At 64.2% G+C, this 43,718-nt stretch carries 41 protein-coding genes; 15 read left to right on the plus strand and 26 right to left on the minus strand.

What is annotated here, in order from left to right; genetic code table 11:
- The first annotated feature begins 354 nt into the window (after nt 1–354).
- Nucleotides 355–1,101 (plus strand): SDR family NAD(P)-dependent oxidoreductase, encoded by a 747-nt coding sequence (locus ACP5E6_RS04320; RefSeq protein WP_427952165.1) that lies wholly within the window; start codon nt 355–357, stop codon nt 1,099–1,101.
- A gap of 30 nt (nt 1,102–1,131) precedes the next feature.
- Here ACP5E6_RS04320 and der read toward each other — a convergent pair whose 3' ends face one another.
- Genes der through ACP5E6_RS04335 form a run of 3 tightly spaced genes read right to left on the minus strand, consistent with a single transcriptional unit; the run spans nt 1,132 to nt 4,522 of the window.
- Nucleotides 1,132–2,502: a ribosome biogenesis GTPase Der gene (gene der / locus ACP5E6_RS04325; RefSeq protein ID WP_427952167.1), complete on the minus strand. Its 1,371-nt coding sequence runs from the start codon at nt 2,500–2,502 to the stop codon at nt 1,132–1,134.
- Nucleotides 2,499–3,857 carry a PQQ-binding-like beta-propeller repeat protein gene (locus ACP5E6_RS04330; protein ID WP_427952169.1) on the minus strand — a complete coding sequence of 453 codons (1,359 nt, stop codon included), beginning with the start codon at nt 3,855–3,857 and terminating at the stop codon, nt 2,499–2,501. The genes der and ACP5E6_RS04330 overlap by 4 nt, the downstream gene beginning before the upstream one ends.
- Nucleotides 3,854–4,522, minus strand: coding sequence for a tetratricopeptide repeat protein (locus tag ACP5E6_RS04335; protein WP_427952171.1), 669 nt, complete (start codon nt 4,520–4,522; stop codon nt 3,854–3,856). The genes ACP5E6_RS04330 and ACP5E6_RS04335 overlap by 4 nt, the downstream gene beginning before the upstream one ends.
- A gap of 155 nt (nt 4,523–4,677) precedes the next feature.
- On the opposite strand from ACP5E6_RS04335, the gene ACP5E6_RS04340 reads away from it, so the two are divergent.
- Entirely contained in the window at nt 4,678–5,037 is a 360-nt protein-coding gene (locus ACP5E6_RS04340; protein WP_427952173.1) for a hypothetical protein, read from the plus strand.
- 196 nt (nt 5,038–5,233) lie between these two features.
- A complete protein-coding gene (locus tag ACP5E6_RS04345) occupies nt 5,234–6,760 on the plus strand; it encodes a methyl-accepting chemotaxis protein (protein ID WP_427952175.1) in 1,527 nt (508 codons plus the stop codon).
- Between the two features lie 252 nt (nt 6,761–7,012).
- On the opposite strand, the gene ACP5E6_RS04350 is transcribed toward ACP5E6_RS04345, so the two are convergent.
- Nucleotides 7,013–7,816, minus strand: a complete 804-nt coding sequence (locus ACP5E6_RS04350) for a PEP-CTERM sorting domain-containing protein (RefSeq protein ID WP_427952177.1) — start codon at nt 7,814–7,816, stop codon at nt 7,013–7,015.
- Nucleotides 7,817–8,028: 212 nt separating this feature from the next.
- On the opposite strand from ACP5E6_RS04350, the gene ACP5E6_RS04355 reads away from it, so the two are divergent.
- A complete protein-coding gene (locus tag ACP5E6_RS04355; RefSeq protein ID WP_427952179.1) occupies nt 8,029–8,400 on the plus strand; it encodes a thiol-disulfide oxidoreductase DCC family protein in 372 nt (123 codons plus the stop codon).
- Here the strand turns inward: ACP5E6_RS04355 and ACP5E6_RS04360 are convergent.
- Genes ACP5E6_RS04360 through gorA form a run of 4 tightly spaced genes read right to left on the minus strand, consistent with a single transcriptional unit; the run spans nt 8,339 to nt 12,902 of the window.
- Nucleotides 8,339–8,929, minus strand: a complete 591-nt coding sequence (locus tag ACP5E6_RS04360) for a GNAT family N-acetyltransferase (RefSeq protein WP_427952181.1) — start codon at nt 8,927–8,929, stop codon at nt 8,339–8,341. The two genes, ACP5E6_RS04355 and ACP5E6_RS04360, sit on opposite strands and share 62 nt — an antisense overlap.
- Nucleotides 8,926–10,074 carry a nicotinate phosphoribosyltransferase gene (locus ACP5E6_RS04365; RefSeq protein ID WP_427952183.1) on the minus strand — a complete coding sequence of 383 codons (1,149 nt, stop codon included), beginning with the start codon at nt 10,072–10,074 and terminating at the stop codon, nt 8,926–8,928. The genes ACP5E6_RS04360 and ACP5E6_RS04365 overlap by 4 nt, the downstream gene beginning before the upstream one ends.
- Nucleotides 10,074–11,480: a class II 3-deoxy-7-phosphoheptulonate synthase gene (locus ACP5E6_RS04370; protein ID WP_427952185.1), complete on the minus strand. Its 1,407-nt coding sequence runs from the start codon at nt 11,478–11,480 to the stop codon at nt 10,074–10,076. The genes ACP5E6_RS04365 and ACP5E6_RS04370 overlap by 1 nt, the downstream gene beginning before the upstream one ends.
- Before the next feature lie 48 nt (nt 11,481–11,528).
- The gene (gorA, locus tag ACP5E6_RS04375; protein WP_427952187.1) at nt 11,529–12,902 is read right to left on the minus strand and encodes a glutathione-disulfide reductase; all 1,374 of its coding nucleotides are present in this window, start codon (nt 12,900–12,902) and stop codon (nt 11,529–11,531) included.
- Between the two features lie 158 nt (nt 12,903–13,060).
- Here gorA and ACP5E6_RS04380 point away from each other — a divergent pair, with 158 nt between their 5' ends.
- Nucleotides 13,061–14,836, plus strand: coding sequence for a monovalent cation:proton antiporter-2 (CPA2) family protein (locus ACP5E6_RS04380; RefSeq protein ID WP_427952189.1), 1,776 nt, complete (start codon nt 13,061–13,063; stop codon nt 14,834–14,836).
- 55 nt (nt 14,837–14,891) lie between these two features.
- Complete coding sequence (locus tag ACP5E6_RS04385) at nt 14,892–15,560, plus strand: glutathione S-transferase family protein (RefSeq protein ID WP_427952191.1); 669 nt, start codon at nt 14,892–14,894, stop codon at nt 15,558–15,560.
- Nucleotides 15,561–15,600: 40 nt separating this feature from the next.
- On the opposite strand, the gene ACP5E6_RS04390 is transcribed toward ACP5E6_RS04385, so the two are convergent.
- The gene (locus tag ACP5E6_RS04390; protein WP_427952193.1) at nt 15,601–15,972 is read right to left on the minus strand and encodes a YidB family protein; all 372 of its coding nucleotides are present in this window, start codon (nt 15,970–15,972) and stop codon (nt 15,601–15,603) included.
- An 81-nt stretch (nt 15,973–16,053) separates the two neighbouring features.
- Nucleotides 16,054–16,365: a hypothetical protein gene (locus ACP5E6_RS04395; protein ID WP_427952195.1), complete on the minus strand. Its 312-nt coding sequence runs from the start codon at nt 16,363–16,365 to the stop codon at nt 16,054–16,056.
- 163 nt (nt 16,366–16,528) lie between these two features.
- Here ACP5E6_RS04395 and ACP5E6_RS04400 point away from each other — a divergent pair, with 163 nt between their 5' ends.
- Nucleotides 16,529–18,193, plus strand: a complete 1,665-nt coding sequence (locus tag ACP5E6_RS04400; protein WP_427952197.1) for an NAD+ synthase — start codon at nt 16,529–16,531, stop codon at nt 18,191–18,193.
- Nucleotides 18,194–18,256: 63 nt separating this feature from the next.
- On the opposite strand, the gene ACP5E6_RS04405 is transcribed toward ACP5E6_RS04400, so the two are convergent.
- Entirely contained in the window at nt 18,257–18,733 is a 477-nt protein-coding gene (locus ACP5E6_RS04405; RefSeq protein ID WP_427952240.1) for a MucR family transcriptional regulator, read from the minus strand.
- Between the two features lie 156 nt (nt 18,734–18,889).
- On the opposite strand from ACP5E6_RS04405, the gene ACP5E6_RS04410 reads away from it, so the two are divergent.
- Entirely contained in the window at nt 18,890–19,153 is a 264-nt protein-coding gene (locus ACP5E6_RS04410) for a sulfurtransferase TusA family protein (protein WP_427952199.1), read from the plus strand.
- On the opposite strand, the gene ACP5E6_RS04415 is transcribed toward ACP5E6_RS04410, so the two are convergent.
- Genes ACP5E6_RS04415 through ACP5E6_RS04430 form a run of 4 tightly spaced genes read right to left on the minus strand, consistent with a single transcriptional unit; the run spans nt 19,131 to nt 21,356 of the window.
- Complete coding sequence (locus ACP5E6_RS04415) at nt 19,131–19,553, minus strand: GNAT family N-acetyltransferase (protein ID WP_427952201.1); 423 nt, start codon at nt 19,551–19,553, stop codon at nt 19,131–19,133. The genes ACP5E6_RS04410 and ACP5E6_RS04415 overlap by 23 nt on opposite strands.
- Nucleotides 19,550–20,209, minus strand: coding sequence for a tRNA (adenosine(37)-N6)-threonylcarbamoyltransferase complex dimerization subunit type 1 TsaB (gene tsaB / locus ACP5E6_RS04420; protein WP_427952203.1), 660 nt, complete (start codon nt 20,207–20,209; stop codon nt 19,550–19,552). The genes ACP5E6_RS04415 and tsaB overlap by 4 nt, the downstream gene beginning before the upstream one ends.
- Nucleotides 20,209–20,793 carry a malonic semialdehyde reductase gene (locus ACP5E6_RS04425; RefSeq protein ID WP_427952242.1) on the minus strand — a complete coding sequence of 195 codons (585 nt, stop codon included), beginning with the start codon at nt 20,791–20,793 and terminating at the stop codon, nt 20,209–20,211. The genes tsaB and ACP5E6_RS04425 overlap by 1 nt, the downstream gene beginning before the upstream one ends.
- A 5-nt stretch (nt 20,794–20,798) precedes the next feature.
- Nucleotides 20,799–21,356, minus strand: coding sequence for a NifU family protein (locus ACP5E6_RS04430; RefSeq protein ID WP_427952205.1), 558 nt, complete (start codon nt 21,354–21,356; stop codon nt 20,799–20,801).
- A 196-nt stretch (nt 21,357–21,552) separates the two neighbouring features.
- Between ACP5E6_RS04430 and ACP5E6_RS04435 the strand changes: the two genes are divergently transcribed.
- Nucleotides 21,553–22,095 (plus strand): Spy/CpxP family protein refolding chaperone, encoded by a 543-nt coding sequence (locus tag ACP5E6_RS04435; RefSeq protein ID WP_427952207.1) that lies wholly within the window; start codon nt 21,553–21,555, stop codon nt 22,093–22,095.
- 7 nt (nt 22,096–22,102) lie between these two features.
- On the opposite strand, the gene ACP5E6_RS04440 is transcribed toward ACP5E6_RS04435, so the two are convergent.
- Entirely contained in the window at nt 22,103–22,810 is a 708-nt protein-coding gene (locus ACP5E6_RS04440) for a class I SAM-dependent methyltransferase (RefSeq protein WP_427952209.1), read from the minus strand.
- A gap of 49 nt (nt 22,811–22,859) precedes the next feature.
- Here ACP5E6_RS04440 and gloB point away from each other — a divergent pair, with 49 nt between their 5' ends.
- On the plus strand, nt 22,860–23,591 hold the full coding sequence (gloB, locus tag ACP5E6_RS04445) for a hydroxyacylglutathione hydrolase (protein ID WP_427952211.1): 732 nt from the start codon (nt 22,860–22,862) through the stop codon (nt 23,589–23,591).
- A 73-nt stretch (nt 23,592–23,664) separates the two neighbouring features.
- On the opposite strand, the gene ACP5E6_RS04450 is transcribed toward gloB, so the two are convergent.
- The 3 genes from ACP5E6_RS04450 to ACP5E6_RS04460 form a co-directional block, all read right to left on the minus strand.
- Nucleotides 23,665–24,006: a hypothetical protein gene (locus tag ACP5E6_RS04450; RefSeq protein ID WP_427952213.1), complete on the minus strand. Its 342-nt coding sequence runs from the start codon at nt 24,004–24,006 to the stop codon at nt 23,665–23,667.
- Nucleotides 24,007–24,074: 68 nt separating this feature from the next.
- Nucleotides 24,075–24,287, minus strand: coding sequence for a hypothetical protein (locus ACP5E6_RS04455; RefSeq protein WP_427952215.1), 213 nt, complete (start codon nt 24,285–24,287; stop codon nt 24,075–24,077).
- A gap of 227 nt (nt 24,288–24,514) precedes the next feature.
- Nucleotides 24,515–31,669: a Hint domain-containing protein gene (locus tag ACP5E6_RS04460; protein WP_427952216.1), complete on the minus strand. Its 7,155-nt coding sequence runs from the start codon at nt 31,667–31,669 to the stop codon at nt 24,515–24,517.
- A gap of 425 nt (nt 31,670–32,094) precedes the next feature.
- Here ACP5E6_RS04460 and recQ point away from each other — a divergent pair, with 425 nt between their 5' ends.
- The 3 genes from recQ (at nt 32,095) to ACP5E6_RS04475 (ending at nt 35,144) form a co-directional block, all read left to right on the plus strand.
- Entirely contained in the window at nt 32,095–33,945 is a 1,851-nt protein-coding gene (recQ, locus tag ACP5E6_RS04465) for a DNA helicase RecQ (protein WP_427952244.1), read from the plus strand.
- A 117-nt stretch (nt 33,946–34,062) separates the two neighbouring features.
- Complete coding sequence (locus ACP5E6_RS04470; protein WP_427952218.1) at nt 34,063–34,755, plus strand: peroxiredoxin; 693 nt, start codon at nt 34,063–34,065, stop codon at nt 34,753–34,755.
- A complete protein-coding gene (locus tag ACP5E6_RS04475) occupies nt 34,752–35,144 on the plus strand; it encodes an ArsR/SmtB family transcription factor (RefSeq protein WP_427952220.1) in 393 nt (130 codons plus the stop codon). The genes ACP5E6_RS04470 and ACP5E6_RS04475 overlap by 4 nt, the downstream gene beginning before the upstream one ends.
- 10 nt (nt 35,145–35,154) lie before the next feature.
- On the opposite strand, the gene ACP5E6_RS04480 is transcribed toward ACP5E6_RS04475, so the two are convergent.
- Complete coding sequence (locus ACP5E6_RS04480; RefSeq protein WP_427952222.1) at nt 35,155–35,805, minus strand: NAD(P)-dependent oxidoreductase; 651 nt, start codon at nt 35,803–35,805, stop codon at nt 35,155–35,157.
- Between the two features lie 136 nt (nt 35,806–35,941).
- Here ACP5E6_RS04480 and ACP5E6_RS04485 point away from each other — a divergent pair, with 136 nt between their 5' ends.
- Nucleotides 35,942–36,997 (plus strand): glycoside hydrolase family 5 protein, encoded by a 1,056-nt coding sequence (locus ACP5E6_RS04485; protein WP_427952224.1) that lies wholly within the window; start codon nt 35,942–35,944, stop codon nt 36,995–36,997.
- Nucleotides 36,998–37,042: 45 nt separating this feature from the next.
- On the opposite strand, the gene ACP5E6_RS04490 is transcribed toward ACP5E6_RS04485, so the two are convergent.
- The 5 genes from ACP5E6_RS04490 to ACP5E6_RS04510 form a co-directional block, all read right to left on the minus strand.
- Entirely contained in the window at nt 37,043–37,444 is a 402-nt protein-coding gene (locus tag ACP5E6_RS04490) for a nuclear transport factor 2 family protein (RefSeq protein ID WP_427952226.1), read from the minus strand.
- The gene (locus ACP5E6_RS04495) at nt 37,441–37,851 is read right to left on the minus strand and encodes a VOC family protein (RefSeq protein WP_427952228.1); all 411 of its coding nucleotides are present in this window, start codon (nt 37,849–37,851) and stop codon (nt 37,441–37,443) included. Before ACP5E6_RS04495 ends, ACP5E6_RS04490 begins: the two co-directional genes overlap by 4 nt.
- Nucleotides 37,852–37,959: 108 nt before the next feature.
- On the minus strand, nt 37,960–39,882 hold the full coding sequence (gene thrS, locus ACP5E6_RS04500; RefSeq protein WP_427952230.1) for a threonine--tRNA ligase: 1,923 nt from the start codon (nt 39,880–39,882) through the stop codon (nt 37,960–37,962).
- Nucleotides 39,883–39,893: 11 nt separating this feature from the next.
- Nucleotides 39,894–40,817, minus strand: a complete 924-nt coding sequence (locus tag ACP5E6_RS04505; protein ID WP_427952232.1) for a glycosyltransferase family 9 protein — start codon at nt 40,815–40,817, stop codon at nt 39,894–39,896.
- Entirely contained in the window at nt 40,814–41,953 is a 1,140-nt protein-coding gene (locus ACP5E6_RS04510; protein ID WP_427952234.1) for a glycosyltransferase family 4 protein, read from the minus strand. Before ACP5E6_RS04510 ends, ACP5E6_RS04505 begins: the two co-directional genes overlap by 4 nt.
- Before the next feature lie 59 nt (nt 41,954–42,012).
- Between ACP5E6_RS04510 and ACP5E6_RS04515 the strand changes: the two genes are divergently transcribed.
- On the plus strand, nt 42,013–42,777 hold the full coding sequence (locus tag ACP5E6_RS04515) for an alpha/beta fold hydrolase (RefSeq protein WP_427952236.1): 765 nt from the start codon (nt 42,013–42,015) through the stop codon (nt 42,775–42,777).
- Here the strand turns inward: ACP5E6_RS04515 and ACP5E6_RS04520 are convergent.
- Entirely contained in the window at nt 42,725–43,594 is an 870-nt protein-coding gene (locus ACP5E6_RS04520; RefSeq protein ID WP_427952238.1) for a class I SAM-dependent methyltransferase, read from the minus strand. The two genes, ACP5E6_RS04515 and ACP5E6_RS04520, sit on opposite strands and share 53 nt — an antisense overlap.
- Between the last annotated feature and the right edge of the window lie 124 nt (nt 43,595–43,718).

Here is a 43,718-nt window from a genome sequence, read left to right on the forward strand (position 1 = left end):
TATGCTTTCAGCCTAACGCTCTAGCTCTATGTTTTCTCGAGCGATTTTATGCGATTATGTTGCCGCTGTCGCGTCAACTTCATCGCATATCGCTCTAGAGCGTTATGCTTTCAGCCTAACACTCCAGCGCTATGTTTTCTCGAGCGATTTCATGCGATGAAGTTGCTGCTGCTGCGTCAACTTCATCGCATATCGCTCTAGCGCGTTATGCTTTCAGCCTGACGCTCTATCTCTATGTTTTTTCGAGCGATTTCATGCGATTATGTTGCCGCTGCCGCGTCAACCTAATCGCATATCGCGCTAAACCAGGGATCGACCGGGGCGTCAGCCCCGGCTTTCCAAAAGGGGGGTCTCATGCGGTTCAAGGAACGTCGCGTCGTTGTGATGGGCGGCAGCCGGGGCATCGGGTTCGCGATTGCCAAAGGGTTCGCCGCCGAGGGCGCGGATGTGGCGATCTGCGCGCGCGGGGCGGAGGGGCTGGAGGTGGCGCGCAAGGAGATCGCGTCGCACAGCCATGCCATATATGCGGCACGCTGCGACCTGGCTGATGCCGCGCAGATTGCCGCGTTCATTCCCGAAGCCGCCGGCGCGCTGGGCGGTATCGATGTGTTGGTCAACAACGCCTCGGGCTTCGGCATGACCGATGATGAAACCGGCTGGGATGCTTCGTTCAAGGTCGATATCATGGCGATCGTGCGGGCGAGTCAGGCGGCGGTGCCGTTTCTGCAGACCGACGAGGGCGGGTCGATCATCAATATCGCCTCGATTTCGGGCTTGCGCGCCTCGACCCGTAGCGGCCCCTATGCCGCCGCCAAGGCCGCCGCGATCAATTATACCATGTCGCAGGCGGCGCAGCTGGCGCGGCAGAACATCAGGGTCAACGCGATCTCGCCGGGTGCCATCGAGTTCCCCGGCGGGGTGTGGGACCGGCGCAAGCGCGATAATCCGAAACTCTACGAAACCACCCTCGCGTCGATTCCGTTCGGCAGGTTCGGCACCGCCGAGGATGTGGCGGACGTGGCGTTGTTCCTTGCATCGCCCGCGGCGCGCTGGATCACCGGGCAGAATATCGTGGTCGATGGTGGGCAGTTGATCGGGTGATCGGATCAGCCCCGTGGTTGGGGGCGGGGATCAGTCGTCGGCGTAGGGATTTTTGGTGCCGCGCAGGGACAGGCGCAGCGGCGTGCCGTGGAGGTGAAATTGCTCGCGCAGGCTGTTCATCAGGTAGCGCTGATAGGTTTCCGGGGTCATTTCGCAGCGGGTGCCGAACATGGCGAAGCTCGGCGGGCGGGCCTTGACCTGGGTGATGTAGCGTAGTTTGAGGCGCCGGCCTTCGACCAGCGGGGGCGGGAAGCGTTCGAGCGCGCCCTCGAACCAGCGGTTGAGGGCGCCGGTGGAGACACGCTTGTTCCAGACGAGGTCGGCTTCGCGCACGGCGGGGAGAAGTTTGTTCACCCCCTCGCCGGTTTCGGCGGAGAGTGGGATGGTCACGACGCCCTTGAGTTGGGAGAGCGAGGATTCCAGCCGGTCGCTGATGGCGCGACGGGTTTTGTCGCGGTCTTCGACCAGATCCCATTTGCTCAGGGCGATGATACAGGCGCGGCCTTCGCGTTCGACCAGCCGGGCAATCTGGAGATCCTGATCGTGGATGCCTTCGAACGCGTCGATCACGAGGACCACGGTATCGGCGAATTTCAGGGCTTCGAGGGTCGAGGAGGTCGAGAGTTTTTCGAGGCCGGCTTCGACGCGGGCGCGTTTGCGCAGGCCGGCGGTGTCGAACAGGCGGTAGCGCGTGCCGGTGCCATCGGTCAGTTCGGCGGCGATGGCATCGCGGGTGAGGCCGGGTTCGGGGCCGGTGATCGAGCGTTCCTCGCCGAGCAGGCGGTTGAGCAGGGTGGATTTGCCGGCGTTGGGCCGTCCGACCAGGGCGAGATGGAGCGGCCGGTCGCCTTCGGGTTCGCCATCGCCGATGGTGTCGGGCAGGGCTTCGAGGATCTGGTCGATCAGGTCGGAGACGCCCTCGTTATGTTCAGCCGAGATCGCGACCGGTTCGCCGAGGCCGAGCGCATAGGCTTCGAGGGCGGCCGAACCGCCGCCGCGACCTTCGGATTTGTTGGCGACCACGATCACCGGCTTGCCGGCGCGGCGCAGCCAGGCGGCGAAATGACGGTCTTCGGGCAGCAGGCCGGCGCGCGAGTCGATCACGAAGAGAACGAGGTCGGCCTGGTCGACCGCGGTGCCGGTGGAGGCGCGCATGCGGCCGGGCAGGCTGTCGGGCGGCGCTTCCTCGAGGCCGGCGGTGTCGATCAGCTGGATTTTGCGGCCATAGAGCTCGCCCCAGGCTTCCTTGCGGTCGCGCGTGACGCCGGGTTCATCGGCGACGAGCGCGATGCGCTTGCCGGCGAGGCGGTTGAACAGGGTGGATTTGCCGACATTGGGCCGGCCGCAGATCGCGACGCGCGGGGCGCGGTTCGGGGAGGGGACGGGGGTGGGGTCGGTCATCGATAGGCGGTCAGCACCGCATCGCGGGTCAGGGCGAGGAGGGTGCCGCCGACCGCGATCGGGGGTTGATCGGCGACGCCATGCAGTTCGATGCTGTCTTCGGGTTTGGCCAGAAGAATGCCGGTGCGGGCGTCGACCACGATCAGACGCTGATCCGATCCGGTCAGGATCAGGCCGCTGCCGGCAACGATCGGACCGTGCCAGCGGATCGGGCCGTAGTCTTTTTTCGGGTTTTTGTAAGCGGGTAGATCGGTCAGCCAGGAGACATAGCCCTCGGCCATGTGGATCGCGGCAAGGCGTTGGTCCTCGGTGAGCAGAAACAGCCAGTCGCCGGCGATGGCGGGGGTTTCGGCGCCGCCGGCGCTCTTGCCCCAGATGCGTCGGCCGGAGCGCAGGTCGAACGCGACGGTCGAACCGGCGACCCCGGTGACCACCACCAGATTATTGCCGATCACCGGATTGGCGACGATGCTCGACACGTTGAGCGGGTTGGCGGTGTCGTAGCCGGCGGCGAGGCTCTGTTCCCACACCGCCGAACCGGTTTGCGCATTGATGCCGGCGACCATGCCGGTGCCGAATCCCGCAACGATCACGCCCTGGTCATAGGCTGGCGCGCCGGCACCGAACATTGAATTCGACGACGAACCGGTGGGAAAGCGCCAGGCGAAGTCGCCGGTCGTGGCGTCGAGCGCGATCAGCGTGTTGTCGAGCAGGACGATGTAGATCCGGCCACCGCCGATGGTGGGGGCCGAGCGGGCCGGCTGGTCGAGTTTTTTGGTCCAGCGGGCGGCGCCGGTCGCGGGATCGAGCAGGCGGAGTTCGGCAAAGCCGGTTGCGACGTATAATCCGCCGTTATCGAAGGCGAGGCCGCCGCCGAAAGCGAAGCTTGAATCATGCTTGGGGCGCATTTTCTGGCGCCAGATGTGCCGACCGTTGCTGAATTGCACGGCATCGACGAAGCCGTTGGCGTCCATCGTGAAGATTTTCCCCGCGGCGATCACCGGTTGGACGTGCAGCGAGCGGCGATAGGTGGCGCCGGCGCCGATGCTGGTGCGCCAGGCCTGGGTGAGACGGGCGGGCAATGCAGCCACGCCCGTGTTGTGCCGCGCGTTGCCGCCGGCCTGTGGCCAGCTCATGCGCGCGACCGGGGCGGGGAGGACGACGGCGGACGCGTTCTCACTGACCGCGAGCGGTTCATGCGGCGGCAATACCGGGATCTTGACGCCCGGCACCGGCTTTTTGTCGGAGCCTTCGAACAGGCTGCAACCGGAGAGCAGGGCGGCCGACATCAGCAGCGCGCCGCGCCGCCCGATTGTGGAAATGGCGCGTGGTGTGGTCATGGCAGGTTCGGTCATCCGTTCAGTTTCGCCATCAGCCCTTCGGCCAGATCGCGGACATTGGCAGGGGCGGCGGGATCGGCGGTGACCCGGTTCAGCAGCGATTGCGCCTCGGCATTTTTGCCGGATTTCATGTCGAGCACGGCGGCGTTGACCTGGGCGAGGTCGTGCCACGGGCTGTCGGAGGCCATCAGCGGCTGCAACCGCGCCATCAAAGCGGCATCGGGGGCGTGGCCCATTTCGTGTTGAACCCAGAGAAGATTGGCGAGGCCGCGTAGCATCGGGCCGGCACCGCTGTCCGCCGCGCCGAGTTGGGTCCAGAGCGCCGCGGCGGCTTGGGGCTTGCCGCCGCTCTCGTAGAGTGCAGCCGCTCGAAGCCGGGCGAGTGTGGCGTAGCCGGCGGGTGCTTTGGCGGCGAAGGCGATCAGCGCCTTGGCATCGGTGAGATCGGTCGTCTTGGTCGCGTCCGGCCCGGCGGCGGCGATCCGGTCGGTCAGGGCGACATAGGCGGTCGCGGCCCGGGTGTTCTGGCGCTGATGATACCATTGCAGCGTCTTCCAGCCGCCGATTCCGATCAGCACGATGCCGGCGGCCGTGATGAACAGACCGGCATAGCGGGCCAGAAACTTGCGGGTGCGCTCGGCGCGCAGATCATCGGCGACTTCATCGAAAATATCGGGCACGCTGGGTCTCGCTCGTGGTGGGCGCACGCCGCCTTAGAGGCGGAAACGTGCTGATTTCAGGGTTGGCGCACCGCGTTCATAGCGGTGCGCGCGGCCGAGGGCAACGTAACCGGATTTTCACTATTTCATGGCATGGTCCGACCATGCGCTGTCTGATGGTATTGTTATGTATCCTCCCGCTGGCTGGCTGCGGCTTGGGCGCCGGGGCGGATATCGGCGTTGGCGTCGGGGCCAATGTGCTGGCGCTGACCACGATTCATCGCACGATTCCGGATGCCGTGGTATCGCTGGTGACGGGCAAGGATTGCTCGATGGTGCGGCTCGACAATGGTAAATCCTACTGTCGGCATCTCCAGCCCTTGCCGCCGCCGCAACCCTATTGCACCCAAACCCTGGGTCAGGCGACCTGCTGGGCCGATCCATCGAAATTGCCCGATCACGCCCCACAGATCGCCTCTGGCCCGTATCAGCTCAGCCCGCTGCAACTGGCCAATCGCGATCATCGCTGGCCCTGAGCACTCCCGGCACGCAACGCGACGTACGGGCAGATCAAAGATCCTGCCGGCAAATTACCGCGGCGTTTCGACTCGCGGATTCGGACGGCGTGATTGCTCGTCATCGAGGCGTGAAGCTGTTTGTTAAGAATTGTCCGGTAATTTTAGAAAAGTCACGGCGATCTGATGCGTAACATATTGAAAGTAATGAACTCCCATGTCGGAAGAAGAGTCTCTGCGTGAACGGCTTGCCTTCGTCGGTCTGAATGACGCGGCGCTGGCTCGCCTCAAGGCGGTCAAACCGGTCGTGATGGCGGCGTTGCCGGCGGCGCTTGATCGATTTTATGCCAAAATCATGGCCGAGCCCGCGACACGCGGTTTCTTCGCCGACCAGGCGATGGCGTCGGGGGCAAAAACCCGGCAGGCCGGACATTGGGATCTGATTTCGGACGGCAGGTTCGGTCAGGCCTATCTCGATGCCGTCAGCAAGGTTGGCCGGATTCATGCGCGCATCGGGTTGGAGCCGCGCTGGTATATCGGCGGCTATGCCTTGATCCTCGAGCGGTTGATCGAGGCGGTGCTGCGCGCGCGGATGCCAAAATCGAGGTTTCTGGCCAAATCGGTCGATCCGGGCGATGTGGCCGCCGATCTGGCCGCACTGACCAAGGCGACGCTGATCGATATGGATTATGCCATTGCAGTCTATCTGGAGGCTCTCGATACCGCGCGGACCGCCGCAGAGGATCGAGCCAGGGCGACCAATGGGGCCGTGATGCGGATTGTGGGAGCGGCTCTCGGTGCGTTGGTGGATGGAGATCTGACCCACCGCATCGGTAATGACATGCCGGAGGAGTATGCGCAGCTGCGCGAGGATTTCAACATTGCCATCGCCAAGCTGCAAACCACCATGCAGGCGATCGCCACCAATGCGGATGCGGTCCGCTCCGGTGCCGAAGAGATTACACAGGCATCGGATGATCTGTCCCGCCGCACTGAGCAGCAGGCCGCCAGCCTCGAACAGACCGCCGCCGCGCTCGAACAGATCACCGCCACGGGCCGAAAAACCGCCGAGGGGGCGGGCGAAGCGCGCAAGGTGGTTGCCGAGGCCCGCGCCAGTGCGGAACGATCCGGGGTCGTGGTGCGCGACGCCATCACGGCGATGAACGGGATTGAGACATCGTCACGGCAAATCGTCGGCATTATCGGCGTTATCGATGAGATTGCGTTTCAGACGAATCTGCTCGCGCTGAATGCCGGGGTTGAGGCTGCGCGCGCCGGTGATGCGGGGCGGGGGTTCGCGGTTGTGGCCACCGAGGTGCGAGCGCTGGCGCAACGCTCCGCCGATGCGGCCCGTGAGATCAAGACATTGATTTCAGGTGCCGGCCAGCAGGTGGATTCCGGCGTTAAAATGGTCAGTGAAACCGGCAAGACGCTGGGTTGGATCGTTGATCAGGTCGCCACGCTCTCGACGCTGGTGACCGATATTGCCGCCTCGGTGCAGGAGCAGGCGATCGCGCTTGGGGAGGTCAATACCGCGATCGGCCAGATGGATAATGTGACCCAGCAGAATGCCGCGATGGTCGAGCAAGCCACCGCCGCCAGCCATAGTCTGTCGGCCGAGGCAAGTGAGCTCGATCGGTTGATCGGACAATTCGTGATCGGTGCGGGGCATGGGCCGGTCCCACGATCGGCATCCGTGCCGAAGCCGTCAATGGCGGGATTAGAACGCCGTTACGGCACGTGATCCGGGCCGCGGTGGGAACGATCCGGTGTTTGCCTTGTCGCCACGCGGACCCCTTGGGCTGACGCGCGTTGGCCTGGCGCTAGAGCGTGATGCTTTCAGCGTAACGCTCTAGATCTTTATTTTTTCGAGCGATTTCATGCGATTATGTTGCCGCTGCCGCGTCAACTTAATCGCATATCGCTCTAGTCATTGCGTCCGAATGATTTAAGGTCGCCCCTTGACCTGCCGCATCGGCGGGTTGCGGCGGGATGATCAGCGCAGGGTCAGCGTGATGTTGCGATTGGCGCGGCGGCGATACCACCAGTTCACCAGACCAAATATCACGATGCCGCCACCGAGCAGGATCAGGCTGCCGGGTTCGGGCACCTGTACGGGGAGTTGCGATGTGACGGTGCCGGTACCGCCGGTGGTGATCGAGGCTTGGGGGTCGCTGGAAAGTGGTGGGGCGTAGTCGGCATAGCCGCCGGACAGGACCGTGAAGTTACCCGGCATGATGGTTGCGACTGCGGGGGTGCAATAGCTGCAATTCTGCTCCAGCACCGAGGCTTGGGGCGGGAGGGGGTTGGAAACCAGCGGGTCCTGTTCGGTGTAGAGGAACTGGTTGGCGAACATGGAGAGATCATACTGATCGCCGGTTGCCAGCAGCGAAGGGATCGTGAGATTGAAAACGGTTCCCGAGATCGCCGAGATCATGGTGCCGCCACTGAAAGTCTCGAGGATTTCGGTCTTAAGATCGAGCGTACCGCCTGAGTAGGTGGTTGTCACATTGTTGTTAACATAGCTGCCGGTGATGCCGGTGAAGATGAGGCCGGTACCGATGGATGCAGCGTAGGATTGTGCCGGCAGGGTTGCGGTGATCGAAAAGGGCGAGGCAGCGAAGGGTGCGGCCGTCGGGCTTGGCAGAGGGAAGGCGTATGTGCCGTTGTAGCTGATTGTTGCGGTGCTGGTGGTGGAGGGGCTCGTTGGGAAAAACGCCGTCGACACAGTCGCCGATGCCATCATTGGCGTGGCAATGATGGCGGATGTTGCGAGCAGGGCGATCAGGTGACGGCGCATCAATGGGTTCCTCTTTTTGCTGTCGAGCGTGACATGTTTTTCGATGCAAGACCGATGCCAAATAATGATTTCAATAGGATAATCATTCTGTCGTCAGGCGAGTGTAAAATTTCCTGACAGAATTCCCTGCGGCAGCGGTGGTTTGTTGCCGATTGTAAGTTGATTGGGCGTTGCCAGATCAGGCGTGTGACATGTTTGTGGCGGAGGAAAGGATGGCGGACGATACGACGACGCTAACGGTTTATTATGATGGCGCGTGTCCGGTGTGTTCGCGCGAGATCGCGTTTTATCGTGATCAGATGGAACGTGATCAGGCGGGACGGATCAACTGGGTCGATGCAACGATTTGTGGCGCGGACGCGCTGGGGCCGGGGTTGGATCGGATGCAGGCGCTCGCGCGGATGCATGTGCGCACGGCGGATGGCGAATTGGTCTCGGGTGCGGCGGCGTTCGGGCGGATCTGGCGGGAACTGCCGCGGTTTCGACCGCTCGGCACGGTTTTGGCGATCGGTCCGGTGGCGGTTATCGCGGAATGGGCATATCGGGGGTTTCTGCGGTTGCGGCGCCGGTGGCGGCCAGGGTGATGCGGTAGCGCAACAGGGGCGATAGCGGGTCCGCGGCGTCGATCAGGAACCCGCCGTTATTCACCACGACGCGCTGCGAGGCGATATTTCCCGGGTCGGTCATGATGTCGACATGGCGCAGACCGCGGGCGGCGGCTTCGGGCAGAATAAGCGCGAGCGCACGGGTGGCGATGCCCTGATTGCGCCGGCTTGCGAGAACACTGTAGCCGATATGGCCGCTGACGTGCGGTGGCAGGGCTTCGGTGCCGGGTTGCCAGCGCAGGCTGATGCTGCCGGCGAAATCGGGGGCGAAGATCCAGCGGCGAAGGCTCGGCAGGCGGGGTTTGAAACTGCCGTCGGGCTGGCGCACTGGTCCACCCCGGGCATCGGGGTCGTTCAGGCCTGTGATGAACCTCGCGGCGTCCGCCTCGATCAGGGCGAGTTCGACACGATAGAATTCGGGGTCGAGATTGTTCGGCGAGTAGCCGGTGAGAAGCGCGTTGCGGTAGGCGGGGAGATCGGCGAGATCGGGCCGGCGCAGGGTGATCACGGCCGGTCGCGGAGGAGAAACTCTCGGCCGATTTTGACGCGGTTCTCGCCGTCATAGGCGACGATGTCGGCGGTGGCGTAGGTTTCGCCCCAGGATTCGGGGATGAAGCTGCCGGTGCCGACGACGTCGATCGGGGTGTGGGCATCGGCGAGCACGCTGCATTTTTCGACGCCGAAGCCTGACGAAGCGACGATTTTGACGCGGATGAAGCCGGCTTCGTCGAGCGCTTCGCGCATCCGCCAGACCGAAGCCGCGGAGACGCCGGTGCCGATCAGGTAGCGGAGTTCGTTGTGGCTGCGGTAGCGGCGGATCGCGCCCGGCGCGTGGCGTTCCATCACCGCGTAGCTTTCCTGCGGATCGAGCCCTTCGAGGAAACGGCCGCCATGGGTGTCGAGCCGGACCGAGAGGCGGCCGGCTGCGGCGAGCTCGGGGAAGTGGCGGCAGACGGCGAGGGCATCGGTGATTTCAAGGCCGAAATAATCGGTCAGAACGGTCAGATCGGAATCGGGGAAGGTTTCGTGGAACATTTCGGCGGCGCGCAGGGTGCTGCCGGCGTAGCCGATCAGCGCGTGGGGCATGGTACCGAAGCCGCGCGGCGCACCGAAATAATGCGCGGTGGCATCGTTGGCGTTGCCGATGAAGCCGCGCGCGCCTTCGGCCTGGGCGGCGCGCGAGCCGACGGCGGCGGCATAGGCCATCATATCGGCCATTTCGGCACCGGCGCAGTGGCGGGCTTCCATCGCGAGGAAGGCGGATTTCGGCAGGGCGGCGCACATCTGATAGGCGTTGTGGGCGGCGACGCAGGCGGGGCCGAGTTTTTGCAGCAGGATGGTCTCGAGATCGACCAGCAGCAGGAAACTGCCGGTGATGTAGGCGATCGGCTCGCCGGCGCCGACCCAGGTGCCTTCGGGGTGTTGGAGCTCGATATCGACGGTCTCGCCGCGCAGGGCGGCGACCTCGTTCAGCCAGGCGAGCATCAAAGCGGGGGCCGAGACCACCGGGCGGCGCAGAAAATAGGCGTAGGTGACCCGGCTGTCGCCGAATTTGGCGACGATTTCCTTGGTGCGGTTGAAATACGCATCGGTCCGCGCCGCGATCCCGGCATCGAGATCGGCGCGGGAGACGCGGCGCGGGGCGCGGCTCATTATTCCGCCGCGATCTCGGTGGTCCGGGGTGCGCGGCGGGATTTCAGTTCGGCGGCGATCAGAAACGCGAGTTCGAGCGATTGCTCGGCGTTGAGCCGCGGGTCGCAGAAGGTTTCGTAGCGCGCAGACAAATCCGCCTCCGAGAGTTGGCGCGCACCGCCGACGCATTCGGTCACGTCCTGCCCGGTCATTTCGACATGGACGCCGCCGGGGATGGTGCCTTCGGCTTCGTGAATGTCGAAGAAGCCGCGCACCTCGGAGAGGATCGCGTCGAACCGGCGCGTCTTGATCCGCCCTGCGGTGGTGATGGTGTTGCCATGCATCGGGTCGCACAGCCAGGCATTGCGGCGGCCTTCGCGCCTGGCGGCGCGCAGCAGTTTCGGCAATTTGGCGGCGACATGATCGGCGCCCATGCGGGCGATCAGGGTCAGCCGGCCCGGCTCGGCATCGGGGTCGAGCCGTTCGATCAGGCGGAGCAGATCGTCCTCCTCCATGCTCGGGCCGACTTTCAGGCCGATCGGGTTTTTGACGCCGCGCATGAATTCGACATGCGCCCCCTCGAGTTGGCGGGTGCGATCGCCGATCCAGAGGAAATGCGCCGAGCAGGCGTAATAATCCCCGGTGGTGGAATCGATCCGGGTGAGCGCCTGCTCATAGGGCAGCAGCAGGGATTCATGGCTGGTGTAGAACTCGGTCTCGTGGATCTGCGGTGTTGACTGGCTGGTCATGCCGCAGGCCGCCATGAATTGCAGAGTCTCGTCGATGCGCGAGGACAGATCGCGGTAGCGCTCGGCCAGTGGCGAGCGGCGGACGAAATCGAGGTTCCAGCGATGCACCTGGTGCAGATCGGCATACCCACCCGAGGCGAAGGCGCGCAGCAGGTTGAGCGTGCCGGCGGACTGGAAATAGCCGAACTCCATGCGCGCGGGGTCGGGGATGCGCGCCTCGGGGCTGAAATCCGGCCCGTTGACGATGTCGCCGCGGTAGGACGGCAAGGTGACGCCGCCGATGGTTTCGGTGTCCGACGAGCGGGGTTTGGCGAACTGGCCGGCCATGCGACCGAGCTTGATCACCGGCACCGAACCGCCATAGGTCAGCACCACCGCCATCTGAAGCAGGACGCGGAAGGTGTCGCGGATAATGTTGGCGGTGAAATCGCCGAAACTCTCGGCACAATCGCCGCCATGCAATACGAAGGCGCGGCCCTCGGTGGCGAGCGCGAGCGCGGTTTTCAGCCGGCGCGCTTCGCCTGCGAACACCAGCGGCGGGAAGCGGCGCAGGCGGGCTTCCATCGCGGCGAGCTTGTCCTGATCCGGATAGGATGGGACCTGCAGGATTGGTTTTGCACGCCAGGATTCGGGCGTCCATTGTCCCATTGATGCGGTGGTCGGGGTCGTTGCGGTCATAGCCATCTCCTCAGCGTGATCGCTATAATCCGGAAGCGGGGGCTTCGGCTACTCCGCCGCCTTCGCATCCGCTGTGCCGACACGGCGGGTCTCGGTGCGCAGGGTGACGAATTCCTCGGCGGCGGTGGGGTGGATGCCGATGGTGCGATCGAAATCGGCCTTGGTGGCGCCCGATAGGATCGCGATGGCGATGCCCTGAATGATTTCGGCGGCATCCTCGCCGAGCATGTGGGCGCCGATCACCCGGTCGGTCTCGCCATCGACGATGAGTTTCATCAGCGTCTTGCGCGGACGTTTGCTAAGGCTGTGGCGCATCGGGGTGAAGCGGGTGACGAAGATTTTCGCACCGTGCGGTGCTTCATCCTCGCGCACGCCGATGGTGGCGAGCGGCGGGATCGAGAAGACGGCGCTGGGGATGTTGGTCAGCGAGACGCCGCGCTTATTGCCGCCGAACAGCGTGTCGGCCAGGGCGTGGCCTTCGGCGGTGGCGACCGGGGTGAGATTGAGGCGGTCGGTGACGTCGCCGAGGGCGAAGATGTGGGGGATGTTGGTGCGGAACTCGTCATCGATCGGGATCGCGCCGCCGGGGGCGATGGTGATTCCGGCGTGTTCGAGGCCGAGGCCTTTCGTGTTGGGGGTGCGGCCGGTGGCGAAGAAGATGCAATCGGCGTCGATATGGTGGCCGTTGGTCATGTGCAGGCGTTTGGCATGGCCGAGATCCTCGATTTTCAGGGGGCACTGGCCGGGGTGGAGGGTGATGCCGTGACTGGTGAGGGCTTCGGCGAGGCCGGCGCGGAGGTCGGGGTCGAAGCCGCGCAGGGGCAGTGGCTGGCGATAGACGAGGTCGACGTTCGAGCCGAGACCGGCGAAGATTCCGGCGAATTCGACGCCGATGTAGCCGGCGCCGATCATGACGACGCGGTTGGGGCGCTCGGGTAGGTAGAAGGCGTCGTCGGAGACGATGGCGTGTTCGCCGCCGGGAATATCGGGTCGGATCGGGTGGCCGCCGGTGGCAATGGCGATGCGGGCGGCGGTGTGCCGGTGGTGACCGATGTCGATGGTGTGGGCGTTGTGGATCGTGGCCTTGCCGTTGAAGATGGTGGCGCCGGCGCGTTCGAGCAGGCCGGTATAGGCCCCGTTGAGTCGGGCGATTTCGGCGTTTTTCGCGGCGATGAAGCGGGGCCAGTCATGTGCGCCCTTCGCCATGTTCCAGCCGAAGCCGGTCGCGTCATCGGCGGCGAGGCCGTATTCGGCGGCCATTACCATCAGTTTTTTCGGCACACAGCCGATATTGACGCAGGTGCCACCCCAGAAGCGGTTCTCGGCGATGCCGACCTTCGCCCCGTGCCCGGCGGCGATGCGGGCGAGGCGGACCCCGGCGGAACCGCCACCGATTACAAAGAGGTCGAAATCGTAGGTCATGGAACGATCGTACTCCTCAGTTCTTAATGAACCGTTTTGCACGGCGCGCGCGAGAAGAAAATAAACCGCGACGCGGAGGGGGGCGATGCGTGACGTCGTGCTTGACAGGTGATGCCGCTGACTGGTGGGTTGGTTGCTCACGAAAAGGGCATCGACCGATGATTGAGACGCTGGTGGCTTTGCTGGCCGCGACGGTGGTGATGGTGCCGATTGCCCGGCGGCTGGGCGTGGGCAGCATCGTCGGCTATTTGGCAGCGGGTCTGGTGATCGGGCCGGACGGGTTGCGGTTGGTGACCGGGGTCTCGCAGATCCAGAATGTGTCGGAACTCGGCGTGATCATGTTGTTATTTCTGATCGGGCTGGAGATCCGTCCGCATCGGTTGTGGATCTTGCGCAAGACGATTCTGGGGCTCGGCTTCGGGCAGATGGTGCCAAGTGCCGCAGCGCTGGCGGCACTCGCGCATCTGGCGGGGCTGAGTTGGACCGCTTCTGTGGTGCTCGGGTTGGGGCTCGCACTGTCTTCGACGGCGATCGTGCTACCGATGCTCGGCGAGCGGAATTTGCTGAGCGCGGCATCGGGGCGGGATGCGTTCGCGGTCCTGCTGTTCCAGGACATGGCATTCATTCCGCTGGTGGCGCTGGTGCCCCTGTTTGCCAGCGGGCATCTGCCCGACCATCTGCCGCGCCATGTGCCGTGGTTTGCGGTGGGGCGGGCGGTGGTGGCGGTGGTGGCGATTTTGGGCGGCGGGATTTATCTGGTCGAACGGATTTTCCGCTTGGTCGGCGGCACGCGGACACCCGAGGTGTTCACGGCGATGACGCTGTTGATCGTGGTGGGAACGGCGGGGTTGGCGCATTGGGCCGGGCTTTCGCCCTCGCTGGGCGCGTTCATGGCGGGGGCGCTGCTGTCGGATTCGGCGTTCCGACCGGCAATTCAGGCCGACATCGAGCCGTTCGAGGGGTTGCTGCTCGGCTTTTTCTTCATCTCGGTCGGCATGTCGGTCGATTTTTCGCTGGTGATCGCGCGGCCCGCTGTGATTCTGGTTGCGGTGGCAGCGACGATTGCGGTTAAGAGTGTGGTTGGGTTCGTCGTGTCGTTCATCAAGCGGCGGAATGCGGCGACGGCGCTGCGCTTTGCCGTGGCGCTGCCGGAGGGAAGCGAGTTCAGCTTCGTGCTGTTCGGCGCGGCGGTTACCGCGGGAGCATTGAGCCGGACGCAGGCGGGCCTTGCGACGGTGACGGTGGCGCTGTCGATGCTGTTGGTGCCGTTGATGTTTGCCGCGATCGAGCGATTTGTGATGCCGCGGATGAACAGGCGTAAACTTGCCTCGACCGCGATTGCGCCGGATCGGCCGACCCCGGTGCTGATCTGCGGCTTTGGCCGGGTGGGGCAGATTGTCGGGCGGTTGCTCTCGGTGCGGCATATTCCGTTTACCGCGCTCGATCAGAACGCCGAGCATGTGGCGTTCGTGCGCCGGTTCGGGTCGCGGGCGTATTTTGGCGATCCCACCCGGATTACCGTGCTGCGGGCGGCGGGGGCGGATGCCGCGAAAGTGTTGGTGATCGCGCTCGATGATGCCGAGGCGGCGCTGAAACTGGCGGAACTGGCGCGCCGGCATCTGCCGCATCTGACGATTCTGGCGCGGGCGCGCAATCGGCGGCATGCCCAGTTGCTGATGGATCTGGGCGTGACATTGATCGTGCGCGAGACATTACTGTCGAGTTTGAAACTGGGGGAGATGGCGCTGACGGCACTGGACATCGAGCCGGCCGATGCGGCGCGGACGGTGGCGGCGTTCGCGGCGCGTGACGAGGCGCTGCTGACCGAGACGCTTGGATTTGCCGGCGACGAGCCGAGGGTGATCGCAAGTCTGCAGCAGAGCGTTACCGAGTTGCAGGAGTTGTTCGAGGCCGACCGGGAGGGTAACGGCTGAGCCGCGCCGCGGGCCGCGGTTTGCGGGATTCAACTCAGGTGTCATAAGGCGGCTCATGCGAATCCTGTATCATCTGCCGTTGTCACCCTATGCGCGCAAGGTTCGGCTGGTTCTGGCCGAAAAGCGGTTGCCGTTCGAGCTGCGGGTTGAGAAGACCTGGGAACGGCGACCGGAATACCTGGCAATGAACCCGGCCGGCACGGTGCCGACTCTGACCGAGGATAACGGTCTGGTGATCCCGCATTCCAATACGATCTGCGAGTATCTCGACGAGGCCTACCCGGATATCTGCCTGATCGGGCGCACATTGGGCGAACGTGTCGAAATTCGCAGCGTGACCGCCTGGTTCGATGAGCGGTTCGCCCATGAAGTGTCGCGCAATCTGTTGTATGAAAAAACCATGAAGCCGGTGGCGCGACGCGGCGCGCCCGATGCGGCGCGGCTGCGTGAAGGCTACGCGGCGCTGAGGTTGCACCTTGGCTACATCGGCTGGTTGGCCGAAACCAATAAATATCTGGCTGGCGCCAATTTGTCGCTGGCCGATTTCGCCGCTGCGGCGCATCTTTCGGCGCTTGACTTCATCGGCGATGTCGATTGGTCGATCGCGCCGGCGGCAAAGGAGTGGTACGCCCGAATCAAATCCCGCCCGTCGTTCCGAGCGCTGCTGGCGGATCGTGTCTCAGGCTTTAACCCGCCGCCCCATTACGCCGATCTGGACTTCTGATCCGCGTTGCTGCTCCGGTTGCGCATTGCGGGCAGCGACATCACGGCTGATCGGCTACCACGCCATCCGGTGTGGCCTGGTCGACGGCGGCGGGCAGATGTTGTGCGAGAAAGCTTGCCGCCATCGAGGGATCGACCCCGAATTTCTGCGCGATCGAGGCGATGACGGGACTGCCGAGCGCCTGCTGTATCTGATCGGCGGAAACCGGCAGATTCTGGCCGTCGCCGATCCAGGACGCGACATGGGCGCCCAGGCCGCTCTGCTGGAATTGTTGCATCAGACCCGACACGCCGGAGATGCCGTTTTGTTGCAACACACCCATGACCTGGGACTGAATATCGTCGCCGGTCTGTCCATTGTCACCGCCTAGGGCGGAGCCGACCAAGCCGGATATCTGATCGAATAAACCCATGACACGTCTCCTGGTGATTGCGCGACCGGATCAAACAGGGAAATCCGGTCGCGTGTCAAACGGGTTCGGTGAAAGGTTTGGTTAATTTTTTGCGGCGTGCAGATGATCCGCCACGGCCGCTTTTTCGCAGACATAGGCACCATGCTTGGTTTTGCCGAAATATTTCGACTTGGCGGTGTGATACGCCTTGCTGCCGGTCGCGTGCCAGACAACGCCGCCCATACCGCAGGCTGCCTTGGCCGCAGCTTCGGTTTTATAGCCCGGCAGCTTGCTGCTCATGTGCGTTTCATGGGTTTTTTTCTTGGTGCTGGCATGGGCGGTGCCCATGGCACTCATGGTGAAGGCCAGCGCAACCGCCGGGATTGCGGCACGCAGGATTTTTGTCATTGTCATCAACAGGGTCTCCGTATCGGTGTGTCGTGATCATCATGATCGGCCGCGGGGGCACCGCGCCCTCACGGTTACGTGAGCGGCATACGCTCTCCACCACATCAAGACAAGACGGCGAGGGCAGAACCGTCATGACGCGGGCCGGATTTCCGCCTATCATGCGGGCATGACCGATACTCTCACCATCGCCATTGCCCAGTTGGATCTGCATGTCGGGGCGATCGATCGGAATCTCGCCGCGATCCGCGCCGCCCGCGCCGAGGCTGCCCGCCTGGGTGCCGATTTGCTGGTCACTCCGGAGATGAGCCTCGCCGGCTATCCGCCGGAGGATCTGGTCCTGAAACCCGCCTTCGTCGCTGCCTGCGATGCCGCCGCCCATGATCTTGCCGCCGATACCGCCGATGGTGGGCCGGGCATCATTGCGGGTCTGCCCTGGCGGTCGAACGGGCAGCTGCACAATGCCGCCTTCGTGATGGATGGTGGTGCGATCATCGCCCGCCGCGCCAAACATGAACTACCGAACTACGGCGTGTTCGATGAGAAGCGTGTTTTCATGCCTGGTCCGGCGCCCGGCCCGGTGCCGTTTCGCGGCTTTCGCCTTGGCGTGCTGATCTGCGAGGATTGGTGGCTGCCCACCGTGCCGGAAACGCTGGCCGAAACCGGGGCCGAAATCCTGATCTCGACCAATGCCTCGCCGTTCGAGGATGGCAAGCAAGGGCAGCGCCTACAACTCGCGCTCAATCGGGTGGTCGAGACGGGGCTGCCGTTCATGTTCGCAGCTCTTACGGGGGGGCAGGATGAAATCGTGTTCGACGGCGCGTCATTTGCCTTGAACGCGGATCGGTCGCTCGCGCTGCGCATGCCGTATTTCGAGGCGGCGCTCAGCTTGACCGTATGGCGGCGCACCAATGCCGGTTTGGTCTGCACGCCGCAGGCCATTCCGCCCGATCCGGATCGACTCGACCTCGTGTACCGCGCCATGGTCATGGGTCTCGCGGATTATGTGAACAAGAACGGGTTTCCGGGTGTCATCCTCGGATTGTCCGGCGGGATCGACAGCGCGCTTTCCGCCGCAGTCGCGGTCGACGCGCTCGGCGCCGAGCGGGTCCGCGCGGTGATGATGCCGAGTCGCTACACCAGCGGGCACAGTCTGGAGGATGCCAGTGCCTGCGCGGCACTTCTGGGTATTCGCTGCGATACGGTTCCGATCACCGCGGCGACCACGGCGTTCGAGACAGCGCTGGGCCCTCTGTTTGAGGGACGCGCGCCTGATATTACCGAGGAAAACATCCAGTCCCGTGCGCGTGGGCTGATCTTGATGGCGCTATCGAACAAACTCGGCGCCATGGTGCTGACCACCGGCAACAAATCGGAAATGTCGGTCGGTTATGCGACACTGTATGGCGACATGTGCGGCGGCTATTCGGTGCTGAAGGATGTCTATAAAACCACGGTGTTCGAATTATGCCGCTGGCGCAACGCCAACCGCCCGTCCACCGCGCGTGGCCCGGCCGGGCGCGTCATGCCGGAACGCGTTATCACCAAGCCGCCGAGCGCCGAACTGCGTGACAACCAGACCGATCAGGACAGCCTGCCGCCTTATGAGGCGTTGGACGCCATTTTGGCGGCCCTGGTGGAAGGCGACGCCGCGATCGATGATCTGGTTAACGCCGGTTATGACCGCGCGATGGTCGCACGGGTGTGGCGCCTGCTGGATCGGGCCGAATACAAACGCCGCCAAGCGCCACCAGGCGTGAAGATCACCGCACGGGCGTTCGGGCGTGACCGCCGTTACCCGATCACCAACGGGTTTACCGCGCTGGTGACGTGAGCCGGGCGGCGCGCGACCCATCCCGATTTTATCGGGATCGGTGCGTACCGGTTCCGACCGGGATCAGGCGGCGGCGTCTTTTTTCTTGCGCGAGGTCGGTGCGGGGGCGGCGGGAGCCGGGGCGGCCGGGGCCGCGATGGCCGGTTTGGTGCCGAGGCCGATTTTTTTGGCCAGGTTGGAGCGCTGCTTGGCATAGCTGGGCGCGACCATCGGGTATTCCGCCGGCAGCTGCCAACGCTCGCGATATTGTTCCGGGGTAAGATTATACGCCGATTTCAAATGGCGACGAAGCATTTTAAGTTTCTTGCCGTCCTCAAGACAGATGATGTAGTCGTTGAAGACTGATTTTTTCGGATTGACGGCCGGTTCGGGCGGCGGCGCGACTTCGACGACCGGGGTCTCGGTGCCGCTCAGGCTCTGATAGACGTCGCGGATGAGCGCCGGCAGCATATCCGTTGTGACTGAGTTATGCGATACATGGGCCGCGATGATCTGTGCGGTCAAATCCAGTAAGTGGCTGTTGGTAGGAGCGTCAGACATCTTTAGTCCTTCAAGAATCGTTGTTGCACGTTGTTTGTCACACCATTTGGCCGATTTTTCAAACGAATGCAACAAACGCGATGAAAGAACCGATCGCCGATCAAACGATACCACCCGATAATTGGTCAAACCACACCGGATAATTGGAAAACTTCAATGCAGGACACCAAAATCGCCGAACTCCCCGCTCATGACCGGGCCATCGACATTACTGCTGAAACCTGCCCGATGACTTTCGTGCGCACCCGTCTTGCTCTGGAGTCGCTGCCTCTCGGGGCCATTTTATTGGTGCGGTTGCGTGGGGTTGAGCCACGCGCCAACGTTCCGCGCGCGGTGGCCGATCAAGGCGATGATTTGCTCGATATGATCGATCTCGATGACGGCAGTTCTGTATTGATCATTCGAAAAGCCTGCGCCTGAGCAGCAATGCGTGTTGGCCGGGGGCGTAATAGTCGCGTCGGATGCCGGTGTTGGAAAACATCGCGGATCGATACAATCCCAAAGCGGCCTGGTTGGTTTGCGCGACTTCGAGAAATAGACTTCGCGCACCGCGCCGGGTGGCTTCGTCAATGACCAAGGCGAGTAGTGTTCGCGCGATCCCCTGCCGTCGTGCCTCCGGCGCGACCGCGATTGTCAAAATCTCGGCTTCGTCTGCAACGGCGCACGCAATCACGGCACCGCCTTGCGCGGTGACGTAGCCGAATACGAACGGATTTTCGAATAAGGCGGCGATGCTTGCGGCGGACCACGACTCCGTGCCGAAGCAGGTTCGGTGGATCGCCGCGATCGCCTCGCAATGCGCGGCCGTGGCCGCGATCATCGCGGGGCGGGGCGCAGACCGGCTGCGGGTCGTTTGGCCTCGGGCGGATCGACATAGCGGGGCATCGCCGGACGATCCGGCAGGCCGGTTGCGATGCGGTGGCGCAGCGCCATCGCGATCGCCGGTCCGGTGCAGGACCGCGCATCGGTCAGTTGCACGTCAAAGCCGCGCGATGCCAGACGCGCCGCGATGTCACCGGCGCGGTCGCCGGCGAGTGCGACCGGGCGCGCGGGTTCGGGCGGATCGGTTTCGTCGAAACCGGCGGCGATGCCGTCACGTTCGATGAACACCCGGCCACGCCGAGCGCTCAGGGCAATCCAGAGGTCGCGGTGCAAGGCGGGTAGTGCTGCGCTGAACGCCTCGCTCATGGTGATGCCGTGGACCGGCACATTGGCGGCCAGGCCGATACCCTGGGCCAGCGCGATCGCGGCGCGCAGGCCGGTGAAACTGCCCGGACCGATCGTAACGGCGATGGCATCGAGCGCCGGGGCTGCGACGCCGGCATCGTGCAGGCACTCATCGACCCAGACCGCCAGCGTATCGGCGAGGCCGGTGGCAGGGGCGCCGTCGCGGGCGGCACGAACCCTCGCGCCATCGACAAGGGTCACACTGGCCCGGCGCTGTGCGGCGTCGATCGCGAGGATCAGCTGTGGCATCACGCCAGGACGCACGCCTCATCGAACGAGAGCCGGGGTGAACGCTCGAACTGGTCCTCAACCGCGCCATGGCCGAGATTGATCAGGAAATTCGACTTCCAGCCCTGATCGGACAAGAACAGCTGATCGACCTTTGCGCGATCGAAACCCGACATCGGGCCGCAATCCAGTCCCAGAGCGCGGGCGGCGGTGATGAGATAGGCGCCCTGCAACGTGCCATTGCGGAAGGCGGTTTCATCGGCGAGGTCGGGGTTGCCGGAAAACCATGCGCGGGCATCGGCATGGGGGAACAGCTTGGGCAGATGCTCGTAGAACTGGGGATCATAGGCGACGATCACCGTCACCGGAGCGGACATGGTTTTGTCGATATTGCCGGGATTGAGCGCCGGCTTGAGTTTTTCACGCGATTCGGCGGTGCGCAGAAACACGAAACGCGCCGGCGACGAATTGGCCGAGGTCGGGCCAAATTTCACGATCTCGTACAGCGCATGGAGGGTTTCGTCTGGTACCGGCGCATCGGTCCAGACGTTCTTGGTGCGCGCGGTGCGGAACAGGACATCGAGGGCGGTATCATCGAGAATCATGCCGCTCACGCCGCGACCTGCTCGACCGATTTGACCTCCGGCACGTAGTGCCGCAGCAGATTCTCGATTCCCATTTTAAGCGTCGCGGTCGAGGACGGGCATCCTGAGCACGCGCCCTGCATATGCAATGTCACCACGCCGTCTCGAAAGCCACGGAACACAATGTCACCACCATCGCCGGCCACCGCCGGGCGGACCCGCACGTCGAGCAGTTCCTTGATCTGATCGGCAATCTCGCGATCCGCGGGATCGACGTCCTCGGCCACCAGCGCCGCATCGCTCGCCATTACCGGGCGATTGGCCAGGAAATGCTCCATGATGGCACCGAGCACCTGAGGCTTCAGCGCCGGCCAGGCGATCGCGTCGCTTTTAGTGACCGAGACAAAATCGGTTCCGAGGAAGACCCGTTCGACGTCGGGCAGATCAAACAGCGCGCTCGCCAGCGGGCTGATCGCGGCGGCGGCGGCGCTGTCGAAATCGGCCGACCCGTGTTCGAGGACGGTGCGGCCGGGCAGGAATTTCAGGGTCGCGGGGTTGGGGGTGACGTCGGTTTCGATGAACATGATGGAACTCCCGTGCTAAACCGTACAAATGCGGTCCTCTCTACATCATCGGCATGAGGGGTGCAAAAATCAATCCGGGCTTCACGCGCCTATACCGTGGATTAAACAATCGTAGGTCATGATTCCGACACAGCCGCGCCAGTATCCCGTCATCTGCGAGGGATTATAGACAGGTATCATATAACGGAGATGTTTCATGCGCCCATCCACCCCCCGAAGCCCCGTCCTCGCCACGCTGATCCTGACCGCTGGTCTCGGCGTTGCGATCGCCAGCCGTCCCGCCACCGCCGCGACCACGCCACCCACCCCGGCGGCCACCGGCGTTGCTAAGATGACGCCGGCGACTACCGGCGTTGCCACGATGACACCGGCGCAAAAGGCAATGATCGCCCATGTCGATGCGAATCTGGCGACATTGAAGAAATCGATCGGCGTCACGGCCAGCGAGGAGGCGAGTTGGCAGGGGTTCACCCAGGTGTCGCGCAGCAACGCGCTCAATCTGGCGGCGCTGTATCAGGCCCGCGCCAAAACCCTTGCAACGATGAACGCGGTGCAGAATATGGAATCCTATGCGGCGATCGCGGCCCGGAACGCTGATGACATGAACGCCTTGTCCGCCGCGTTCCACACCCTCTATGCCAAGCTCACACCGGCGCAGCAGAAGAAGATCGACGCGGTGTTCCGCGCTCACGCCGAAGCGGCGACCGCCAGGCACATCAAGAAAATGAAGCATAGCTGATCTGCGTTCAAATCGAGGAAACCAGGACAAGTCGGCGGCGTCCCTCGGCCAAGGGGATGAGACCGGCGATGTCCTTGACTGCCTCGGCGATGACCAGACCGCCGAGCTGCGGCAGCGCGCGTCGGCCGATGCGTTCGGCGATGTCGGCGGTGCGCAACGCCGAGCCGAGGCCGACCGGCGGCATCAGCAGCGCCATGTCCCGCCGGTCCACACGGAACATCGCCCCGGCCAGTAATCGACCCAGCTGGGCCGCGCTGTAGGGTTGGCCATGACCGAAGGGTGTGCGCTCCAGATAGGCCCAGAGCGAGGCGCGGTTGGGCACCACAACGATCATCCGCCCTTCGGGACGCAGCACGCGCCATGCCTCACGCAGCATTCGCCGGGCGGTCTCGGCGTGTTCAAGCCCGTGGATGATCAGCACCCGATCGATGCTGACATCGGCGAGCGGCAGAGCATCTTCCTCGGCGGTGGCGCTGGCGTTCAGGCGCGCGGTGGGCCAGTGCGTCCTGCCCATTTGCGCCGGCGTGATCACGATGCAGCGCGCCGCCTGCTCGCGCCACAGCCGCAAATAGGGCGCCGGATAACCGATCCCCAGTAAATCCTGTCCGGTCAGGTCCGGCCACATCGCCATCAGGCGCGAGCGAACCTGCCGCGCGGCCATCACACCGCGTCTCGTGGCATAGAAATCGGCCACTGCCGTCGCATCTATACTCATGGCGTTCGTCGTCTCATGCGCCCTGTATAGCACTTCTGAAGGATTGATCATGTCCATCGCTTATGCCGGCTTCACGATCACCCGCGTCCCCATGCTCACCGACAACTACGCCTGGCTGGTTGGTCACGACGGTGCCAGCGCCTTCATCGACCCGGCGGACGCCGCCGTCGCGATCGAGGCGGTGGACCGCCAAGGGGGCAAGCTCGACTACGTTCTGCTCACCCATCATCATGATGACCATATCGCTGGCGCCGCGGCGCTGGCCGCGCGGTTTGGCGCAGCACTGGTCGGCAACGCCGCGGATGCGGCGCGGCTGCCGGCGCTCGATATGGCGATGAACGACAACGAGAGCATCGCATTCGGCGGCTCAACGCTGAAAATGATTACAACCCCCGGCCATACCAGCGGGCATGTCACCTATCTGTTCGGCGATGCCATCGCGGCGTGCGGCGACACGCTGTTCAGCCTCGGCTGCGGCCGGATGTTCGAGGGAACGCCGGAGATTTTCCACACCAGCCTGCACCGGCTCGCCACGTTGGCACCGGATACCATGCTGCTGTGTGGCCACGAATATACCCTGGCCAACGCAAGATTCGCCCGCAGCGTCGATCCCGATAATGAGGCGCTGATGGCACGCGCCCGCGTGGTCGAAAAACTGCGCGCCGCCGGGGAGGCCACGATTCCAACCCGCCTGGCCGACGAACTCCTGACCAACCCATTCCTGCGCGCCCAGACCCCGGAGGAATTCGCGCGCCTGCGCGCCGCCAAGGACAGGTTTTGATACGGTTCATCATGATGCAACCCCGGCCATCGGGTTACGATGGCCGGGGCGGCAGGCGGAACGACGGTTCGGCTTACCCTCGGCGGTACGGCGCCCAGTTCAGCGGTGCGAGGCTTGCCGCTGCCGTGGATTGCACCCGACCAATCTGGGCATAGGCCGGCCCGTTGTCACGGCGCCGGTTCGGGGAGCCGAATTCGGGCGTCGCCTCACCCACGACGGCCTGATTGAACCGCTCGGCCACGACCGGGCGCGCTGGCCCGGCAACCTGGGGCATCACCTCACCGATCACATCCGGGGTTGTCTGGGTCGTGATCGGCTGTGCTGTGAGGTCGGGGATGCCCATGCCGGCATAAGCGGTGCTGCCGAGGCCGGTCAGGCCCGCGGCGATAACGGCGGCAAAAACGAATTTGGTCATTGGATCTATCCTATTGCTGGTCAGTCGGTGCGACCGGCGTGGCCGCACCGGTCGCTCAAGCCTGAGGCTCAACCGGCGGCGCGTTCGCTGCGGATCGCGTTGATCTGCTTGCGGTAGGCGGTGCGGCCTTGCGTAACCTGCCGCGTCTGTTTGGCCGCGGTGGCGTGGACGATGATGGGGCCGGGTTGATAGATTGCGGTGCCGCTCGCGGCGCTGGCGCCAAACGGAGCAAAAGCGGCGGTGGAAGCCATAATTGCGGTCAATAGTGTGAATTTACGCATGAGAGGATCTCCTGGATCAAACGGGGCAGGATGGTTTCCTGCAACGCTCCCTTAGGTAATTGATCCATTCCGAGATCTTAGATCATCGGAGACGCGTATAACCTATACGAAAAATACATGAATTAATGCGACTGAACCGGCGGATTGGAGCCTGATCGCCTCGGATCGATCAGGCTCCGGCTTATGGTCGGTGCGTATTTTTATCGTTGTCGTCTGGGGCAGAGGTGTTATCCCCAGGCGACCTCGCGCGACCGGCGTGCGGACAATCGGCGGGTTTTACGCTGCGGATAGGCCAGGGTTGCGGCGGGCTCGATCTGGAGCGCTCCGGTCCGGCCAATCAAGGTCGATGGGATCACGGCGTCGCCATTGGTCCAGCGCCCGTCTGGTTCCGGTGCATGCCAGCCTTCGGTCAGCATCGGATGATCGAGCGGGATGGTTGTACCGTCGGCACGGCGGATCGCCGCGATCTTGATACCGAGGCGGCGGCGATCGCGTGGGTCGGGGGTGAGAAGGCCAGGGATGGCGTTGCGCGAGCGGATCACCATGCTGCCGTCGCGGCGGCAGGTTACGGTCAGGGCAGGGTTGTCGGTCGTGGCGATGCCGGCGCGCACGAGGATCGCGGCGCGCACGGTCTCGACCACTGGTCCCGCCTCGGCGAAGGGGGCGCAGCCGGTCTGTTCGCGCCGGCTCTGCGCGAAATCCGGGTGAAGCGTCACGGCGGTGCCGCCGTTCTCGAACGCCCCGCGATTGCCGGTTTCAAGGTAGGATTCCGTTGGCGTCGCTTCGGCGTAGAGCACCGCGTGAGCCGGCAATTCGACGTGATAATAGGTTACGCTGCGTCGTGCGACCTGGCGGATGGTGTGGCCGTTGAGTAGCACCTTCGCCGGAATCAAATGGCCGGCCAAAGCGATCGCATGGTCTGGTGAGACGTAGAGATCGCGTTTGGGTACGCCATCGAGGATGGCGCCGGCTTCGATCAGGATCGGCAGCACGGTTTCGGGATGCGGGTGGCGCGCGAGATTGACGCGGCGGTGACCGATCCAGCGGATCGGCGCGCTGCCGCCGCCGTGCAGAATAACCCGATCACCACAGGTCAGCGCCTCGACCGGCATCTCGCCCGCTGTGGTCAGAATTCGTGTGCCCGCAGCGAAGCAGGGCGGATTTTGCGCCAAGGTGATCTCGGTGCCGGCGTAGTTGTCCGTCACCGTGAAGTCGCCGGTCGTGTAATTGCCGTCGATCGCCAGCGTCAGCACTGTGGTGCCGTTGCCGAGTTCGAGGCCGGTGCCCGCGACGTAGGTGACGGCGGTGGTGGCAGCGGTGAAATTATCGACCACGATCGTATCGCCGACCGCAAAATCGATGACCGGATCGGGCAGGTTCTGGGCCACGCCGAGGGTGAGATTGCCGCCCGTCGTGGTGAAGTCGATGATGCCCGGACCAGTGACGACGCTCATGAATTCGACAGAGCCGCCACTGATCGCGACGGTGCCGGCATTGCTGAACGTGCTGAAAACCTCAAGCACAGTGTCGGCCGCAACGCTGATCTGACCCTCATTGGTGAAGCTCTGGCCCGAGATATCAGTGAAACTGTAAAATCCGCCCTGAGTCGGTGTCGTTGCGATGGTGCCCAGATTGGTGAGGTCGAGAACCGTGCCGTAGGATGGCGCGAGGATCGATCCGCTACCCGACACCATCGCGCCCGATCCGATGGTCGCCGCAATCGTGACGGTGTTGCCGTAAGTAACAGCCGCGGGATCGCCGAATTCCAGATATCCGCCATTCAGAGTCACCGCATTGGTCAAAACCGGCGCAAGCGACTGATCGAACACGATCGCACCGAGTTGACCAACCATGATCGACCCCGGCGTGGCACCCGTACCCGAAGCAAAAATCGCGGTGCTGCCCGCAATCGTCAGATCGGTGACGGGGCCCACCGTGAGCGGCCCGGTCACATCGACATTGTCGAGTTCAGGCGTGTTGCCGAAGCTGTAATTCTCGGCAATCGTCAGGCCCAACCCGCCGGGATCGAGCACGCCGCCAAGGATCGTGCCGTTGGTCATCACCAGATCGTGGAAATCGGTGCTGTTCGCCCCGAGCGTCGCCCCGGTATTGTCGAGCGTGCCACCGATCAGCGCGATGGTCGAACCGGTATCGGTGAAGGCCCCTAGCCCGCCCGTTGCGATGTCGCCGTTCAGCAGCACGGTGCCGTCGGTGTCGCTGATCGTGCCGGCATTGACGAAGCTGGTATGGCCGGTCAGTTCAGCACCGGTGACCGGATTGAATCCATAGAACGCCTGACCGATTTCGAGGGCGAAGCTCGACCCTGCGATCGTCCCGCCCGCCGCATTGGTGAAACTCTGGCCGCCGAGGGTCACGCCCGCACCATCGGCAGCCGTGATCGTGCCCTGATTGACACCGATGGTGCTGGCAAGATCGAGCGAGGCGCTGGCGGCGGCGCTGATCATGTTATCGTTGGTCAGCGACATGCCCTCGATCGTCAGCCCCGGACCTGCCGTCGTCCCGGCAGTGGCCACGATACCGCCGAGATTGGTCAGCGATTGCGTCGCACCCCCGCCGAGGACGGTGCCGTACCCCGAAACGATCGCCCCGGCCGCCAGCGTCGCCGCAATGGAGGGTTCGGCGCCAAAACTGTTCAGCGCGCCACTGAAATCGAGTGCCCCGCCATCCAGAGTCACCGCATTGGTCAGAACCGGCGTCAGCGACTGGTCGAACACGATCGCACCGTTGTGATCGACCACGATCGATCCCGGCGCGGTGCTGGTGGCCGATGCAAAGATCGACGTGCTCCCGGCGATGGTGAGCGAGGCGTAGGTGCCGATTGTCAGGCCGCCGGTCACATCGACATTGTCGAGCACCGGATCGAACCCGCCGTAGGGCGTGTCGCCGGCGAAAGTGATCCCGACCCCGGCCGGGTCGAGCACTCCGCCCGCAATCGTGCCGCCGGTCATGATCAGCCCTTTAAAATCGGCGCTACCGGCACCGAGCGTCGCCCCCGCATTGTCGAGCGTGCCACCGATCAGGGCGAGACTCGAGGAGCCATCGTTGAACGCGCCGAGCCCGCTGGTTGTGATATCGGCATCCAGCAGCACGGTGCCACCCGTATCGCTGATCGTGCCGGCATTGCTGAACGCGGTGTAGCCGGTGGTTCCAGTGGTCGAGGTGAAACTGCCACCGATGCGCAGTGCCGCGCCATTGGCGGCAACATCGCCCTGATTGCTGAAGCTCGCACCCATCAGGCCGATATCCGCCGCCCCGGTCCCCGCGATCGTCGCCAGATTGACCCCATCCGTCGCGTCCACCTTCAGCGCGCCACCGGTGCCGACGTTCACGATCCCCTGATTGGTGAACGACGATCCATAAATCCCCAGATAATAGCTGCCGAAACTCTTCGTGGCATCGATGGTGCCGAGATTGGTCAGTGTCTCACCGCTCGCCACAGTGGTGAACAACCGGCCGTCCCCAGTGATCTCGACCCCCGCGGCGATCACCGCATTGACCGCTGTCTCCATCGTGGTCCCCGCCGGCGGCGGCGCCGACCAGCTCAGATTGCCACCCTCCAGCGTCACGTCGTTGACCAGCGTTGGTGTGGCGCTGGTATCGAAATCAACCAGCCCGGTCGAGCCGATCGTGATCGCCCCCGGGGCCGTGCCGGTCGTACCGGCATAAACCGCCGTGGTGCCCTCCAGCGTCAGATTGATCTCGGTGCCGACAGTGAGCGCGCCCTGCACAACGACATTGTCGAGCGCCGCATTGGCACTCAACGCATCGCCCGCCACTGCAAAGCTCTCCGCCGCAACATCGATCGCCCCGCCCGCGATCGTCCCGCCGGCCAGAGTCATGCCGATCAGCGACGGATCGCCGATCCCCAGCGTCTGGCCCGCATTGTCGAAGGTTCCGGCCACGAAGGCGAGCACGCCGCCCTGATTGGCGATCGTGCCGATATCCGCCGCGTTTTCAGCTCCACCCAACAGCAGGCTCGCCCCGGACGACAGGCTGACAGTTCCGGCATTGATCCAGCTGCGCGCCCCCGCGCCATACCCTCCGACACCGCCGAGCAAGGCGATGGTCGACGCCGTCCCGGTCGCATCGAGCGCGCCGGTCAGCGTGAACGCGCCGGTGATCGAAGCGGTCCCCGTCGTCACCTCGATCGGCTGCGCGATTGTGCCGGGCCGGGCGAGATCGATCCCGAAATCCGCCCCCGCGCCATCGACCAGCACGGTTGCGAGCGACGCCCCTCCCGGCGCGAGCACCTGCGACCCATTGATCAGCGTTACCGCTCCGGTCGCCAGCGTCAGCCCATCGATGATCGTGGCATTATCGATCACCGCGTTCTGCACATCGAAGTCGAACCCGCCGAAATCGACCGCGCCGCCGACGAAGACGGCTCCGGCCAGCGTGGCGCCCGCCAGCAGCGTTCCCGCGCCCGATGATGCGAGCGTCTGGCCGAAATTCTCGATATGCCCATCGAGCACAAGACTCGACGTGGTGAGCGACAGGCTGCCGATCGCGGCCAGCGCCACATCGCCGCCGAGTGTAACAACCGCCCCGGTCGCCGCGATCACGCCGGTATTGCTCCAGGATTGCAGCACGTTCGATCCCGGCGCGCCCGGCATCGCATCCGAGCCACCAAGCACGAGCGACCCGCCGCTGACCGTGATCAACCCCTGATTATCGAACCCCTGCGCGAGCGTGATCCCCGTGGCGCTGCCGGCGATAGTGCCACGGTTGGTCAGCGCCGAAGCGATCGCCAGCCCCGTGCCGGTCACGCTGATCATTCCGGTATTGACCAGCGAATCGACCGCGATCGTCTCCTGAAAGAAATTAAAGCTACCTGCCTGGCCGACGACCATGCTGCCCTCGTTGGTCACCGTAACCGGATGGGCGCTGCCACCGGCAAGATCGGCAATGACCCCGCCGAGGGTGAAGTCGCTGCCGGCGGCGTTGTCGAGCATCAGCCCGCTGCCAGCCGTGTTGGCGGCCTCCAGCGTTCCGCCGGCAAGGTCGAACCCGCCAAGCGACAGCGAACCGGCCGCCACCAGATCGATCAGCGTGGCGAAACTGCTCACCGTGACCGCTTCCGGCCCGGTGCCGGCGGCGTTCAGCACCGCCCCGCCATTGATCAGCGCCAAGGTGCCGGTCGTGACATCGAGGCCGCCGCGCATCGTGACGCCATCGAGCGCGTTGATCCCGCTCAGCGCGGCGGTGCCGGCGGCGTAGTTGGTGTCATAGCCATTGAAGAAGGTGAAGGATGCACTCTGCGCGATGGTGCCGCCGATAATGGTGCCGCCATTGGCGAGGGTGAAGGCCGAAAGCCCGGTGCTGGCCTGATTGAGCACCCCACTGCCGTTGACCAATGTGCCATCGAACGAAACATTGCCGCCCTGATCGACGATAATGCCGAAATCGCCGCTGGTCACCGATCCGCCGAGGGTCAATTGCGCGCCGTTCTCGACGGTCAGGGTCGATGCATTGGTCCATACCTGGGACAGCGCCGTGCCATAGCTATCGATTGCCGCACTCGCCAGACTGCCATCCAGCACGATCGGCGCGGTGAGCGTGAGATTGCCGTTGAGATCGAGATTACCCGCCGTCACCACGAAGGGCTGGCCGACCGCGCCGGTCCCCTCGACCGTCAGGTTGGACCCCTCGGCATCGAGACTTACGGTTCCGAGCACCCCCGATGCCTGATCCACCACCGCCCCGTTCGCCAGCGTGAGTTCGGTGAAGCTGCCGAAGGAACTGCCCGGCAGCGGCGCCAACGTCAGGCCCCCCAGAATCGTCCCGCCATCGATCTCGCCGCCGGCCAGCGTGAGGCCATCGGACATGACCGCCCCGCCGATGATCGTCCCGCCCTGCAGGGTCGCGCCGGTGAGATCGCTCCCCGCCAGACCGAGTGTCTGGCCAGTATTTTCGATCGTGCCGGAAAGCAGGATGGTGCCGCCCTGGTTCACGATCGCGCCGAGATCGGCTGCGGTTTCATCGCCATGCAGCGCCAGCGTCCCGCCCGCGCCGATTGTGATGGTCGAACGATTGGTCCAGCTCCCGCCGGTATAGCTCCCGAGCGCCAGATAAGCCCCCACCCCGACCGAGAGCGGCGCCGTCAGAGTGAAACTGCCGTCGATCACCTCGGCACCCTGGATCAAATCGACCGCCTGGGTGACATCGCTCCCCGCCGCCTGATCGAGCGTCAGCGTCCCGCCATCGACCGTCACGCCGCCCTGTACCGTGCCGCCGCTGAGCGTGACCGCGCCGGTGCTCAGCGTCAGCCCGTCGACCAGCGTGACCCCGACGAAATCGGCATGGGCCAGATCCAGCCCCGCCGCCGCGACATCGACCGTTCCACCAACGATCGTGCCGGTCTGATAGACGTTGTTGCCGATCGTCGCCCCTTGGAGAATCCCGGCACCTGCGCCGAGCATGTTGCCCGCGTTCTCGATCGAACCGACCACCATCAGGCTCGAGTTGGTCAGGGTGATCCCCGCCAGATCGGCCACGGTGGGATCGCCACCCAATTCGAGCAATGCATTGGTCGCCGCGATTGTGCCGGTGTTGACGAAGGTCGCGCCCGTATAGGCGCCGGCGAGTTGCAACGTGCCGCCGGTTACGGTGATCAGCCCGGCATTGTCGATGCTCGCCGCCAGATTGACGCGGGCGCCATACCCCGCGATTGTGGCACCGGCGGCATTGTTCAGCGCGAAATCGTTGATATCCAGGTACGCGTTGGTCGCGGTGACGAGGCCGGTATTGTCGAGCGTCCCCGCCCCGAGGATCAAGTCGCTCACAAAACCCAGGCCGGCTGGCGTATATCCGTTTTCCACCGCGAGCGTGCCGGCATTCTCGAGCGTCAACTGGCTGATGGGCGTGCCGTAGCCGTGAGTTCCCATTTTATAGACCGGCGTGATCGTCCCCGCCGCCACGAAATCCGACCCCACGGCATTGGTCAGCACGACGCCGACCGCACCGGTGTCACCAACTTCCAGATTTCCGCCCTGTAGCGCCAGAGATCCGTTCAGGGCCACAATCGTTTGCCCGGTCTCGATCAAATTGCCGCCGGACCGCAGCGCCACCGTACCGGTCAGCACACCGTTGTCGATCAGCGTGCCGGCCCCGATGGTGATGCCCGCCGTGCTGCCGAGCGTGCCGTCGTTGATCAGGGTCGCACCGGAATCATCGAGCAGCAGGCTGGTCACCCCATAAGCGCCGCCGGTCGGCAGAGTCACCGTGAAATCGGCTGCGAACGGATCGACCACGCCGATCGTCCCGTTCAGCCCCGTCGATGCCACCCCGTTCGACCAATAAGTGCCGTTCGACCAGGTGCCGGTGCCGCCTTGCCAATAGGTCCGGTGTGACGTGTCGCTCATGGTTCGCTGTATCCCTGTTATCAGATCCGTCCGACCGTTGACCGATCGCCCGCCGCATCCATCCGCCGCATCTATGGGTCTCAGCGCTGATGAATTCAGCCCGGATTCATACGTCCGGCACTGGAAACCGCCTGCACATCCCAAAACTCATAACGATCTGTATCGAAATGAATAAAAATTTAACAGGGCTTTGACGCCGATCACAAAAATTTCATCGCTTAGGCTTCCCACACGCGGATTTCATTGTGCGGTGCGCTGCGGCCATCCGGACCCAGGGCGTTCTGGATCGGGGGCCGTGCATGCGAAGAGGTTCAAGCACCATCAGCCCACGCGCCACGGCTACCAGGGGCGCGGCCGATGGTTCGGATTGACAGCCTTGTGGTCAGGGCGGAGATGATCAGCCGCTGATTTGGCGTTTGGAGGTACTGGTCATTTCCATCGAGACTGCGCTGGTCTCGCCCTTGCGGCAGCCGGATGAGATTCTGCATACAATTTTCGGCCATAGCGGCTTTCGCGGCCAACAGGGCGACATCGTGCGCCACGTGGTCGCCGGCGGCGACGCGATTGTTTTGATGCCGACCGGCGGCGGCAAATCGGTCTGCTATCAGGTGCCGGCGCTATGTCGGTCGGGTGTCGGGGTTGTGGTCTCGCCGCTGATTGCGCTGATGCGCAACCAGGTCGAGGCGTTGCGGCAGCTGGGCGTGCGGGCGGCGGCGCTCAATTCGAGCCTCGATGCCGCCGAGCGCGCGCGGGTGCGGGCGGATCTGCGCGCCGGGCGGCTCGATCTTGTGTATGTGGCGCCGGAGCGCTTGGTCTCGGCCGATTTCATGGAGATGCTGAGCGAGGTGCCGATCGCGCTGTTCGCGATCGATGAGGCGCATTGCATCAGCCAATGGGGCCATGATTTCCGGCCGGAATACCTGCAACTGGCAACGCTCGGCACGCGGTTTCCCGGTGTGCCACGGATTGCGCTGACCGCGACGGCCGATCCGCAGACCCGCGAGGACATTCGCCGCCGGCTGGATCTGACCGATGCACGGTTGTTTCTGGCGAGTTTCGACCGGCCGAATATTTTCTATCACATCGCCCTCAAGACCGAGCCGAAGAAACAGCTGCTGACGTTTTTGAAGACCCATCCGGGCGAGAGCGGCATCGTGTATTGCCTCAGCCGCGCCACGGTGGAGGAAACCGCGGCCTGGCTGCGCGCGCAGGGGATCAATGCGCTGGCCTATCATGCCGGGCTGGACGGTGGCATGCGCAATCGCCATCAGGATGCATTTTTGGCGGAAGACGGCCTGGTGCTGGTAGCGACGATCGCGTTCGGCATGGGGATCGACAAACCGGATGTGCGATTCGTCGCGCATCTCGATCTGCCCTCGAGTCTCGAGGCATTCTATCAGGAAACCGGGCGCGCCGGGCGTGATGGAATGCCGGCGGAAACGCTGCTGCTGTACGGGTTGCAGGATGTGACCCTGCGGCGCCGGATGATCGATCAGGGTGACGCGCCCGAAGAGGTCAAGCGGGTGGAACGCAGCAAACTCGATGCGTTGCTGGGCGTGTGCGAGACAGCCGCATGCCGGCGGCGGGCGATCCTGGCGCATTTTGGCGAGGTTTCCGCTGATCGTTGTGGTCATTGCGACAATTGCGTGACGGTTGTGGAGACCTGGGATGGCACGGTGGCGGCGCGCAAGGCGCTGTCGGCGATGCTGCGCACCGGACAGCGGTTCGGCGTGGGGCACCTGACCGATGTGCTGCTCGGGGTTTCGACCGAGAAGATTGTGCGGTTCGGGCATGACAAGCTGCCGACCTTCGGGGTCGGCACCGAGCTGGATCGCAAGGGCTGGGCCTCGGTGTTCCGGCAATTGGTGGTAACCGGGGTGATTGCGGTCGATCACGAGCAATTCGGCGCGCTGTGCACCACGGCCCTGTCCGGTGCCGTTTTGCGCGGGACGGAAGCGGTGCGCTTCCGCCGCGATCAGGCGGCGGCGCGATCGGCCGGTGCCAGACCGCCGGGGGCGAGGGCACCGGCGCGCGGGACGCTCGATGCCGCCGCGGAGCCGATTTTCGAGGCGTTGCGCGCCAAGCGCAAGCATCTGGCGACCGAGCAGGGCGTGCCGGCCTATGTGATTTTCCACGACAGCACATTGATCGCGCTGGCGACCAGGCGGCCGCGCAGCCTTGCTGAGCTTGAGGCGATACCCGGCATGGGACGCAGCAAGATCGAGCGTTATGGCCATGATGTTCTGAGGGCGTTGAACGACGGCCCCTCGAAGTAACTCATTTACAATTTGACAGTTAAGGTATAGGCTAACTATCGGAGCGTGGTCTTGCCGGCGTGCGCGGCGACGGCATGATCCGTAGGCGGCTGATACGGTAATCATCGAGGATAAAGAATGACCATCACGGCTCTGCCCGAACCGATCAATCCCCCTCATCTGCATGATCCGGCCCCCGAGTTTCGAGCGCGAACCACGATGGGTATGCGGACTCTCTCCGATTACCGGGGGCGGTGGCTGCTGTTCTTTTCGCATCCTGCCGATTTCACGCCGGTTTGCGCCAGCGAATTCGTCGCCTTCGCGCGAGCGGCGGACCGGTTCGCGGCGCTCGATTGCGCATTGCTCGCTTTGTCGGTTGACAGCCTGTATTCGCACCTCGCCTGGCTGCGCAGTATTCGCGCCCAGTTCGGCGTCGAGATCACGTTCCCGATCATCGAAGATCCCTCGATGGCGATCGCCCGTAGCTTTGGCATGATCACCTCGAACGCCGCGGATACGGCACTGGTGCGGGCGGTGTTCGTCATCGATCCGATCGGGATCGTGCGGTCGATCCTGTGGTATCCGATGACGACGGGGCGGAACATCGAGGAATTGCTGCGTCTGGTGGCGGCGTTGCGGACCAGTGATGCCCATCACGTCTCGACACCGGCGAACTGGGCGCCGGGCGACGATGTGATCGTGCCACCGCCGCAATCATCCGAGGGATTGTACGAACCGATCGGCCCTGGTGAGGATTGGTATTATCATACGGCGCCGATCCGGGCCGAGCCGGCGGCGGCTACCGTGGTGGCGAAGGTGAAACGGGCATGACGGCCACCGATTCGATTGATGTCGTGAAGGCGGCGCAGGTGTTGCGGTCGTTGGCGAATGCGGTGCGGTTGCGCATCGTGCTGCATCTGCTGGCCGGGGAGCAGGCGGTCGGCGATCTGGAAACCTCGCTCGATATTCGCCAGCCGAACCTGTCCCAGCAGCTGGCCGAATTGCGCGATGCCGGGTTGGTGACCGCTCGGCGGGATTCGCGGGCGATGATCTATAGTATCGCGAGCGACGAGCAGCGGCGATTGATCGCTGCGTTGCTGGTCGGGTTCGGGGGTGAACCGATCGAGCCTCTCGCGGTTCCGGTCAAGCCCGCCGCCGAACCGGTTGCCGAACCCAATCGTCAGGTCGCGATGTTCGCAACGATCGGCAACCGGCGCTGACGCGCCAGCTTCAGCCCGATACGGCGATGGTCTGATGCACGGTCGAGCGGTCGTCGAGCGTGGCAATGATGGCGTCCGCAAGGTCCGTTCGACTGACGGTCTGTTTGCGCAACACGCCGGTGGCGCTGACGAAACAGGTGCCCACAACCGGTTGATCGACCAGTCCGACCGGTTGGATCAGGGTCCAGTCGAGGCCTGAGGCGCGCAGCCGGGCTTCCTGGCGTTCCTTGTCCGCCATGTGTTCACGCAGGACCAGGCTGTAGAAAATTTTAAACATCAGCGGCGCCTGCGCGCGGGTTGCGCCGACCCCGAACGCGGTGACGCAGACGACGCGTGTGATGCTATTTTCCTGCATCGCCTCGATAATGTGGCGCGTGCCGGTCTCGCAAATGTCACGCGGGGTGGTGCGCTTGGCACCGAGCAGCATGGCGAAGGGGTTTTGTGAGTTACCGAGGCTGATCACCACGCGGTCGTGGCCCGGCATGGCCGCGGCGACATCGGCGCGATTGGTCGCATCGCCAACCGCGATAGTGACGCCCTCCCGCACCGGTACGCCGGTCATCGTGCGCAGGAAAGCCGTGACGTATTCACCCCGTGCCCGCAGCCCGTGCAGGATTGCGGTACCGGTGCCGCCGCTGGCGCCGAAAATAATCGTGCTCATCGGATTCCTCTTATTCGGCTTGCTCGGATATGGCGATGGTTCGGTTGAGCGAAAGTTTTTCCGAGATGGTTCGAAAAACTGGTACCGGTCACGCACCCAACGGTATAAGGCAAGCATCAACTCAAGGTTGTCATTCATGCGTTGGTTCTGCGGTAGTCTTGTGATGGTGATGCTCTGGTGCGGGACCGCGTCGGCGCAATTGCCGCCGGTGTTGCGCGATGGTCTGAACGTGACGCATTGGTTCCGCTATCCGGTGCGATCGGGTCCGGCGGCATTATGCTGCGATTTGTCGGCGGCGACGCTGCGATCCCTGCGTGACGCCGGCGTTCGGTTCCTGCGCCTGCCGGTGCAGCCGGTGTTGGTGCGCGCGCCGGGCGGGGTGGCGGCGTTGCAGGAAGCGGTGCGGCGGGTGCTGGCGGCAGGGCTGGCTGTGGTTGTGGTGCCGACACCCCTCGGTTGGAGTGTGAGCAATCCGACCGGCGATGCGGCGCGATTGGTGGCGTTCTGGCGTGAGGTCGCTCCGGCTCTGGCTGAATTCGGGCCATCGCGCGTGTTCCCTGAGGTGATGAACGAGCCGGTGCTGACCGATCCGGCGGCATGGCCGGTGATGCAACGCCGGGTGCTGGCGGTGATTCGGCACATTCTGCCGCGATCGACGGTTATCCTGACCGGCGCCGATTGGGGCAGCATCGATGGGTTGCTGAAGCTGCAACCGGTGGTTGCCGCGCGGGTGATCTACAGTTTTCATTTCTACGAGCCGGCGGTGCTGACCTCGCTGGCGGCGTTTGATCCGGGGCTGGACCGGCAGGTTCTGGCGCGGTTGCCGTTTCCGGTAATTTCGGTCGCGTCGTGCGATGCGGTCGGCGGCGATGCGCAGACGGCGGCAGTGGTGCGTTATTATTGCGCGAGCGGCTGGACAGCGGCGAAACTGGCGACCCGGATCGATGCGGTCGGGGCGTGGGCGGCGCGCCATCATGCCACGGTGCTGGTGGGTGAATTCGGTGCGAGCGCGGCGCTGAACCCGCAGACCCGTCTGGCTTGGCTCGCGGCGGCGCGCCGCGCGTTCGCGGTAAACGGGTTCGGCTGGGCGTTATGGGGCTATGACGACCCGATGGGTCTTGCGGTGTCGCCGATGGCGCGCGGGGTCACACCGCTCGATCCGGCGGTGATGCGGGCCTTGGGGTTGCGGTGAGGGCGCATTTCGTGACATCGATCCACTCCATTGTGCGGCGATCGGTTACATCAAGCGTTCGGTGAACTTCTCGCGGCTCGGGGATGGCTCAAAATTCTCCGGCCAGAATTCGACGATCTTGATGATTTTCCCGCCGCTGAGCGTGAAGAACGAGATGGCTCTGGCAGATTGGACGCCATCGGTCACCGACACATCCGAAACCACCTCTTCGTGCTGTCCGATAATTCGGTTCACCGTGAAGCACCACGCTCCCTTTGCCGGATATTCCGCATTCATCGACGCAAAATTATGCCCGCCCCGGATGCGTTCTCCTGATTGCGGCCAATCGAGAACAAACTCAGCAGCCAGTACCCCGTTTACGGAATGAAAATCGTTGGTCGCCATGAGACGCCAGAACTCACGCACAATATCGATCGGGTCGTCCGGGACAGGGTCGGATGTTGTCATTGCATCGTGCCCGCCAAGGTGGCGTATTCGTAGCAGGTGATCTCATAGGGATTGTCGTACGGATCGGTAAAATAGATCGACCATGAGAGGTGATGGTCCGCAAGTTTGATTTGGCCATCCAGCACCACGGTCAAATGCGATTTCCACGCCAGGAATTGCGCGGCGTGAACATTGAAGGCAATCGTTGAACGACAAATCTGGCGAGGGTGTTCAAAAATCGCCAACATGATTGTTCCAGTCGGATTTTTGAGCATCAACGGCCCGCCGGTCGCGTGCGACCATTGCTCGAGTTTCGGGTCGCGACGCAGGCCAAGCACGTCGGCATACCAAGTCTCCGCTGAATTTCGATCAGAGACATGAACGTGAATATGATCGACATGCTCAAGAACCGGCACCATCGTCGTCAAAACCCCTTCATCGACGCGTGGCAGTGTCCGCAGCCGCGCCACGGACACCAAAGGCCAAACATCTCGTCCCGCCGCTGAAAGGAGGCTGAGCCTCTCCTCCCGTCGGCCTTATCGTAAATCCGGTGGCACCGCCTCGGCCCTGAGGGTCGTTACCGCCTCGTCCAGTGTCATGGTATGCGAGGCGTCGCTGCCGAGGCGGCGGAGTGAAACACCGCCCTGCTCCGCTTCGCGCCGGCCAACCACCATGATGTTGGGAACCAGGGCGAGGCTGAGGTCGCGGATTTTCGCGTTGATCTTTTCGTTGCGGGTATCGGTGACCACTGAAAGCCCGGCGGCCTTGAGCCGCGCCGCCACGGTTTCCGCATATTCGTTCGCATCGGTCACGATACTGGCGACCGCGACCTGCGTCGGCGCCAGCCAGAGCGGAAACCGCCCCGCGCAATTCTCGATCAGCATGCCGATGAACCGCTCGAAACTACCCAGGATCGCGCGGTGCAGCATCACCGGCCTTGCGCGCTGGCTTTCGGCGGTGATGTAGCTGGCATCCAGCCGTTCGGGCAGCACGAAATCGACCTGCAACGTGCCGCATTGCCAGTCGCGCCCGATCGCGTCGCGCAGCACGAATTCGAGCTTCGGCCCATAGAACGCTCCCTCGCCGGGATTGAGCGTGTACTCAACACCGGCCTTGGCACAAGCCGATTTCAACGCGGCCTCGGCCCTGTCCCACACCTCGTCGCTGCCGGCGCGCGGCGTCGGCCGATCGGCGAATTTCACCGCGAATCCCGGAAAGCCGAAATCCCGGTACACCAGCCGCAGCATCTCGACGAACCGTACCGTCTCATCGGCGATCTGGTCTTCGGTGCAGAAAATATGCGCATCGTCCTGCGCGAAGGCGCGCACCCGCATGATGCCGTGCAGCGAGCCGGAGGGTTCATAGCGGTGGCAGGCACCGAATTCAGCCATCCGTAGCGGTAGTTCGCGATAGCTGCGCAGCCCATGCTTGAAAATCTCGACATGGCACGGGCAGTTCATCGGCTTGACCGCGAGAACCTTGTTCTCGTCCTCGACCTCGGCGATGAACATATGGGCGTGGTAATTCTCCCAATGACCCGATTTCTCCCAGAGCGAGCGGTCGAGCAATTGCGGCGTGCGCACCTCGACATAACCGAACTGGTCCTGGCGGCGGCGCATATAGGCTTCGATGGTGCGGTACAGGCGCCAGCCTTTCTCGTGCCAGAACACCGACCCCACCGCCTCTTCCTGCATGTGGAACAAATCCATCTGCCGGCCGATCTTGCGATGATCGCGCCGCTCGGCCTCCTCCAACTGGTGCAGATGGGCGTCAAGCTCGGCCTTGTCGCGCCAGGCGGTGCCATAGATGCGGCTGAGCATGGGATTGCGGTGATCGCCGCGCCAGTAGGCGCCGGCGACCTTGGTCAGCTTGAAGGCGCCGCCGATATCCCCGGTCGCGCGCATATGCGGCCCCCGGCAGAGATCGAGCCATTCGCCCTGGCGATAGATCGTGATCGTCTCGGCCTCCGGCAGATCGCGGATGAGTTCGGCCTTGAATCGTTCGCCACGCGCCTCGAAGAAATCGATGGCCGTCTCACGCGGCCAGATTTCACGGGTGAACGGCGCATTGGCAGCGATGATCGCGCGCATTTTCGCTTCGATCGCGGGCAGATCATCCGGCGAGAACGGCTCGTTACGGAAGAAATCGTAGTAGAATCCGCCCTCGATCGCCGGGCCGATGGTGACCTGGGTGCCGGGATAGAGCGACTGTACCGCCTCGGCCATCACATGCGCCGCGTCGTGACGGATCATGGTCAGGGCTTCGGGGTCACGGCGGGTGATGAAGCGGATTTTGGCATCGCGCGCGATTTCGCGAGACATATCCATCAGCGCGCCGTCCACCTCCATGGCGATGGCGGCTTTGGCAAGGCCGGGGCCGATCGATGCGGCGATCGTGGTGCCGGTGACGGCGCCCGGATAGTCGCGGACGGAACCGTCAGGCAAAGTGATCGCAGGCATGATGTACTCCTTCAAAAGGGCGGTGAACCCCGGTTATGCCGCCCCGCCACCGCCTGGGCAACATCGGCCGGCGGCAGGTCTGCGAGGCTCGCGGCGCGCAGGATAGTCGGCCAGCCGCCATCGGGGTAGCGCGGCGCGGTGAGGGCGGGATCGCTGGCGCCGCCGAACAGGACGATGCCGGGGATGTTCAGCGCAGCGGCGAGATGCATCGGGCCGGTGTCGTTGCCGATCGCGCTTTGTGCATGGGCGAGCACGGACGCGAGCTGCGGCAGGCTGGTGCGGCCGGTAAGGTCGATCGCGGTGGGGCTGTGGCGGATGATTTCGGCGGCGAGCGGTTGCTCGGACGCACCACCCAGGATGACCGCCGGCATTCCGAGCGTGGCGGCAAGGGCGCCGAAGGCGGCGGCGGGCCAGCGTTTTTCCGGACGGTGCGGTGCGGCGCCGGGGATCAGCGCCGTGAACCGCGCCGGCAGGTCGATCGGCAGTGGGGCGGTCAGCCAGGAGAGGTCGGGCGGGGCAGGGGTTGTCAGTCCCGCCATCGCCAGTTGTTCGGCGATGCGTTCGCGCGTGTGCATCGCATCACGCCCGGGATTGGCATGGGGATGCGAGCAACCACGCGCGACGCCGGACCAGGGCGGCGCGCCGGCGAGCCGGTGGTAACGCGACGAGCGCGACGAGGTTTGCAGATCATAGACGAAATCGAACCCGATGAGGCGGCGGCGCAGTGCAATCATGCCGGGCAGGTTCCAGGGGGCGGGTTTCGGATCGATGGTGACGCGATCGAACCAGGGTGCCCGCGCCAGAACCGTGGCAAACGGCGCGGTGGTGAGCAGGGTGATCTCGGCCTCGGGAAATGCCGCGCGAATCCCGGCGAAGGCGGGGAAGCTGAGAATGATGTCGCCCAGCGCGCCGTGGCGGATCACCAGGATTTTCACCCCAGCAACTCGTGATAGACCGCGAGATTACCCGCCTGCATCGCGGCGACGGAATACCGCGCCGAGACGAAATCGCGCGCGGCGGCGCCGCGTGCGATGCGGGCCTCGATCGGCAGGTCAAGTGCGTCATCGATCGCGGCGGCAAGGGCCGCGGGATCGCCCGGCGCCACAAGCCAGCCGGTTTCACCCGCCCGAATGGTTTCCTGGGCGGCGCCATGATCGGTCGCGATGACCAGACGCCGCATCGCCTGCGCCTCCACGATGGTGCGGCCGAAGGCTTCCGGGTCGGTCGAGGCACTGACCACGACATCGGCCAGTTTAAAGGCGGCCGGCATGTCCGCGCAATCGCCGGCGAACAGCACACGCTTGGCGACATCGAGGCTCTGGGCGAGGTCGGAGAGCGATTTCAGATAGGCCTCGTGGCCCTGTGCGCTGCCGACCAGGATCAGCAGGGCATCGCGGTGGCGGAGTTGCGCGAGGGCGGTGATCGCGATGGATTGACCTTTCCACGAGGTCAGGCGGGCGGGCAGCATAACGGTCGGTGCGCCATCCGGCAGGCGCCACGCGCGCGCCAGGCGTTCCACCCTGCCGCCGTTGATGGCGTCGGGGTCGAACCGCACCGCATCGACCCCGCCGGGGATGATGCGGAGTTTATCATCACCGATATGATGGCGTTCACGCACAAGAGCGGCGATGAACTGCGAGATCGCGATGACCCGATCGCCGCTGGCCATCACCGCATTGTAACGGCGTTTGAGCAGGCCGTGCTGGTTGTAGGCGCCATGATAGGTGGTGACAAAGGGAATGCCGCACCGCCGGCTGGCTGAGCGGGCGGCGAAGGCGGGGGCGCGGGAATGGGCGTGGATCAACGAGATCTTCTGGCTCTTGATCAGTTTGGCGAGCTGGTCGCCGGCCCAGCTCATCCGGAACGGATTGCGGGATTTCAGATCGAGCGCGATATGGGTGCCGCCGGCGCGCTCGATCGCGGGGACGAGCTTGCCCGGCAGGCTGGCGACCAGAGCGCGCGCGCCGGTGCGCGCGACCGCCTCGGTCAGTTCGATCACCACCTGCTCGACACCGCCGGTTTCCAGCTGCGGCAGAACCTGTAGAATCGCATAGTCGGAAGGATTGGCCATGGGTCACCTGATGTATGACCGGGGCGTTACCATGGCGGCGGCAACAAGGGGAGGGTGCGATGGATGAGCGCTGCGGCACGGTCGAGGTAGCAGGTGTGGCGCTGGCCTACGCGTATCTGGCGGGGGAGGCGCCGGTCGTTGTGTTCTTGCCGGGGTTTGCCTCGGATATGCAGGGCGCCAAGGCGCTGTATCTGCGTGATCGCTGCATCGAACGCGGTCAGGCGATGCTTCGGCTCGATTATTCCGGCCATGGCGCGTCGGGTGGCCGGTTCGAATCGGGCACGATCGGCCGGTGGTCGGCCGATGCGTGGGCGGTGATCGATGCCGTGGTGCCGGCGCTTCCGGTGGTTCTGGTCGGATCGTCGATGGGCGGCTGGATCATGCTGCTGGTGGCGCGGGCGCTGGGATCGCGCGTGGTCGGGATGGTGGGAATTGCCGCGGCTCCGGATTTCACCGAGGATCTGATGCGCCCGGCGTTGACCCCGCAGGCGCTGGCCGCCCTGGCGCGGGACGGTGTGGTGCCGCTGCCGAACGCCTACGGACCCCCGACGCCGTTGACCAGCGCGCTGCTGTACGATGGCGCGGCCCAGCTGGTGCTGCGCTCACCGATTATCTTCACCGGACCGGTGCGGCTGATCCATGGTCAACGCGATGACGACGTACCCTGGCGCACCAGCCTGCGGTTGGCAGCACAGATCGCCAGCGATGACGTACAGATTGTGCTGATCAAGGATGGCACGCATCGGTTGTCTCGCGAGTCGGATCTGGCGATCATCGATAGTCTTTGTGTGGCGGTCGTCGCGCGGTGTAGAGGCTCGTCGTGAAGCGCCGCTCGACGCTGCCGCCGAACTCTCCTTCGGCGATGCGGGCGATGTTGGCCAGGAATACCTGCCGCTGCGGCTCAGCCATCGCCTGGACGGTCGAGACTGTCGCGTAGAGGTCGACCAATTGCGGCGTGACATAATGATGCGATTGCTCCCAGACATCGGCAGCCGGTTCGATGAAACCTGCAGCACTCAGATCACGCAACCGGGCGGTGCGATCGAGGTCGAACGGGGGGCGTCGCTGCGGCAACGCAGCGCCGTGATATCCCTGCGGCAACGCAGCGGATTGGTATTGGCGCGGCGATGCGGCCGATCGGCGTTCATCATTCGTGAAGAGATGCCCGATCGCGGCCTGGAATGCATCGGTGGTGCCGCTGCCGAAATGTGTCCACCACATCGCCCACCATCCGCCGGGCTTCAAACTCGCAAGGATTTTACGCAATCCTGACGTTTGGTTGATCCAGTGAAACGAGGTCGCCGCGACTCCCAGATCGAACGAGCCAGCGGGCAGGGTGGCGGTTTCGAAGGCGGTATTGTCGATTGTCAGTCCGGGATGATCGATGGTGAGGCGCAGATGCGCGGCCAGACGGGCGTCGGGCTCGATCACATGCAACCGTGCCGCACCGTGGGCGATGAGCGCCGTGGTCGCATGGCCGGTGCCGGGGCCGATTTCGAGGATCGTACAATCGGGGCCGAGGCCGCAGCGATCGATCAGGCGGAGGTACAACGCATCGGGATAGGGAGGTCTGGCACTGGCGTACCGCGCCGGATCGGCACCGAAGCCCGAACGACCGAACCGATGGGGCATTTTGGTCATGAACCGGGTTTATGCCGGGCGGCCGATGCGCCGCAAGATACGATGTGCCGCGAGATATATGGTGCCTCTCAGACGGCATGTTGCCGGGCACAGGCTGAACGCAAACAAGTCCGCTGCGCAGGGC

The sequence above is a fragment of the Acidiphilium sp. genome (genome assembly GCF_049977125.1).
Lineage (GTDB): Bacteria > Pseudomonadota > Alphaproteobacteria > Acetobacterales > Acetobacteraceae > Acidiphilium.

What these genes read in the sequence shown, in the direction of transcription:
- ACP5E6_RS04320 (WP_427952165.1), top strand. Translation starts at nt 355, where the DNA reads ATGCGGTTCAAGGAACGTCGCGTCGTTGTGATGGGCGGCAGCCGGGGC.
- der (WP_427952167.1), bottom strand. Translation starts at nt 2,502, where the DNA reads ATGACCGACCCCACCCCCGTCCCCTCCCCGAACCGCGCCCCGCGCGTC.
- ACP5E6_RS04330 (WP_427952169.1), bottom strand. Translation starts at nt 3,857, where the DNA reads ATGACCGAACCTGCCATGACCACACCACGCGCCATTTCCACAATCGGG.
- ACP5E6_RS04340 (WP_427952173.1), top strand. Translation starts at nt 4,678, where the DNA reads ATGGTATTGTTATGTATCCTCCCGCTGGCTGGCTGCGGCTTGGGCGCC.
- ACP5E6_RS04345 (WP_427952175.1), top strand. Translation starts at nt 5,234, where the DNA reads ATGTCGGAAGAAGAGTCTCTGCGTGAACGGCTTGCCTTCGTCGGTCTG.
- ACP5E6_RS04350 (WP_427952177.1), bottom strand. Translation starts at nt 7,816, where the DNA reads ATGCGCCGTCACCTGATCGCCCTGCTCGCAACATCCGCCATCATTGCC.
- ACP5E6_RS04355 (WP_427952179.1), top strand. Translation starts at nt 8,029, where the DNA reads ATGGCGGACGATACGACGACGCTAACGGTTTATTATGATGGCGCGTGT.
- ACP5E6_RS04365 (WP_427952183.1), bottom strand. Translation starts at nt 10,074, where the DNA reads ATGAGCCGCGCCCCGCGCCGCGTCTCCCGCGCCGATCTCGATGCCGGG.
- ACP5E6_RS04370 (WP_427952185.1), bottom strand. Translation starts at nt 11,480, where the DNA reads ATGACCGCAACGACCCCGACCACCGCATCAATGGGACAATGGACGCCC.
- gorA (WP_427952187.1), bottom strand. Translation starts at nt 12,902, where the DNA reads ATGACCTACGATTTCGACCTCTTTGTAATCGGTGGCGGTTCCGCCGGG.
- ACP5E6_RS04380 (WP_427952189.1), top strand. Translation starts at nt 13,061, where the DNA reads ATGATTGAGACGCTGGTGGCTTTGCTGGCCGCGACGGTGGTGATGGTG.
- ACP5E6_RS04385 (WP_427952191.1), top strand. Translation starts at nt 14,892, where the DNA reads ATGCGAATCCTGTATCATCTGCCGTTGTCACCCTATGCGCGCAAGGTT.
- ACP5E6_RS04390 (WP_427952193.1), bottom strand. Translation starts at nt 15,972, where the DNA reads ATGGGTTTATTCGATCAGATATCCGGCTTGGTCGGCTCCGCCCTAGGC.
- ACP5E6_RS04395 (WP_427952195.1), bottom strand. Translation starts at nt 16,365, where the DNA reads ATGACAATGACAAAAATCCTGCGTGCCGCAATCCCGGCGGTTGCGCTG.
- ACP5E6_RS04400 (WP_427952197.1), top strand. Translation starts at nt 16,529, where the DNA reads ATGACCGATACTCTCACCATCGCCATTGCCCAGTTGGATCTGCATGTC.
- ACP5E6_RS04405 (WP_427952240.1), bottom strand. Translation starts at nt 18,733, where the DNA reads ATGTCTGACGCTCCTACCAACAGCCACTTACTGGATTTGACCGCACAG.
- ACP5E6_RS04410 (WP_427952199.1), top strand. Translation starts at nt 18,890, where the DNA reads ATGCAGGACACCAAAATCGCCGAACTCCCCGCTCATGACCGGGCCATC.
- ACP5E6_RS04415 (WP_427952201.1), bottom strand. Translation starts at nt 19,553, where the DNA reads ATGATCGCGGCCACGGCCGCGCATTGCGAGGCGATCGCGGCGATCCAC.
- tsaB (WP_427952203.1), bottom strand. Translation starts at nt 20,209, where the DNA reads ATGCCACAGCTGATCCTCGCGATCGACGCCGCACAGCGCCGGGCCAGT.
- ACP5E6_RS04425 (WP_427952242.1), bottom strand. Translation starts at nt 20,793, where the DNA reads ATGATTCTCGATGATACCGCCCTCGATGTCCTGTTCCGCACCGCGCGC.
- ACP5E6_RS04430 (WP_427952205.1), bottom strand. Translation starts at nt 21,356, where the DNA reads ATGTTCATCGAAACCGACGTCACCCCCAACCCCGCGACCCTGAAATTC.
- ACP5E6_RS04435 (WP_427952207.1), top strand. Translation starts at nt 21,553, where the DNA reads ATGCGCCCATCCACCCCCCGAAGCCCCGTCCTCGCCACGCTGATCCTG.
- ACP5E6_RS04440 (WP_427952209.1), bottom strand. Translation starts at nt 22,810, where the DNA reads ATGAGTATAGATGCGACGGCAGTGGCCGATTTCTATGCCACGAGACGC.
- gloB (WP_427952211.1), top strand. Translation starts at nt 22,860, where the DNA reads ATGTCCATCGCTTATGCCGGCTTCACGATCACCCGCGTCCCCATGCTC.
- ACP5E6_RS04450 (WP_427952213.1), bottom strand. Translation starts at nt 24,006, where the DNA reads ATGACCAAATTCGTTTTTGCCGCCGTTATCGCCGCGGGCCTGACCGGC.
- ACP5E6_RS04455 (WP_427952215.1), bottom strand. Translation starts at nt 24,287, where the DNA reads ATGCGTAAATTCACACTATTGACCGCAATTATGGCTTCCACCGCCGCT.
- ACP5E6_RS04460 (WP_427952216.1), bottom strand. Translation starts at nt 31,669, where the DNA reads ATGAGCGACACGTCACACCGGACCTATTGGCAAGGCGGCACCGGCACC.
- ACP5E6_RS04470 (WP_427952218.1), top strand. Translation starts at nt 34,063, where the DNA reads ATGACCATCACGGCTCTGCCCGAACCGATCAATCCCCCTCATCTGCAT.
- ACP5E6_RS04475 (WP_427952220.1), top strand. Translation starts at nt 34,752, where the DNA reads ATGACGGCCACCGATTCGATTGATGTCGTGAAGGCGGCGCAGGTGTTG.
- ACP5E6_RS04480 (WP_427952222.1), bottom strand. Translation starts at nt 35,805, where the DNA reads ATGAGCACGATTATTTTCGGCGCCAGCGGCGGCACCGGTACCGCAATC.
- ACP5E6_RS04485 (WP_427952224.1), top strand. Translation starts at nt 35,942, where the DNA reads ATGCGTTGGTTCTGCGGTAGTCTTGTGATGGTGATGCTCTGGTGCGGG.
- ACP5E6_RS04490 (WP_427952226.1), bottom strand. Translation starts at nt 37,444, where the DNA reads ATGACAACATCCGACCCTGTCCCGGACGACCCGATCGATATTGTGCGT.
- thrS (WP_427952230.1), bottom strand. Translation starts at nt 39,882, where the DNA reads ATGCCTGCGATCACTTTGCCTGACGGTTCCGTCCGCGACTATCCGGGC.
- ACP5E6_RS04510 (WP_427952234.1), bottom strand. Translation starts at nt 41,953, where the DNA reads ATGGCCAATCCTTCCGACTATGCGATTCTACAGGTTCTGCCGCAGCTG.
- ACP5E6_RS04515 (WP_427952236.1), top strand. Translation starts at nt 42,013, where the DNA reads ATGGATGAGCGCTGCGGCACGGTCGAGGTAGCAGGTGTGGCGCTGGCC.
- ACP5E6_RS04520 (WP_427952238.1), bottom strand. Translation starts at nt 43,594, where the DNA reads ATGACCAAAATGCCCCATCGGTTCGGTCGTTCGGGCTTCGGTGCCGAT.